The sequence below is a fragment of the Paucibacter sp. B51 genome, assembly GCF_027863535.1.
GTDB classification, from domain to species: domain Bacteria; phylum Pseudomonadota; class Gammaproteobacteria; order Burkholderiales; family Burkholderiaceae_C; genus Paucibacter_A; species Paucibacter_A aquatilis.
Genome location: NZ_JAPIVN010000002.1, coordinates 570,916 through 625,698, shown reverse-complemented (window position 1 = coordinate 625,698; position 54,783 = coordinate 570,916). Strand labels below are relative to the sequence as shown.

Genomic DNA, 54,783 nt, shown 5'->3' with positions numbered 1-54,783 from the left:
GCCGCAGTTCAGGCGCAGGCAGGCGGCAAACTCACCCTGCGCCGAAAACAGCGGCCCCGGCGCCAGGCTGAAGCCTTGTTCGCGCGCCCGCGGCAGCAAGGCCAGGCTGTCGCAGCCATCGGGCAGCTCCAGCCAGAGGAAGTAGCCGCCGGCCGGTTCGCTGACCCGGCTGCCGGCCGGCATGTGCTGGGCCAGGGCGGCGGCCATGCGGCGCATCTGGCGGGCCAAGGCCTCGCGCAGGCGGCGCAGATGGGCATCGAAGCTGCCGTCCTGCAGATACTCGGCCAGGGCGGCTTGCGCCGGCAGGGAGCTGCTCAGGCTGCTCATCTGCTTGCTGCGCTGCAGCTGCGGCGCCCAGCGCCCGCCCAGGGCCCAGCCGATGCGATAGCCCGGCGCCAGGCATTTGGAAAATGAGCCGCAGTGCATCACACCGCCGCGCTGCTCGAAGGCCTTGGCCGGCAGCACCGGCTCCGCGCCGTGGTGCAGCTCGGCGTAGACATCGTCCTCGATCAGGGCCACGTCTTCGGCTTCCAGCAAGGCCACCAGGGCGCGCTTCTTGTCGGGTGGCAGGGTGCAGCCCAGCGGGTTCTGGAAGCTGCTCATCAGCCAGCAGGCGCGCGGCCGGTGCTGCGCGATCAGGCGGGCCATGGCCTGCAGATCGGCACCCTCGGCGCGGTCGGTCGGTACTTCGATGGCGCGCAGGCCGAAGCGATCGAGGGCCTGCAGCGCGGCATAAAAACAGGGTGACTCCACCAGCACCGCATCACCCGGCCGGGTCACCGTCTGCAGGCAGAGTTGCAGGGCTTCGAGCGCGCCATTGGTGATGACGATGTCCTCCGGCGCCACGCGCAAGCCCAGGCGCAGATAGCGCAGGGCGATCTGGCGCCTCAGGGCTTCCAGGCCCAGGGGCAGCTCGGCGCTGATCTGCCAGGGTTCCAGCTTGCGCATGCCGGCGCCCAGCGCCAGGCGCAGGCGCTCCAGCGGGAACAGCTCGGTGGAGGGAAAGGCCGAGCCCAGGGGCAGCAGCCCGCGTTCGCGGCTGCTCTGCAGCAGTACGAAGACCTGCTCGCTGATGGTGTGAGGTGCGGCATCGCTTGCGGGCGACGGTCGCGTCGGACTTTGCGCTGAACCAGCATGGGCGCTGACGAAGTAACCCGAGCGGGCCGCGGCCTGGACCAGGCCGCGCGCCTCCAGCAGGTGGTAGGCCTGGAACACCGTGGCGGCGCTGAGGCCGCGGCTTTGGCAGGTCTGACGCACCGAGGGCAGGCGATCGCCGGCGCGCAGTGCGCCTTGCGCGATCATGCCGGCCAATTCATCGGCCAGCTGCTGGTAGCGCGGGATCACGCGGGGGCGCTGTGGTTGCTGCTGCTGGGGCTTTTGTCGGGATAGCTGCGCGCGCCGAAGATGGCCGAGCCGATGCGCACCATCGTGGCGCCTTCCAGCACGGCCGCCTCCAGATCGGCGCTCATGCCCATGGACAAGGTGTCCAAGCCGCCGAACAGGGGCGGGTCTTGCTGCTTCAAGTCGGCCAGCAGGCGGGCCAGGGCACGGTGCGGCTGGCGCTGTGCTTCAAAGTCTGCGGCCGCTTCCGGCACGGCCATCAGGCCGCGCAGGCGCAGGCGCGGCAAGGCGGCCACCGCACGGGCCAGCGTGGGCAGATCGGCCGGGGCGATGCCGCTCTTGCTGGCCTCGCCGCTGATATTGATTTGCAAGCAAATGTTCAGCGGCGGCAAGGTGTCCGGGCGTTGCTCCGAGAGGCGCTGCGCGGTCTTGAGCCGGTCCACGCTGTGCACCCAGTCAAAGGCCTCGGCCACCGGCCGGGTCTTGTTGCTCTGCAAGGGGCCGATCAGGTGCCAGGCCAGCTGCGATCGGAGGTCTGCGAGCTCGGCGATCTTGTCCAGGCCCTCTTGCACATAGTTCTCGCCGAAGGCGCGTTCGCCCGCGGCATGGGCCTCGCGCACCGCCGCCGCCGGGAAAGTCTTGCTGACGACCAGCAGGCTCACGCTATGCTGCGCGCGCCCTGCACGCTCGCAGGCGGCGGCGATGCGACGGTGCTGTTCTTGTATGTTGTTCGCTATCGTCGCCATAATGACCCAGGCTCTTTCTCTCAATCATGGACATCACCCAACTGCTCGCATTTTCGGTCAAGAACAAGGCCTCCGACTTGCACCTCTCGGCCGGCTTGCCACCGATGATTCGCGTGCATGGGGATGTGCGTCGCATCAATGTCGAAGCCCTGGAACACCGCCAGGTGCACGACATGGTCTACGACATCATGAACGACTCGCAGCGCAAGATCTACGAAGAGTCGCTGGAAGTGGACTTCTCGTTTGAGATCCAGGGCCTGGCGCGCTTCCGGGTCAATGCCTTCAACCAGAACCGCGGCGCCGGCGCCGTGTTTCGGACCATTCCGAGCAAGATCCTCTCGCTGGAACAGCTCAACGCCCCCAAGATCTTTGCCGAGCTGGCCCTGCGCCCGCGCGGCCTGGTGCTGGTGACCGGCCCCACGGGCTCGGGCAAGTCCACCACCTTGGCCGGCATGGTCAACCACCTCAACGAAAACGAGTACGGTCACATCCTGACCATCGAGGACCCGATCGAGTTCGTGCACGAGTCCAAGAAGAGCCTGATCAACCAGCGTGAGGTCGGCCCGCACACCATGAGCTTTGCCAACGCGCTGAAGTCGGCGCTGCGCGAAGACCCTGACGCCGTGCTGGTTGGTGAAATGCGTGACCTGGAAACCATCCGCCTGGCCCTGACCGCGGCGGAAACCGGCCACTTGGTCTTCGGCACCTTGCACACCTCGTCCGCCGCCAAGACCGTGGACCGTATCGTCGATGTGTTCCCCGCTGCTGAAAAAGAAATGGTGCGGGCCATGGTGTCCGAATCCCTGGTGGCCGTGATCTCGCAAAGCCTGTGCAAGCTGAAGGACGGCTCGGGCCGGGTGGCGGCGCACGAGATCATGCTGGGCACCTCGGCCATCCGCAATCTGATCCGCGAGAACAAAGTCGCGCAGATGTACTCGGCCATCCAGACCGGCAACAGCGTGGGCATGCAGACCCTGGATCAGAACCTCACCGACCTGGTGCGCCGCAACATCATCTCAGCCGCCGAAGCCCGCGCCAAAGCCAAATTTCCGGAAAACTTCCCAGGATGACATCCTGGGAAGTTTGACGTCACTCCTATGGCAAAGCCATGGGAGTGACGGCAGAACTTTCCGGGCAAATCAGCCCATCACCCGCTTGCGAGCCTGCTACATTGCCGCCGGTCAATTCAAGCAGACGGTTAGGACGACTCACTCATGGAACGCGATCAGGCCTCGAAATTCATCAACGATCTGCTGCGCCTGATGATCTCGCGCAAGGGCTCGGATCTGTTCCTCACGGCCGAGTTTCCGCCCGCCATCAAGGTCGACGGCAAGGTCACCAAGGTCTCGCCCCAGCCCCTGACCGGCCAGCACACGCTGCAGCTGGCGCGTTCCATCATGAACGACAAGCAGGCGGCCGAATTCGAGCGCAACAAGGAATGCAATTTCGCCATCTCGCCGCAAGGCATTGGCCGCTTCCGCGTCAATGCCTTTTTGCAGCAGGGCTCGGTGGGCCTGGTGCTGCGGACGATTCCGGCCGATCTGCCGACCATTGCCTCGCTGGACCTGCCACCGGTGCTGCGCGAGGTGGTGCAGTTCAAGCGCGGCCTGGTGATCGTGGTTGGCGCCACCGGCTCGGGCAAGAGCACCTCGCTGGCCGCCATGATCGATGAGCGCAACCAGACCACCTTCGGCCACATCATCACCATCGAAGACCCGATCGAGTTCGTGCATCCGCACAAGAACTGCATCGTCACCCAGCGCGAGGTTGGCATCGACACCGACAGCTGGGAGTCGGCCCTGAAGAACTCCCTGCGCCAGGCGCCCGATGTGATCCTGATGGGCGAGCTGCGCGACCGTGAGACCATGGAGCATGCCGTGGCCTTCGCCGAAACCGGCCACCTCTGCATGGCCACCCTGCACGCCAACAGCGCCAACCAGGCGCTGGACCGCATCATCAACTTCTTCCCCGAAGAGCGGCGCAGCCAGCTGCTGATGGACCTGTCTCTCAATCTGCGCGCCCTGGTTTCGCAGCGCCTGCTGCCGCGCCGCGAGGGCAAGGGCCGGGTGGCGGCGGTCGAGATCCTGCTCAACACGCCGCTGGTGTCGGACCTGATCTTCAAGGGCGAGGTCGGCGAGATCAAGGAAATCATGAAGCGCTCCCGCGAGCAAGGCATGCAGACCTTCGACCAGGCGCTCTTCGACCTCTACGAGAGCGGCAAGGTCACCTACGAAGACGCGCTGCGCAATGCCGATTCGGTCAACGACCTGCGTCTGCAGATCAAGCTCAACAGCGAGCGCGCGCGTTCCGGCGATCTGAGCACCGGCACCGAGCACTTCACCATTCTCTGAGCCAGCAGTTGCGGCCGCGGCAGCGGCCGAGCACGGCCCTGGTTTAGAGTCGGGGCATGAACGCTGCCACCCCCCTCCCCAATCTCCCCACCGGCGCCGCCGCGCGCGCTTACGACGCCCTTCCTTCTCAGCCTGTGGCCTTTCTGGGCCTGGGTGTGATGGGCTATCCCATGGCCGGCCATCTGGCTCGCGCCGGCCACCAGGTGACGGTTTACAACCGCACCGCCAGCAAGGCTGAGGCCTGGGTGGCTCAAGAGGGGCAAGAGCGCGGCCGCGCCGCCGCCACGCCGCGCGAAGCGGCCCAAGGTGCGCGCCTCGTGTTTGCCTGCGTGGGCAATGACGAGGATTTGCGCTCGGTGGTGCTGGGCGAGCAGGGCGCCTTCGCCGGCATGGCGCCGGGCGCGGTGTTTGTGGATCACACCACGGCCTCGGCCGAGGTCGCCCGTGAGCTGCATGCCGAGGCGCGGCGCCTGGGCCTGCACTTCGTCGACGCACCCGTCTCGGGCGGTCAGGCCGGTGCCGTCAATGGTGCGCTGACCGTGATGTGCGGTGGCGATGCCGAGCCCTTCCAGCAGATCCGCCCGGTGACCCTGGCCATGGCCAAGGCGGTGACACGGGTGGGCGAGTCGGGCGCGGGTCAGTTGGCCAAGATGGTCAACCAGATCTGCATTGCCGGCCTGGTTCAAGGCCTGGCCGAGGCCATCGCCTTTGGCGACAAGGCCGGCCTGGACATGAAGCAGGTGCTCGATGTCATCGGCAAGGGCGCGGCCCAGAGCTGGCAGATGGACAACCGCGGCAAGACCATGGTGGACGGCAAGTTTGACTTCGGCTTTGCCGTCGACTGGATGCGCAAGGACCTGGGTCTGGTGCTGGACGAGGCGCGTCGCAACGGTGCGCGCCTGCCGGTGACGGCCGTGGTCGACCAGTTCTATGCCGATGTGCAGGCTGCGGGCGGTGGCCGGCTGGACACGTCCAGCCTGATCCAGCGCCTGAAGTAGGCAAATCGCCGGCTTGTTGGCCGGCTCATTTGCTCGTTTACTTGCCGGTTTACTTACCGGCGCCCTCGACGCGCTTGGGTGTCAGCCGGGCCAGTTCTTCTTCGCTGATGATCTCGAAGGCGCGCACCACTTTTTGCACGCCGCTGACACCGCGGGCGATCTCGACCGCGCGGTTGGCCTCGCGCTCGGTGACGCGGCCCATGATGTAGACCGTGCCGCGCTCCACCACCACGTAGAAGGCATTGGAGATCAGGTCGCGGGCGTCGACCAGGCTGAGCTTGATCTTGCTGGCCAGGGTCACGTCGCTGGCGCGGCTGCTCAGCGAGCTGTTGCCGAGCACGGCGGTTTCGTTCAACACCTGGCGCACGTTCTCGACCTCGGCGGCAATCTTCTCGACCCGGGCGCGTTCGGCTTCGCTGGCCACTTCACCGGTCAGCAGCACCATGCGGTTGTAGGCGTTGACGTTGACATGGCCTTTGTCACCGACCTGCTCGCGGATGCGCGTGGAGGTCTTGAACTCGATGCCTTGGTCTTCGACCTGGGTGCCCGAGGTGCGGCGGTCGGTGGCGACCAGGGCGCCGCCCATCATGGCACCACCCAGCACCAGGGGGGCGCAGGCGGTGGACATGAAGGCTGCGCCCAGCGCGAGCAGCAGGACCGAGGTTCGGGCGTTGCGGTGTTGAAGCAGTTTCATGGGCAGGGCTTGGCTGTGAGTCGGTGAAGAAGGGGCGCGGCGGGGACGGGCGGCGGAGCGTGAAGGCTCTGCCGGCTCATTCATTCATTCACTCGCGCCCAGCAATTGCAGGTCGAGCGCGTCGCACAGACAGTGCGCCAGCAGACGCTGGGCCTCGGACACGCGTGCGGCGCGGTTGTGCGGCACACGGATCTGCACATCGGTGTCTTGCAGCAGGGCGCGCATTTCGTCAGTGGGGCTGCCGGTCAGTGCGATCACGCTCATCTCCTGAGCGTGAGCGGCCTCCAGCACCGGTGCCCAGCGGGCTTGCTGATCGGGCTGGGCTTCGAAGATCAGCAGCAGATCACCGGGGTGGCCGTGGGTCTGTACCTGGCGGGTCAGGGCGGTCTCGGCGCTGCAGCCGTGGGCCTGGCCGTCCAGGGCCCAGGCGGCGAGGCCGGGGCGGTCTTGTTCAAAGCGGCCCACCAGCAGGGCGGCCATATAGCTGGCATCCAGGGCCGACAGACCTTGGCCGCAGCAGAGCACGCGGCCACCGCTGGTGATGCCCTCGATCAGCATCTGCGCGGCGTCGGCCAGAGGGCGCGACAGGTTCTCGGCCACCTGGTACAGCAGGTCGGCGCTTTCGAAGAACTGGGTTTGGATTCTTTGCTCTAGCATGTGGCGGGATCATAAGCGAGTGCAGGCAAACCCTGGGTTCGCCGCCCAGGGCGCGCGATCCGGCACGCGGGGGCGCAGAGGCCGGGTCTTGAAGCAGGCCCCGAATTCCTCAAGCCGCATCGAAGGCCGCGACCAGCCACTCCACCTGATCGCCATCGATCGCCACCACATCGAAGCGGCAAGGCGGTGGGCTGGCATGCCGCAGCAGGTAATGCTGGGCCGCGTAAATCAGCCGGGCCTGCTTGCGGGCAGTGACGCTGGCCGCCGCGCCGCCGTGCGAGAGGCCGGCCCGGGCGCGCACCTCAACAAAGACCAGGGTGCCGTCGCGGGCACGCAGAATCAGATCCACCTCGCCCGCGCGGGCGCGCGGCCCGGCGGCGACCCGATAATTGCGCTCCAGCAATTGCAGGCCCTGGGCCTGCAGATGGTGCAGGGCCGCATCCTCGGCGGCCTGGCCTAGGCGCTGGCGCGCCGTCGGCGTGCCGCTGCTTGCTGTTGCGGCTGCCTTGCTGGCCGACGCGCCCGTCTTTTTCGGAGAAGCCCACTTGAACATCGATGCCTCCCTGCTCCTGCAGGCGGCTGCAGCCACCGCGGGTGGCCAGCAGTATCCTGCAGCCACGCTTTATGTGGTGGCCACGCCCATCGGCAATCTGGCGGACATCAGCCTGCGGGCCGTCCATGTGCTGAGCCTGGTCGATGCGGTGGCCTGCGAGGACACCCGGGTCAGCGCCGGCCTGTTGCGCCATCTGGGCCTGCACAAGCCTCTGGTCAAGCTGCATCAGCACAACGAGCATGAGGCCAGCGCCGACTTGCTGGCGCGGCTGAAGCAGGGCGAGCGCATCGCCTACATCAGCGATGCGGGCACGCCCGCCATCTCCGACCCTGGCGCGGTGCTGGTGGCGGCGGTGGCCGCGGCCGGGCTGCGCGTGCTGCCCTTGCCGGGTGCCAGCAGCACGGTCACGGCGCTCAGCGTGGCCGGCGACACGGCGGCCGAAGGTTTCGAGTTCGCGGGTTTCCTGCCCACCAAGAATGCCGAGCGCCGCAGCGCCTTGCAGGCTTTGACGGGCAGCCGGCGCAGCCAGGTGCTGTTCGAGGCGCCGCACCGCATCGAGGCCTTGCTGGCGCTGCTGGCCGAGCTCTGCCCGGAACAAAGGGTGACGGTCTGCCGCGAGCTGACCAAGCAGTTCGAGACCGTGCACACCGCGCCGGCCGCCAGCCTGCCGGCCTGGCTGGCCGCCGATGCACAGCGCGAACGTGGCGAGTTTGTGCTGGTGCTCCACGCCGTGCGCGCCAGCCAGACCGCAGCCGAGGACCTGCCGGCGGAGACCCTGCGCACGCTGGATCTCTTGCTGCGCGATCTGCCGCTCAAGCAAGCCGTCAGCCTGGCGGCCGAGTTGAGCGGCGCTTCGCGCAACCGCCTCTACGAGCTGGCCTTGGAACGAAAGAAGAACCCCGCTGAGGATTGATCCTGGCGGGGTGTGGGCTGGCGTCTGGCGCCAGCACGTCAGCGCTCAGGCCCTTATTGACCCGTCGCGGTCTTTTCGTTGTGCTTGGCGCGGTGGATGGCCGCGCTCTTGCGCTCCTGCATGCGGTGCAGATGGCGGCGCTCTTGCTGGGTGACGGTGCCATCGGCCTTGGCCTGGGCTTCGGCGTTCTGCACGGCGGCCTGGCCGCGCTCCAGGCGCTGGGTTTCCTGGGCGGTCAAGGCGCCCGAGGCGGCGCCCTGGGCGATGCGGGCCTGTTGGTGGGCCTGGCGCTGGTCCACGCGCGGGGTGGCGGGCGTCTGGGCCTGGGCGGTGCTGGCGATCAGGCCCAGCAGGGCCGTGCCGATCAGGGAGAGGCGGAGCTTGCGAGTCATCATCGTGGCGGCAGCGTTCATGGGGTGAAGACCTTGTGTCGATCCGGCCCGAGGGCAGGGGGTGGTGGGGTGGGATCAAGCTGCGGATGTGCGGGCTTGATGCTGTTCACAACGCCGCCTTCTCGCGCTGCGGTGACTGCTGGGCGGTAAAGATCCGTGAAGCTCTGTGTGCCACTGTGCCTGTCGGGTTCAGGGCTCAGGGTTCAGGCTTCAGTCATCAGGCCTCACGCCGCAAGCGCTGCGCGGCGCTGTCGCGATGCGGCTGCACCGGTTGCAGTGCACCTGCCCGAGCCAGGCCAAAGGCCGGCATGTTCAGGTAGATGCTCTCGTGCTCGCCGGCTCGCACCGAGTAGGTCTCGTGCCAGACGCCGACGGTGCCGTTGTTGCCGACGGCCTTGTTGAAGGCCGCCCAGGCCGGCAGGTGGGCCGATTGGCGGTCTTTCGCGTAGGCCAGCAACTGGTCCATCGAGCGCCAGTACTGCACGCCGATGACGGTGCGGCTGAACCACATCTCGGCGTGCAGCAGGCCGCGCTCGGGCTGGGCGCGCAGCTCGGCCAGCATGCGTGGCATGACGGCCGCCACTGGCCACCATTTGTGCAGCAACCAGGGTTTGTTGATGCGCATGCCAATCAGGAAGACGACAAAGTCGCCGTCGATCTGGGCCGTCATTCTTTGAGCGTGGATCATGAAGGAGGGAGTCAGGGAAACATCGACAGGGCTGCAGTGTCGGCGCCGGCTTCGTGTTTCGGAACTGGCTATATTGCGACCCAGATATTCATTTTTGAATTGGGGGCCGCATGGCACTGGATTGGTCGCATGTGCAGATTTTTCTCGCCCTGGCCGAAGCCGGCTCGCTCAATCGGGCTGCGCCGCAGCTGGGTCTGAGCCAGCCCACCCTGGGCCGGCAGCTGGTGGCGCTGGAAGAGTCGCTGGGCCAGGCCTTGTTCGAGCGCCACAGCCGGGGCTTGAGCCTGACCGAGGCCGGCCAGGCCTTGCTGCCGGCCGCACGGCGCATGCGCGAGGGCGCGCAGGAGCTGGCCCTGGCCTTGGCCGCGCGCGATCAATCGCTGGCCGGCACGGTGCGCCTGACCGCCAGCGATACGGTGAGCACCTATTTTCTGCCGCCGGTCTTGCATGCCCTGCGCCAGCGCTACCCCGAGGTGCAGATCGAGCTGGTGGTCAGCAACGAGCAGGAGGATTTGCAGCAGCGCAGCGCCGACATCGCCCTGCGCATGGTGCGGCCCGAGCAGGAGATGCTGGTGGCGCGCAAGCTCAGCGAATGGCCGGTTGGCGTGTTTGCCCACCGCGACTACATCGCCCGTCGCGGCCTGCCGCAGATGGCCAATGTCCTGGAGCACGACTGGCTGGGCTACGACCGCTCGGACCGCATGTTGCGCGGCTTTGCCGCGGCCGGCATGCCGGTGCCGGTGAGCTTCTTTGGCCTGCGCTGCGACAACCAGGTGGTGGTCTGGGAGGCCATGCGCGCCGGCATGGGCCTGGCCGTCAGCGCCGTCGCCCTGGGTGAACGCGACCCGGCGCTGCAGCAGGTGCTGCATGAGCTGCCGATCGAGCCGCTGCCTCTGTGGCTGACCGCCCACCGCGAGCTGCGCGATACGCCGCGCTTGCGGGTGATCTTCGACGCCCTGGCCCAGGCCTTCGCGCGGCCGTTCTGATTCAGCGGCAGGGCCAATCGGGCGCCGCCCCTGCGCGGCCGCGCCCGCTCCTACAATGGCTCGCATGATCTCGCGCGAACCCACTCTTGCCCGCCTGGTAGCAGCCCGCAGCCAATTGCTGGAGCCCTACGGCCTCAGTGAACATGTTCTGACCAAGGCCTTGCGCCTGATCACCGAACACCGGGTTGACGATGCCGACCTGTATTTCCAGACCACCCGTGCCGAGGGCTGGAGCCTGGAGGAGGGCATCGTCAAGAGCGGCTCCTTCAGCATCGACCAGGGCGTGGGTGTGCGCGCTGTGGCCGGCGAGAAGACCGCGTTTGCCTACTCCGACGATATTTCCGAAGCGGCCCTGATGGACGCCGCCCTGACCGTGCGCAGCATCGCCGCCGCCGGCCAGAGCCGCCGCGTCAAGGTGCCCAGCGTCGGCACGGTGGCGCCCAGCCGTGCGCTCTACGGCGCGGCCGACCCGATCGCCAGCCTGGACAGCACCGAGAAAGTCGCCCTGCTGGAGCGCGCCGAGCGCATGGCCCGGGCCAAGGATCCGCGTGTGGCCCAGGTCATGGCCGGCCTGGCCGCCGAACATGATGTGGTGCTGGTGGCGCGCGCCGACGGCACCCTGGCCGCCGATGTGCGGCCCCTGGTGCGTATGTCGGTGACCGTGATTGCTGAGAGCAACGGCCGCCGCGAGGTGGGCAGCGGCGGCGGCGGCGGCCGTTTCGGCCTGGCCTATTTCACCGACGAGATGATCGCCAGCTACGTCGATCAGGCGGTCAATGCGGCCCTGACCAACCTCGACTCGCGCCCGGCCCCGGCCGGTGAGATGACCGTGGTCTTGGGCCCTGGCTGGCCCGGCGTGCTGCTGCACGAGGCCATCGGTCACGGCCTGGAAGGCGACTTCAACCGCAAGGGCTCCAGCGCCTTCGCCGGCCGCATCGGCCAGCGTGTGGCCGCCAAGGGCGTGACGGTGCTGGACGACGGCACCATCCCCGACCGCCGCGGTTCGCTCAATGTCGACGACGAGGGCTGCGCCTCGCAGCGCAATGTGCTGATCGAGGACGGCATCCTCAAGGGCTACATCCAGGACGCGATGAACGCCCGCCTGATGAAGGTGGCTCCGACCGGCAATGGCCGTCGCGAGAGCTATGCCCACCTGCCCATGCCGCGCATGACCAACACCTATATGCTCGGTGGCGACAAGGACCCCAAGGAAATCATCGCCAGCATCAAGAAGGGCCTGTACGCCACCAACTTCGGCGGTGGTCAGGTGGATATCACATCGGGCAAGTTTGTCTTCTCGGCCAGCGAAGCCTTCTGGGTGGAAAACGGCCAGATCCAGTACCCGGTCAAGGGCGCGACCATCATTGGTAACGGCCCGGATGCACTGACCCGCGTCACCATGATCGGCAATGACATGCAGCTGGACACGGGCGTGGGCGTCTGCGGCAAGGAAGGCCAGAGCGTGCCCGTGGGTGTCGGTCAGCCGACCCTGCGCATCGATGGCCTGACCGTGGGCGGCACCGCCTGAGACCTGTTGTGCCAAGACCTCAGTGCCCCGTTCGGCGCTGAGCGTTTGTCAAAAACTGCGTGCTACATTCCAGCTCATGCACTCGCCGAAGACCTATTTCTTTAGCTTTTTTTGGTTCTCTGACCGCACCGGCGGCCGAGAGGTGAGCGCGTAAGCCAAGCAAGACAAGCAAGCACAGCGCACAAATCTCAAGAAACCGCCGGGTCCACCACCTGGCGGTTTTTTTTCGTCTCTTGAGCCGCGCTGCATCGAACACAGACCACGGAAAGTGAGAGTCACGCCCATGAATGCCAAGTCCGCCAAACCGGAGATTCAGGCTGAACGCTGGTACTCGCAAGAGGACAAGACCAGCGCGACCGATGACGAGCGCATCGTCGACATCACGCCGCTGCCGCCGCCGGAGCACTTGATCCGTTTCTTCCCGATCCGCGGCACGCCGATGGAGCAGCTGATCGCCGGCACGCGCCAGAGCATCCGCAAGATCATGCAGCGCAAGGATGACCGCCTGCTGGTCATCATTGGCCCCTGCTCCATCCACGACCCGGCTGCGGCGCTGGAGTACGCACGCCGCCTGCTGCTCGAGCGCGAGAAGTACGCAGACACGCTGGAGATCGTCATGCGCGTCTACTTCGAGAAGCCGCGCACCACGGTGGGCTGGAAGGGCTTGATCAACGACCCCTACCTCGACGAGAGCTACCGCATCGATGAAGGCCTGCGCATCGCCCGCCAGCTGCTGCTGGAGATCAACCGCCTGGGCGTGCCGGCTGGCTCGGAGTTCCTGGACGTGATCTCGCCTCAGTACATCGGCGACCTGATCTCCTGGGGCGCCATCGGCGCGCGCACGACCGAGAGCCAGGTGCACCGTGAGCTGGCCTCGGGCCTCTCGGCCCCGATCGGTTTCAAGAACGGCACCGACGGCAATATCAAGATCGCCACCGACGCCATCCAGGCAGCCGCCCGCGGCCATCATTTCCTCTCGGTGCACAAGAACGGCCAGGTCGCCATCGTCGAGACCAAGGGCAACAAGGACTGCCATGTGATCCTGCGTGGCGGCAAGGCGCCCAACTACGACGCCGAGAACGTGGCTGCTGCCTGCAAGGACCTGGCCGCCTCCAAGCTGGACACCACGCTGATGGTGGATTGCTCGCATGCCAACAGCTCCAAGCAGCACCTGCGTCAGCTCGAGGTGGCGCGCGATGTGGCGGCGCAGATTCGCGCTGGCAGCCAGAGCATCTTCGGCGTGATGGTCGAAAGCCATCTCCACGACGGCGCCCAGAAGTTTACGCCGGGCAAGGACGATGCCCGCAAGCTGGAGTACGGCAAGAGCATCACCGACGCCTGCCTGGGCTGGGACGATTCGCTCGAAGTGCTGGAGGTGCTCAGTGCCGCGGTGAAGGCGGCGCGCGCGTGATTTGAGTCCCTGCCCGGCGGCCCGGTTCTGAGCCAGAATCGGGCCGTTCCAGCCCCGAAAGGCCCGCGATGCGCAGTGAAGTGAAGGTCGTGTTCAGCCCACTCCAGCAGTTCGATCTGGTGGTGGATGCCGAGGAAGTCTTGAGCTTTGAGGCCGCCCGCAAGTGGCTGGACGAGCAGTACGTCAAGAACGAGTGCGAGCCCATGCGTGGCTCGGGCAAGGTCTTGCTGGCCGACAAGATTCTCGGCGTGGCCGCGGCCGTGGGCCCGGCGGCCTTCAGCGACCCGGCCTGGGCCATGGACTACGCCCGTGCCACCAGCGGCGCCTTGAGCAAGGCCTTGCTCAAGGTCGACGTGGCCAAGCGCACGCTGTCGTACTGAGCCTGTGGGCCCGATCAGGCCTGCAGCTGAGGCGCTGGCAGCTGCCAGCCCAGCTGCAGCGATGCCAGGCGCAGAGCCGCCACCACCAGCATGCCGCTGAAGAAGGCGATCTGGCGCGGCAGGCCCAGGGCCCGCAGCAGCAGATAGGCCGCAATGCCGCCGATGGCCGCGCTGGCGTAGATGTCCCGGCGCAGCAGCAGGGGCACCTGGCCGGTCAGCAGATCACGCAGCACACCGCCGCCGCTGGCGGTGATGGTGCCCAGCAGCACGACCACCAGGCGTGGCTTGCCGGCCTCTTCGGCGATCTCGGCGCCGCACAAGGCGAACAAGGCCAGGCCCAGGGTGTCGGCCAGCACCAGGGCGACATGGCCGCTGGCCAGGGCTTGGCTCCAGCGGCTGGCGGCCAGGGCGGTCAGCAGGGCGGTGAGGCCGATCACCTTGATGTAGCGCGTGTCCGTCATCCAGAAAATGGGGTGGCGGCCCAGCAGCAGGTCGCGCAGGGTGCCGCCGCCGATGGCGGTGATGGCGGCCAGCACCAGCACGCCGAACAGGTCCAGCCCGGCCTGCATGGCGGCCAGGGCGCCGCTGCTGGCGAACACGGCCACGCCGGCCAGATCCATCCAGTACAGGATGGCGCGGGCGCGCGGGGTCAGGGATTCTTTGTCGTCGGCAGCAGCGGGATACATGGGGCCGGATTTTCGCAGCCCCACCCGGTCGCCCGGCAAAACTTGCAGCCCGGGCTCTTGAAGCTCACGCGCGCGTCCCCACATCCCGCTCACCAGTGCGGGCGGCAGGCCGTTCCGCGCCCATCGTCTTATTGTTTGTCTTTTGTTTTTCAAAGATCCACGGGCACGCCATGACACAAAAACAAACCCATGCCTTCCAGGCCGAGGTCAAGCAGATCCTGCACCTCGTCACCCATTCGCTGTACTCCAACAAGGAAATCTTCCTGCGCGAGCTGGTCTCCAATGCCTCGGACGCCTGCGACAAGCTGCGCTTCGAAGCGCTGGACCATGCCGAGCTCTTCGAGGACACGCCGAACCTGGAGGTTCGGGTCTCGTTTGACGAGGCCGCCCGCACCGTCACCATCAGCGACAACGGCATCGGCATGAGCGCCGAGGAAGCCATTGCCCACCTGGGCACCATCGCCAAGAGCGGCACGCGCGAGTTCATGGCCAAGCTGGAGGGCGACCAGAAGAAGGATGCCAACCTGATCGGCCAGTTCGGCGTGGGCTTCTACTCGGGCTTCATCGTCGCCGACCGCATCACGGTCGAAACCCGTCGCGCCGGCCTGAAGGCCGAAGAGGGCGTGCGCTGGACGTCCGAGGGTACAGGCGACTACGAGGTGGAGACCATCACCAAGGCCGGCCGCGGCACCGATGTGATCCTGCATCTGCGCGAGGGCGAGGATGAGTTCCTCAAGACCTGGCGCCTGAAGTCGGTCATCAGCAAGTACTCCGACCACATCTCCCTGCCCATCCTGATGAAGAAGGAAGAGTGGGATGCCGAGGCCGCCAAACAGGTGGTCAAGGACGAATGGGAGTCGGTCAACAAGGCCTCGGCCCTGTGGTCGCGCTCCAAGAGCGAGATCACGCAAGAGCAGTACGACGAGTTCTACAAGCAGATCAGCTACGACACCGAGGCGCCGCTGGCCCACACCCACAACCGCGTGGAAGGCCGCAGCGAGTACACCCAGCTGCTCTACATCCCCAAGAAGGCGCCGTTTGACCTGTGGAACCGCGACAAGCGCGGTGGCGTCAAGCTCTACGTCAAGCGCGTCTTCATCATGGATGACGCCGAGGCGTTGATGCCGGTCTATCTGCGCTTCGTCAAGGGCGTGATCGACTCGGCCGACCTGCCGCTCAACGTCAGCCGTGAGCTGCTGCAGGAAAGCCGCGATGTGAAGGCCATCCGCGAGGGTTCGACCAAGCGTGTGCTGGGCATGCTGGAATCGCTGGCCGACAGCGAGGATGTAGCCGATCGCGCCAAGTACGCCGACTTCTGGAAGGACTTCGGCCAGGTGCTCAAGGAAGGCATCGGCGAAGACCACCAGAACCAGGAGCGCCTGGCCAAGCTGCTGCGCTTCGCCTCCACCCAGGCCGACGAAGGCGTGTCCCTGGCCGACTACCTGAAGCGCGCCAAGGAAGACCAGGAGGCGATTTACTACATCACCGCCGACAGCTTGAGCGCCGCCAAGAACAGCCCGCAGCTGGAGATCTTCCGCAAGAAGGGCATCGAGGTGCTGCTGCTGACCGACCGCGTGGACGAGTGGATGCTGTCCCACCTGTTCGAGTTCGAAGGCAAGCCGCTGCAATCGGTGGCCAAGGGCGCCATCGATCTGGGCAAGCTGCAGGACGAAGAGGAAAAGAAGAAGGCCGAGGAAGCGGCTGAAACCTTCAAGCCCTTGCTGGACCGCCTGAAGGAAGCGCTGAAGGCCCGCGCCAAGGACGTGCGCGTCTCCACCCGTCTGGTCGACTCGCCCGCTTGCATCGTGGTGGAAGAGGGCGATATGAGCGGCCATCTGGCCCGCCTGCTCAAGCAGGCCGGTCAAGCCGCGCCCACCTCGCTTCCGACCCTGGAGATCAATGCCGAGCACGCCCTGATCAAGAAGCTGGACGGCGCCGCCCAGTTCGACGATCTGGCCCAGGTGATCTTCGACCAGGCTGTCCTGGCCGAGGGCGGCCATCTGGAGGACCCGGCCGCCTACGTGCGCCGTGTCAACGCCATGCTCTTGGGCTGATGTTTCCTCAACGTCCTGCTCGATGAAAAAAGCCCGCCATCTGGCGTGCTTTTTCATGCGGAGCGCGCGCTCAGACTGAGCGGCGACGGCCGGCGCAAACGCCCAGCAAGGCCAGGGCCACCAGCGACAGCGTCGCGGGCTCTGGCACGTGGTTGGATGCGGGGGCAGCGCCAGTCAAGGAGATCGAATCGACCCCAAAGTCATTGCCGTAGCCCCAGTCGAGCCAGCCGCCGCCTTGGTAGTAGCCCGACAGTTGGTATTCGTTCTTCAGTGTGATTTGAGCTGTTGTGGCAGCGCCAGAATTCCAGCTCAAGCTGATCAGGTTCCAGCCGCCTGTGGCAGCCTTGACGATGCCACCGACATTGCTGCCGTTGATCTGCGCTTGGATGGGCACGTTGTAGGGTGCATAGCCGGCGTAGTCGTCCTGCACGTAGAACTGGAGCGTGTAATCGCTGTTGGCGGCAATGTCGAAGACGGAGCTGATGAAGAAGCGATGGTCGGGTTCCGGGCCTGTGCGGGTGCCCAGGTTGAAGTAGGCGCCACCCTGCCCGCCGGAGCCGACAACGCAATTGCCTTGGCCTTGGCAGTCCGACCAGTAGGCATCACCGCGAGTCCAGCCGTTGAAACCGTTGTCAAAGCCTTCGCTATAGACAACGCCGGCTTGTGCGCCACCGGTGAAGAGGCCACCAACGAAGGCCAGAGTCATGGCGCTGAAGAGTTTTTTGGATTGCATAAGTTGCTCATTCAAAGAGGTTTGAACCAGAACCCGACAGCTCAGCGCCACGTCCCGCGCAGCGCCTGAGCGCTGGCTTGACATGGCCTCCGTTCCATGGGGAGAAGGCAACATTCAGTTACAAGTTCCGTGCCAGCTTGATACAGCTCAATGAATCAAGGAGTTAGGGCCAGGAGCTTGTTGGGCTGCGGGATTCTGTAAAGCTGGCCGACAGATCCTGGATGCCAGGGGGGCTCGAAAGACCCGCGCCTTCCTAGCGGAAACCCTCGTCGAACTGAACCCCGCCTTCATCGAGGAAGTCATCCACGGGGTGCTCGTCCTTGGGCGTCATGGCCTCCAGCTGCTCGCCCAGTTTGGCGACCTGGTCATGCCAGTAGTTGGGCGTGCCGAACCAGGGGAAGGCGAGCGGAAACGCCGGGTCGTTCCAGCGTTTGGCCAGCCAGGCGCTGTGGTGAATCATGCGCAGGGTGCGCAGGGGTTCGATCAGGCGCAGCTCGCGGCGGTCGAATTCGGCCACGGTTTCATAACCGTCCAGCACCCAGGACAGCTGCTGGCGCGCCGCCACCTCGTCGCCTGAGAGCAGCATCCACAAGTCCTGCACCGCCGGGCCGGTGACGGCGTCGTCCAGGTCCACAAAATGCGGCCCATGGTCCGGCGTCCAGAGGATGTTGCCGGGGTGGCAGTCGCCGTGCAGGCGCAGCAGCTCCAGCTCCGGGATGCTGTCGAAGATGTGCTGGATGCGGCTCAGGCAGGCCTGAACCACCGCATCCCAGGCGGGGAAGACTTCGATGGGCACGCAGCCCAGGGCGACCAGCAGATCGCGGGCCATGCGGCCGGGCTCGGCGCCGGCCCAGCGCAGGCGGTGCTCGAAAGGGCGCTGCCGGCCGACCGTGTGCAGCCGGGCCAGCAGGCGGCCGATCCAGCGCAGCACCTCGGGGTCTTCCAGCTCGGGCGCCCGCCCACCTTGGCGCGGGGTGACGGCAAAGCGCTGGTCGCCGAAATGGGCCAGCGTCGCCGGCGTGCCGGCCAGGTGCAGCTGGCCCTTGATGTCCTGCAGCGCCCAGGGCGCGGCCACGGGCACCTCGGCCTCGGCCAGCTCGCGCGCGAACTGGTGCTCTTCGAGGATCTGCGCATCGCTCCAGCGCCCGGGCCGGTAGAACTTGGCCACCGCAATGCGCCCGTCTTCCAGGTGCAGCTGCAGCACCCGGTTCTCGTAGGAGTTCAGCTGCAGCATGCGGCCGTCGCCGTAGAGGCCGGCGGCGTCCAGCGCATCCAGCATGAATTCGGGGGTCAGGGAGCCGAAGCTGCGGTCCAGGTCTGGGTTCATGGGTGGGGAAAAGAAAAAGCGGCACCGGACCTCGTTCGGTCCGGCGCCGCAGTATCGCCTGGGCGCTATTGGGGCCGTGGGGGCTGAGGCTTTGGCCGAAGGGCCTGCGCCTTCAGCGGGGCAGCCGGCCGCCGTAGCGCGGCGAGTCGACCACCAGGCCGACGATGTCGTTGGGCGCCTCGTCCGGGTATTGCGCGTCGGCGTTCAGCGGCTCGCCGAAAGGCACCGAGTTCTGGAAGGCCGGGCCGCCACGGTGGCTGCTGTGTCCGCGGGGCGGGGCATCGACCATGCCGTTGTTGTCGAAGCGGCTGTCGGGTGCGAAGAAGGAGTCGTGGAACACGGCCGAGTCTTGCCACAAACCTTTGCGGCTGGCGCGGCGCGGGGTGCTGCCGTTGAGGCTGGGGCGCGAGGGCGACACCGTGCCAGGCATCGGCGCGGCCTGCGGGCCACGCGAGTTGCTGTTGCTGAAGGGCACCAAGAGTTGCAGCTCGGCCGCGCTGGGCAGGTTGTCGATGGCGCAGCGCAGGTAGCGCACGCGGCAGGCGCCCAGCACCGACTGCTTGATCTGCAGGCCGCGGCCCGAAATGCCGCGTTCGCTGTCCAGGTCGACGGCCGCCAGCACGCGGCCGTTGGGGCTGCAGATGGCGAAGGTGACGTTGATGGCGCCCAGCAGGTCGAACCAGTAGCGCACTTCCTGCGCCTCGGTCGGCTGGCAAAAGCGCACCAGGGGCAGCTTGGACAGGATCACATGGTGGGGCAGGGCTTCCTTGAGCAGGCGGTAGACGCGCCGCTCATCGCTGCTGAACACCGGCCGGGCCGTCAGCGACCATTCGGTCGGCAGCGGCTTGGTCGGCGGCGCCGAGCGCCGCAGCACCCACAGCAGGGCCAGCGCCAACAGGCCGAAGCCCGAGGCGAGCGCGATGATCCACGGAATGGTGCTTTGCATGCCCTCGACAGCCCCAATGGGTTTGAATTCTTTGCGCCTGTGATCAGGTGCTTATTCACCAAATGTAGCGCAGGAAGATGACATGTAACTGGGTGTATCCCCTGGTTCAGGGGCGCCAGTTCGCGGGGTCGGCGGGTGAAGCGAAAGGGTGTGCGAAGCGCGGCTTTCGCTGTTCCTCAGGCGGCGCCGTTCGGGCCGCTGGGCGGCCCCCGGCCATGCTCAGAGCTTGGCGCCCTTGCCGGCGTCGCCGATCTTGGCCTTGACCTCGGCCACGCCATCGAGGATGTCGCCAATCACCCGCACATGGCGCTTGAACTGGAAGTCCAGCTCGGCCAGGTGGCGCTCGATCGCTTCGTCCACATGCGAGGACACGGTGTCGGGCGGCAGGCGCAGCCAGGCTTCCGATTCCGAGCCATCACGCTCCACGGTCGCGCCGGCATTGCGGGCGATCTTGAGCATGGCGGCGTTCTCGCTCAGGGCGTGGATGAACAAGGTGTCGATACCGCGGTTGCGGGCATGCAGGGCCGCGCATTCAAACAGTCGCGCGCCAAAACCCCGGCCACGCACCTGGCCCAGCACCGAGACGCCGAATTCGGCCATGGCGGCCTTGCCCGGGCGCTGCGGCCGCGGCGCGTAGGCGAGGTGGGCCATGGCCACCAGCTCCAGCTTGCGGTTGAAGATGCCCAGCACCTCGTCGCGCTCGAAATCCAGCGACATGGCGTAGCGGCTGATCTGCTCGTCCGAAGCGGGGTAGCCGAAGCGCAGGTAGCGGTCGCGCTCGCTCAAGGTCAGCAGATGCTGGGCGATGCGGTGGCGGTGGCGGCGGGCCAGCGAGCGGATGGGCACCCAGCTGGACATGCGGCGCAAGGCGGCGACCGGATTCCAGGCGGATGATTCCTCGGCGGCGGCGGGCGCGGTCTTCAGATCCTTGTCGGTGCTGTCAACGTCGGGTTTCATGGCTGGACCCTGGGGGTCGTACGTAATAACCCGGATGGTAACCCGGGATCTGGCGGCCTGCCTCCCCTTGATCGGTGGATCAGCCTTTCCTTTTCGGGTCAGCTGCTGCTACAATCGCGGGCTTCCCCTGATTTGGCTGTGGGGAAGAAACCCATGCGCCTTGTGTGAGAGGTCGCGAGATGCGGTCGGGCTTGGAGGCAACTTCAGGTCGGCAGCATCCCGATAAGCGGCACCGAATGTAGCGCGTCTGGGTATGAATCAGCCATCCGACCGCCGGGCAGATGTTCTGCCGGGCATTCGAAAGAAACTCATGAAGACCTTCAGCGCCAAGCCGGCAGAAGTGACGCACGAGTGGTTTGTGATTGACGCCACCGACAAGGTGCTCGGACGTGTTGCCAGCGAAGTGGCACTCCGTTTGCGCGGCAAGCACAAGGCCATTTACACGCCTCACGTGGACACCGGCGATTTCATCGTCATCATCAACGCAGACAAGCTGCGCGTCACTGGCAACAAGGCCAATGACAAGGTGTACTACCGTCACTCGGGTTTCCCGGGCGGTATCTACGCCACCAAGTTCAAGGACATGCAAGCCAAGCACCCGGGCCGCGCCCTGGAAAAGGCTGTCAAGGGCATGCTGCCCAAGGGTCCTCTGGGCTACGCCATGGTGAAGAAGCTGAAGGTCTATGCCGGTGACACCCACCCGCACGCCGCTCAGCAGCCCAAGGCTCTCGAAATCTAAGGAGCGGTGATGATCGGAAACTGGAACTATGGTACCGGCCGCCGCAAGTCGTCGGTCGCACGTGTCTTCATCAAGAAGGGCACGGGCCAAATCGTCGTCAACGGCAAGCCTGTCGAGAACTACTTCGGCCGTCAAACCTCGATCATGATTGCCAAGCAGCCCCTGCTGCTGACCAACCATGGCGAAACCTTTGACATCAAGGTCAACGTTCACGGTGGTGGTGAGTCGGGTCAAGCCGGTGCTGTGCGCCACGGCATCACTCGCGCTCTGATCGACTACGACGCGACCCTGAAGCCCGAACTGAGCCGCGCCGGCTTCGTCACGCGTGATGCGCGTGAAGTCGAGCGTAAGAAGGTCGGTCTGCACGGCGCTCGTCGCCGGAAGCAGTTCAGCAAGCGCTGATCGACTTTCAGATGGGCTGGCTTTCGAGCTGGCTCATCACACAACAAGGCCGCTTTTCAGCGGCCTTGTTTGTTTCTGGAAGAGATAGAGAAGACCCCCCCTGTGTTGCGCCGTGGCGCGATTGCCAGCACCTGGCATGGGGTCTTGCTGCCGCGACCGCGGTCCCGCAGGCTTTTGCATGGACAATGCGGCGCATAACGCCAACATCAGGAATACACATGAGCGCAGTGCTTGAAAATCCCGCCACCGGTGCCGACGAGATGCCCGTGCCGCTGGTCTTCACCGACAGCGCGGCCGAAAAGGTGCGCGATCTGGTGGCCGAGGAAGGCAACCCCGATCTGAAGCTGCGCGTGTTCGTGCAAGGCGGTGGCTGCTCTGGCTTCCAGTACGGTTTCACCTTCGATGAAGCCGTCAACGAAGACGACACCCAGATGAACAAGAACGGCGTGACGCTCTTGATCGACGCCATGAGCCTGCAGTACTTGGTTGGTGCCGAGATCGACTACAAGGAAGACCTGCAAGGCGCGCAGTTCGTGATCAAGAACCCGAACGCGACCACCACCTGCGGCTGCGGTTCCAGCTTCTCGGTCTGATCGACGTACGCGCCCATGGCGCAAGACAAAAGCCGCCCTCGAGGCGGCTTTTTCATGGGCGCTTACCTGGGTTTGAGCCAGGATCAGGCCGGGCTCAGGCCGGATGCAGGGCGCCGAGAATCCGCGTCCCGGCCGCACCGGTGACGGCGGGCAGATTGCCGGGCAGGCCGCGCACAAAGCGCATGGCCAGCCAGGCAAAGGCGGCGGCCTCGACCTGCATCACCGGTAAGCCCGCGTCGTCGCTGCGCGCCACCTGGGTGCCGGGCAACAAGGCTTGCAAGCGCTGCATCAGCTGGCGGTTGAGTGCCCCGCCGCCGCAGACCAGCAAGCGGCTCAAGACCTGCTCCTCGCTCCGAAGACTGTCAGCGACGGCTCGTGCGCTCAGTTCCAGCAAGGTCGCTTGCACGTCCTCGGCTCGTGGCGTGGTGCTCAAGCGATCCAGGTGTTGCTGCAGCCAGGCGCGATGGAACAGATCGCGCCCGGTGCTGCGTGGTGGTGGCTTGGCGAAGAAGGGCTCGGCCAGCAGGGCGAGCAGGAGCTCGGGCACGACCTGACCCTGGGCGGCCCAGGCGCCATCGGCGTCGTAGTCCTGACCTTGGTGCTCGGCGATCCAGGCGTCCATCAAGCAGTTGCCGGGGCCGCAGTCAAAACCGAGGGTGCGGCCGTCCGCAGGCAAGAGGCTGATATTGCTGATGCCGCCGATATTGAGCACCGCAAGGTTTTCGTCGGCGCGCCCGAAAACCGCGCGGTGGAAGGCGGGCACCAGGGGCGCGCCCTGGCCGCCGGCGGCCACATCGCGGCTGCGCAGGTCGCAAACCACGGAGATGCCGCTTTGCTCGGCCAGCAGGGCGCCGTTGAGCAGCTGGCTGGTGTAGCCGATGCCGTCAAATTCTCCCGGGCGATGGCGCACGGTTTGGCCATGGGCGCCAAGTGCCCGGATGTCCTGAGGGCGCAGTGCGCATGTCTCCAGCAGCTGGGCCACCAGATCGGCATAGCTGCGCGCCAGCGCGTTGGCGGCCAGGGCGGCGCGGTGCAGCTCGTCAGGGCCGTCTTGGTTCAGGCTCAGCAGCTCCTCGCGCAAGGCTTTGGAAAAAGGCTGGTGGGCGTGGCCCAGGGTTTGCATGGCAGCACCGGCCTCGGGAAAGCGGGCCAACACCGCATCGACCCCGTCCAGCGAGGTGCCGGACATCAGGCCGATGAAGAGGTCGCTCATGGGGTGTGCGGCGTGGGATGCTCGCAGCGAGGATTGCAGGCGAGGTGCGCAGGCGAGCTGCGAGCTCAGTCGGCGCCGAGCACGCCTGATTCCATGCTCTGCGCGACGCTCAGCTGCGTTTTCACGCTGGCCACGGTTTGCTGGAACTGGTTGCGTGCGTAGTTGGGCAGGGTGACCGCTTCAGAGGCCCGGGCAATGATGCGCGGATCCTGGTGCGAGCCCTTGACGCGGAACTCGAAATGCAGATGCGGGCCAGTGGCCCAGCCGGTGGCGCCCACGGCGCCGACGCGCTGGCCTTGTTCGACGCGCTGACCCTTCTTGACGTCGATGCGGCTCAGGTGGGCATAGACCGTGGTGCGGTCGCCGCTGTGGCGGATGTGAACCACATTGCCAAAACCGTTCTGCCAGCCAGCAAACTCGACCTGACCATCGCCCACCGTGCGAACCGGCGTGCCAGTGGGCGCGCCGTAGTCCACGCCCAGATGACGGCGCCAGGTTTGATGGATTGGGTGGAAGCGCATCGCGAAACCCGAGGTCACGCGCGAGAACTCCATGGGGCTGGCCAGGAAGGCGCGGCGCTTGCTTTGGCCGTCAAAGGCGTAGAAATTGCCCTTGCCGGTGGCGCTGTCCTTGAACCACACGGCCGTGTGGCTGCGGCCGTTGTTGACGAACTCGCCGGCGATGACTCGGCCGGCCGCGCCGTTCCAGTTGATGGGCTCGCCGTCAGCGGTCAGGCTTTCGTAAACGATGGAGAAGCGGTCGCCCTTGCGCAGTTCGCGGTGGAAGTCGATCTCGCCCGAGAACATATCGGCCATCTGGGTGGCGATGGCGTCGGGGATGCGGGCTTCGTCGGTAGCGGCGAACAGCGAGCTCTGGATGGTGCCGCTGCCGAGGCGAATCTGCGCTTGCAGCGGGGCGGTCTCCAGCTTGGCGCTGAACTGGCCATCGGCGCCGCGGCTGATGCTCAGGCGGCTGAAATGGGTGCTTTGCTGATCGCTGGAGTCGGCTGGAAAGCGGGCCACCAGGGATTGGACCGTGCCCGAGGCATCGGCCGTCAGCTGCACCATCTTGCCGGCGCGGCCTTGCAGCAGGCGCTTGGCCAGGGGATCTTTGCGCAGGAACTGGGCAGCTTCAGGGTCGAAGGCGCCCAGGCGCTTGAACAGGCTTTCGACCGTGTCGCTGCTGCGGGTCAGCTCATTGCGGCTGAGCGCGATCGAGTGGCTGGCCAGGGCGCTCAGCTGCGCGTCCAGGTCGTCGATCTGGATTTGCTCGGTCAGCGTGCGCTGGGGCAGGTCGGCGGCATTGGGCGCCAGTGGTGCGATACCGAAGGCGGTGATGGCAAAGCCGCTCAGCAGGGTGACCACGCCCCCGGTCAGGGCGCGCGGGTGGCGCGCGGCAAAGGCTTCGGCTCGCGCCAGAGCCATCTTCACGTCGTTCAACCGGAATTTCACGCTGTCGCTTCCCAGGGTCTTCTTGTAGAGGTCACCGGGGCCGCTTGCACAAACGCTGCCGGTGCCGTTCGAGAAGGATCACAGTGCGCCCGCAGGCCTGTCCACTAGAATCCGCCGCTGTGCCGCCCCCTCCTCAAGGGTGAGCCGTCACAAAACCAGGCGCGAGTATAACGAGCCCATCCCCGCGTCAACGCCACGAAAACCCGATAAATCAGGGCTTTACCCAGGCCCCACTCGCTCCCATGTCCGATCCGCGAACAAACGCCACGCCTGCCGCAAAAACGCAGTTCCCCATCACCGATCGCGTGCGTGAGGCCTTGGCGATCTCCCAGCGTGGCTGCGATGAGCTGCTGCCCGAGTCCGACTGGGTGCAAAAACTGGCCCGCTCCGAGGCCACTGGCGTGCCCCTGCGCATCAAGCTGGGCCTGGATCCGACGGCGCCCGATATCCACATCGGCCACACCGTGGTGCTGAACAAGATGCGCCAGCTGCAGGACCTGGGCCACCAGGTGATCTTTCTGATCGGCGACTTCACCTCCATGATCGGCGACCCGTCCGGCCGCAACGCCACCCGCCCGCCGCTGACGGCCGAGCAGATCAAGGCCAATGCCGAGACCTACTACGCCCAGGCCAAGCTGGTGCTGGATGAGAGCAAGACCGAGATTCGCTACAACTCCGAGTGGAGCGACCCGCTGGGCGCGCGCGGCATGATCCAGTTGGCGGCCAAGTACACCGTGGCCCGCATGATGGAGCGCGACGATTTCACCAAGCGCTTCGCCGCGCAGACCCCGATCTCGGTGCACGAGTTCCTCTACCCGCTGATGCAGGGTTACGACTCGGTGGCGCTGAAGAGCGATCTGGAGCTGGGCGGCACCGATCAGAAGTTCAATTTGCTGATGGGCCGCCATTTGCAGCAAGAGTATGGCCAGGAGCCGCAGTGCATCCTGACCATGCCGCTGCTGGAAGGCCTGGACGGCGTCGAGAAGATGTCCAAGTCCAAGAACAACTATGTGGGCATCAGCGAGCCGGCCAACTCCATGTTCGCCAAGATACTGTCCATCAGCGATGAACAGATGTGGAAATGGTTCAAGCTCTTGAGCTTCAAGAGCCTGGCCGAGATCGCCGCCCTGCAGGGCGAGGTCAGCGCCGGCCGCAACCCCAAGGAAGCGAAAGTGCTGCTGGCCAAGGAGCTGACGGCGCGCTTCCACAGCGCCGCGGCGGCCGAAGCGGCCGAGGCCGATTTCAACAACCGCGCCAAGGGCGGCATCCCGGACGAGATCCCCGAAGTCAGCCTCAGCGGCGCGCCGCTGGGCCTGGCCCATGTGCTGAAGTCCGCCGGCCTGGTGGCTTCGAACAGCGAAGGCATGCGCATGATCGAGCAAGGCGGCGTGCGCATCGACGGCACGGTCGTCAGCGACAAGGGCTTGAAGCTGGAGGCCGGCACCGTGGTCGTGCAAGTGGGCAAACGCAAGTTCGCGCGCGTCAGTCTCGCCTGAGTTTTTAGACTCAGCCGCAGGCAACAAGGGGAGGCCCGGTGTATCACCGGACCTCCCCTTGGTCTTTCAGCGGCGCGGCAAGCCTGCCCGCTGCGTCAGCTCTTACTTCAGACTCACGGGCCGCGGATAGGCGCCGGGCTTGGGCTCGGCGCGCGGCTTCTCGGCCATGGCCTTGTTGAGCGTGGCAATCGCGGCATCGAGCTGGGCATCAGCACCCAGGAAGCTGGCGCGTGGCAGGTTGTCCACCTCCAGGTCTGGCTTGACGCCGATGCCTTCCACCAGGAAGCGGCCATCGGGCGCGATCTGGCCGGTTTCGGCCGCGCGCATGATGCCGTTGTCCATCAAGCGGTTCTGGTCCGACAGCCACACGCCGGCACCCGAGGTGGTGGTGCCAATCAGCGGGCCCAGGCCTAAGCGCTTGAAGCCCTCGGCAAAGGTTTCCCCGTCCGAGTAGGTGTGCTCGTTCTGCAGCACCACGACCTGGCCGCGGAAGGTCTGCTGCATGTTGGAGCGCACCGGCGCGCCGCCCGGCGAGCGCGGCTGCCAGTAGGCCCAGGCGCGGCGCAGCAGCTTCTCCAGGATCCAGCTGTCGATGCTGCCGCCACCGTTGAAGCGCACGTCGATGATCAGGCCTTCGCGGTCCACATGGGTGTAGAACTCGCGAGCGAAATCGGCGATGTCGGCCGGTCCCATGGCACGCAGATGCACATAGCCGATGCGGCCGTTGGAGGCCTTCTCCACCGCCTGCGCGCGGCCGAAGCGCCAGTCGGCATAACGCAGCTGTTGCTCGCGCTGGCGCGCCACCGGCGTGACGATGCGTTGCAGCTCGGGCCCGCCGCTGGCCGGCTTGATCTGCAGCAGCACCTGTTTGCCGGCCTGGCCGCGCAACAGCTCCACCTCATGCGCCACCTCGTTCGCCTTGCGGCCGTTGATGTGGGTGATCAGGTCGCCATCCTTCAGGCCCAGCTCGGCGCGGGCCAGAGGGCCCAGCTCGCTGGGCAGCTCGGGGTCAGCGCGGTAGATGCGCTCGATGCGCAGCCCGTCGGCCGTGCGGCTCAACTGCGCGCCCAGGCCGGCCAGGCCGGGCTCTTCCGGCGCCTGGCGCAGATCACCGGCATTGACCTGGCTGTGCAGGGCGCTCAGCTCGCCGATCATCTGCGCCATCAGCTCGGCCAGCTCGGCGCGGTCACTGACGCGCTCGACCAGGGGCTCGTACTTGGCGCGCATGGCGGGCCAGTCGACGCCGTGCATGGCCTTGTCGTAGAAGTAGTCGCGGTGCATGCGCCAGCCATCGGCGAACATCTGGCGCCATTCGGCGCGCGGGTCGGTGGCGATCTGCCAGTCGCTCCAGCGCACCTGGAACTTGCCCATTTCGGTCGGCAGCTTGGGGCCGGCGTCGGCGAGGATCAGCTCGGGCGCCGCGCCCGGCGCGCCATTGCGCACCACCAGCATCTTCTTGCCATCGGCGCTGAGCTCGATGCTGCGCACATCGCTGGCCACGGTTTCGATGTTGCCGCCCTGGTTGTCGATGGCCGCGGTCTTGAGCACCGATTTGCGCTCGCCGCCGTTGATCTCGGCGTCGAGGAACCACAGGCGCTTGCCGTCGGTCGTCAGGCCGCTGTAGTTGCCGGCGGGCAGAGGCAGCTCGAAGAGGCGCTCGCGCAGGCCGGCGAAGTGGATGGGCGGCTTGGGCTTGGCTTCAGGTTTCGCCTCGGGCTTGACTTCGGCCTTGGTGGGCTCGGCTTTGCCGTCGACCTTGGCGGCATCGGCACGCTGCTCGGGTTTCAACTCGGGCTTGAGTTCGGGCTTGGGCTCCGGCGGCTCCAACTCGTCCTTGGGTGCGAAGGGGAAGCGCAGGCCCGGCTGCAGGGCCAGGGCGAAGAGCTTGCTGCCGCGGTCGAAGTAAGGGCCCATATTGCGGTCGCCCCAGGGCGAGCCGCGGCCGGTGGCCGTGAACTGGCGGTTGGAGACGAAGTAGAGCCAGCGCCCGTCCGGCGAGAAGGCCGGCGAGTCGCTGTCATAACGCTCACTGCTTACGGTGTGGATCTTGTTGTCGGCCAGGTTGAACAGCTGCAGCTGATCGCGATTGCCATCGCTCAGGGCTTGCGTGAAGGCCAGGCTGCGGCTGTCCGGCGCCCAGCTCAGGTTGGCGATGCTGGCGTTGCGGCTGTCGCGCGTGATCAGGCGGCCGTTGTTGCCCTTGAGGTCACTCAGATACAGATGGCCTTCCTTGTCGGTGTGGGCCAGGTAGCGGCCATCGGGCGACAGGGCCATGTCCTTGCGCTGAGCGCGCGCGTCACGGGTGATCTGCTCGGGTTTGCCCAAGCCATTGGCTGCAAAGCGCCAGACCTCGCGCTCGCCGCTGAAATCGCACAGGGCCAGCACCTGCTTGCTGTCAGCACCGAACAGGCCTTTCAGGCAGCGGCCGTCGGGCGACTGCGGCAGCTCGGCGCGGCGCAGCTGGCCCAGGCCCTGGGTGGCCAGGCGGCCACGGCTGGCCAGCAACACGCGCTCGCCATTGGGTGCCAGGGCCACCGAGGTGAGAAAGTCCTGTGGCTTCTTGACCCAGCGCTGGCGCTGCTGTTCAAAGTCGCCGCTGAGCTGGATGGCGATCGGAGTGGGCGCCGCGCTGGTGGTGTTGGCGTTCAGGTCGACCCGGTAGAGATCGGCGCCGAGGGCATAGACGGCCACGCCGCCGTCCACCGAGGCGTGGCGGATGTCCCAGCCCTTGTGCGTGGTGTGCTGCCGCAGGTCCTGGCCCTGGGCATTGACCGACCAGAGGTTGACCGTGCCGTCGCGGTCCGAGAGGAAGGCGATGCGTTCGCCGGCTGCCGTGCGGTAGGGCATGGGCAGGCGATCGTTGGCGCCCTCCGTGACCAGGGGGCGGGCCTCGGCCGTGCCCGTCAGGTCCAGGGTCCAGAGCCGGGCCAGGGCGCCGCCGCGGTACTGGCGGGCGTTGTCGCCGCGCAGGCCGTTGCGGGTGAAGTAAAGCTGGCGGCCATCGCTGCTGATGGCGCCGTCACTGGCCTGGGCCACGGGCAAGGCGCGGCGCGTCTGCGTGACCGGGTCCACGGCATAGAGCTGGGTCACCGGCTGGCCGGTCTGCGAGGGGCCGGAGTAGATCACCTCGCCCAGGGCGCTGAAGCCCCAGACGCGCTGGCCGGCATTGCCCTCCCAGCTCAGGCGCTGCGGCAGGCCGCCCTGCACCGGCATCAGGTAGACATCGCCCGGGCCGTCGTACTGGGCGGTGTAGGCCAGCCAGCGGCCGTCTCGCGACAGCACCGGCGAGCCTTCCTGGCCGGCGTGGGTGGTGATCCGCTCGGCGCGGCCGCCCTGGGCGTTGATGCGCCAGAGGTCGCCTTCGGCGACGAAGACCAGGTTCTCACCCTGCAGCGTGGGCTGGCGGAAGAAACCGGGGTTGGGCGTGTTTCCGCCAGACGCGGCGGTGGTGGCGGCCAGGCTGCTCAGGGCGGCGCAGCTGATGGCGGCGGCCAGGGTCAGGCGGTGCAGCCGAAGCGGGGTGCGAGGGTTCATGCGCATGAGGCTCGGATCGCGAGCGCTGAAAGTGAGCGCCGATTATCTCGGCCGCCCGCGCGTCTTCAGACCCGTGTAAGCCCCGTGGCGGCCCAGGCGTGTGCGCAGAGCGCGTGCCCGGTTCGCGGGGCGCTCAGTGGTTGGTGATGCCGGCGCTGACATGGCCTGCCGGCACATGGGCGGCGGCACTGGCGATGTGGCCGGCCTGGTCGTCAAAGAAGAAGTCGGGCTCGAATTCGCGCAGGAATTCGCCCTTGGCCAGGCCGCCCAGGAACATGGCTTCGTCCACCTCAATGCGCCAGTCCATCAGGGTGCGAATGGCGCGCTCATGGGCCGGTGCGCTGCGTGCGGTGACCAGGGCGGTGCGCACCTTCATGCCGCCGCCGCCCTCCTGCTGCAGCCTGTGCAGGGCTTGCAGCACGGGCTTGAAGGGGCCTGCCGGCAGGGGCGTCTTGGCATGGGTGATCTCATGGCTCTGGAAGGCATCCAGGCCCTCGCGCTGGAACACCTGCTCGGCCTCATCGGAGAACAGCACGGCGTCGCCGTCGAAGGCGATGCGCAGCTCCTGCGGGTGGGCGCTGGAGGCATGGGCCGAGAGCGGCAGCACGCGCGCCGCGGCCACGCCGGCCTGCAGGGCGCTGCGCACGTCGGCCTCGTTGGCCGAGAGGAAGAGCTGGGCCTTGAGCGGGCGCAGATAGCGCCAGGGCGACTCGCCACGGGTGAACACGCCGCGCTGGATGTTGAGGCCGTAGTGCGTGGCCGAGCGGAACACCCGCATGCCCGAGATCGGATCGTTGCGCGAGAGCACCACCACCTCGACCTTGGGCGCGCCTTCGCTGTTGAAAGCCAGCAGCTTGCGCACCAGGGAGAAGGCCACGCCGGGCTTGGCCGGCTGGTCCAGGCGCGTTTGCTGCAGGGCCATGTAGTCGCGGTCGTTGCCGGCCTCGAAAAACTGGTTCTCTTCCTCGAAGTCGAACAGCGCCCGCGAGGAAATCGCCACCACCAGCTGTCCGTCGAGATTGGCCGGCATGTCTTCGCCTACGTCCTTGTTTACTTCACAAAGCTGTTCATCTGGATGATGGGCAGCAGCACCGCCATCACGATCAGCAGCACCACCGCGCCCATGCCGACGATCAGCAGGGGCTCCAGCAAGGTGGCGGCCGCCAGGGCACGGCGCTGCACCTCGACGCTGAGCTGCTTGGCCGCGCGCTCCAGCATCTGCGGCAGCTGACCCGTCTGCTCACCGAGGCGGGCGAACATGGCCAGGATGCCGGGGAAACGCTTCTTGCCGGCCAGGGCCGAGCCCACCGGCGCGCCCTCGCGCACCTGCACCAGGGCATCGAGCGCGTCGGCGCGCATGGCGTGGTTGGACAGGGTCTCGGCCGCCGCCTGCAAGGCCTTCAGGATGGGCACGCCCGAGCCGGCCAGCATGGCCAGGGTGCCGGCAAAACGGGCCGCGTTGTAGCCGCGGGCCAGGCGGCCCAGCAGCGGCACCTTGAGGAAGGCCGCGTCGAAGCGCAGGCGGAAGGCCGGGCGCTTGAGCGCCCAGGACAGGCCGCTGCCCCCGCCAACGGCCGCCAGCAGCATCAGCCAGCCCCATTCGCGCACGAAGTCGCTGGTGCCCAGCATGGCCACGGTCAGCCAGGGCAGGGCGCGCTTGGAACTGGTGAAGGTGGCGGCGATCTGCGGCACCACATAGGTCACCAGGAAGATGATGATCATGAAGGCGATCAGCGAGACGATGGTCGGGTAGGCCATGGCGCCGATCAGCTTGGACTTGAGGTCCTGGCGTTCTTCCAGATCGTCGGCCAGCTTTTCCAGCACCGGCCCGAGTGCGCCGCTCTGCTCACCGGCCGCGACCACACCGCGGTAGACCTCGTCGAACTCGCGCGGCGCCGTGCCCAGGGCGCGGGCAAAGCTGGCGCCGGCATTGACCTCGGCCTTGAGCTGGGACAGCAGCTCGCGCTGGCGCGGGTCTTCGCACTCATCGGCCAGGGCCGTCAGCGCCCGCTCCAGCGGCAGGCCCGAGCCGACCAGGCCGGCCAGCTGTCGCGTCCACACGGCCAGGGCCGTGGGGCTGAACACGCGGCGGGCAAAGCGGCTGCCGCCGTCCTGTCCCTGCTGTTGGACCGGTTCCAGGCTCAGCGGCACCAGGCTCTGGGCGCGCAGCTGGGCGCGCGCGGCGCGCGGGTTGTCGGCCTCGATCAGGCCGCTGCTGGAGCGGCCCGCCGGGTTCAGGGCTTCGAATTTATAGGCCGGCATGGCAGCGGGGCACTCAGGATTCGCGCGTCACGCGCAGCACTTCTTCGACCGAGGTGATGCCGGCGTCGATCAGGCGCTGGCCGTCCTCACGCATGGAGCGCAGGCCACCTTTTTGCGCCGCCGCCTGCAGCTCGCTCTCGGCCGCGCGCTGGTGCATGAGGTGGCGTACTTCTTCGTCGGCCACCATCAGCTCGTAGACGCCGGTGCGGCCCTTGTAGCCGGTGCGGCTGCAGGCTTCGCAACCGACCGGATGCCAGCGGCCTTCGCCGTCCTGGCGCTTGCACACCGGGCAGAGCTTGCGCACCAGGCGCTGGGCCAGCACGCCCAGCAGCGAGCTGCTGAGCAGGAAGGGCTCGACGCCCATATCCGTCAGTCGAGTGACGGCGCTAGGGGCGTCGTTGGTGTGCAAGGTGGCCAGCACCAGGTGACCGGTCAGCGAGGCCTGGATGGCAATCTGCGCGGTCTCGTAATCGCGGATTTCGCCGATCATGATCACATCTGGGTCCTGGCGCAGGATGGCGCGCAGGGCTTTCGCAAACGTCAGATCGATCTTGGCATTGACTTGCGTCTGGCCGACGCCGGCCAGCTCGTACTCGATCGGGTCTTCCACCGTCAGCACATTGGTGGTGCTGGTGTCCACGGTCTGCAGCGAGGCATACAGGCTGGTGGTCTTGCCCGAGCCGGTGGGCCCGGTGACCAGCACGATGCCGTGCGGCTGCTGCACCAGGCGCTTGAAGGCCTCCAGCACATCGCCGCTCATCCCTAAGCCTTCGAGCGTGAACTTCGATTCGGTCTTGTCCAGCAGGCGCAGCACGGCGCGCTCGCCGTGGGCGCTAGGCAGGGTGGAGACGCGCACATCGATGGCGCGGCCGCCGATGCGCAGGGAAATGCGGCCGTCCTGCGGCAGGCGCTTTTCGGCGATGTCCAGCTCGGCCATGATCTTCAGGCGCGAGATCAGGGCGGCGTGCAGGCCGCGATTGGGCTGCACCACCTCGCGCAGCGTGCCGTCGACGCGGAAACGCACTGAGCTGGCGCGCTCGTAGGGCTCGATGTGGATGTCGCTGGCCCCGTCCTTGGCCGCCTGCGTCAGCAAAGCATTGAGCATGCGGATGATGGGCGCGTCATTGGCCGCTTCCAGCAGGTCTTCCACGGCGGGAAGGTCCTGCATCATGCGGCTCAGGTCTACCGCGCTCTCGACCTCGCCGATCACCACGGCCGCGCTCGATTCGCTGCCGGCATAGGCGGCATTGATGCGCTCGGCCAGGCTGCTGGCGGCTTCCTGCTCGAAACGGTCGATCAGGTAGAGGCGCTGCACCTCGGACAAGGTGGCCAGGCTGATCTCGGCCGGGGCCCAGAGCACGAGGCTGGCGCCGTCGTCCTCCAGCAGCACCGAGTTGGCCTTGGCGTAGGCGTAGGGCAGCGGGTGGCGCATGACGCTCACTGGCCCACCTTGTCCGCCGCACCCGCGGGCGGCTTGGCCGCACCGATGGGTGAATCCTTGGCCGCACCGATGGGTGCGGTGGGATTGGCCGGCAGCAGCGGCGTGCCGGTGTCCGGCAGGGCGAATTTGGACTCCGGCTTGACCGATTCCTGCAGGGTGCGGAAGTGGTCGTAGCGGTCCATGGTGATGCGGTCAGCCGCTTCCTGGCTGCGCATGATGACCGGGCGCAGGAACACCATCAGATTGGTCTTGACGCGGCTGCGGCCGGTGTTCTTGAACAGATTGCCAATCAGGGGGATGCTGCCCAGGCCGGGCACGCGGCCCTCGCTGTCGGCGAACTCGTCCTTCAGCAGGCCACCCAGAACCAGGATCTGACCATCGTCCACCGAGACCGTGGTTTCAATCGAGCTCTTCTCGGTCGAGGGGCCGCTGGTGTCGGCCTTGGTGGTCGGGTCCACCGAGGAGTTTTCCTGGTAGACCGTCATGCGCACCGTGCCGCCCTCGCCAATCTGGCTGCGGATGCGCAAGGTGATGCCCACGTCCTTGCGGTCGTAGGTCTGGAAGGGGTTGACCGCACCAGTGCTGCTGCCGCTGCCGGTGTTGGTGTAGGAGCCGGTCACGAAGGGTACCGAGCGGCCGACCACGATCTTGGCTTCCTCGTTGTCCAGGGCCACCAGATTCGGCGTCGACAGCACATTGGCGCCGGCCTCGGCTTCCAGGAAGTTGGCGATGGCGCCCAGGGTGTAGCGTTCGCCGAACTTCTTCAGCACGCCGACATTGAGGCCGGTGGGCACATCCTTGACCACGCTGGCGATGGCGTTGGTGCCGCCGAAGAGGGCGGCCGTGCCCTGGATGATGTTGCCCGGGCCGCTGCCGAAATTGGTGCCGGCGCCGGTGATGTTGCTGTCGCCCTTGTTGCCGAACAGGTTCTGCCACTGCACGCCGAAGTTGCCGCTCTTGCTGGCGTCGACCTTGACGATCAGGGTCTCGACATAGACCTGCGCACGGCGGCCGTCGAGCTGGTCGATGACCTGGCGGATCTGGCGGTAGAGCGGATCGGGTGCGGTGATGATCAGCGCGTTGGTGGACGGGTCGGCCTGCACAAAACCGCCGGTCGAGGGGCCGGCCGAGGCGCTGACCGGCGTGGTGGCCGCAGCCGACGCGGTGTTGCCGCTGCTGTTGCCCATGCCAGCCTGCTGCGCACCGCTGAGGTTGCCAGCGCCCAGGCCACCGGCGCCGCCGAGGCCGCTCAAGCCACCGCTGGCGCCGCTGCTGCCGCCGGCATTGCCGCTCGCTCCGCCGCCATTGGCTGCAAAGGCGGCGCGCAGCACGGTGGCCAGCTTGGTGGCATCGGCATTCTTGAGATAAACAACGCGGATATTGCCGGCCGGATTGTTGTCCAGCGAGGGCTGGTCCAGCTTGGCGATGATGCCCTTGGTGTAGGCCAGGCGGGCCGGGTTGGCAGCGCGCACGATCAGGGCATTGCTGCGCGGGTCCACCACCACATTGACGTTGCCGCTGCCGCCCTGTCCCGGGGCGCCGGCGGCGGCGTTGCCGCCTTCGGTCAGGCGCAGCACCAGGGGCGCCAGATCGGCGGCCACGGCATGCTTGAGCGGCACCAGCTCGATGTCGGTGGCGCCGGCCGTGTCCATGGCCGCAATGATGCGGCCCAGGCGCTGCAGGTTGTCGGCGTAGTCGGTGATGACCAGGCTGTTGTTGCCCGGGTTGGCATTGATGGTGTTGTTGGGGCTGATCAGCGGGCGCAGCACCGCCACCAGGTTGTTGGCGTTCTCGAAGTTGAGGCGGTAGACCTGGGTCAGGATCTGGTCGCCGCGCTCCTTGCTGCTGTCCACGGCCACCGAGCCGGCTTGCAGCTTGGCATCGGCCTCGGGCACCACCTTCCACAGCCCTGCGCTTTCCACCACGGTGAAGCCCAGGCCGCGCAGTGCGGCCAGGTAGTTGAGATAGGCCTCGCGCGGCGTCACCGGCTGCTCGCTGTAGACCGTGATCTGGCCCTTGACGCGCGGATCGATGATGAACTGGCGGTTCATCATCACGCCCATGGCCCGGGTCACGGCCTCGATGTCGGCGTTGACGAAGTTCAGGGTCACCGGCGTCGGCGCCTTGACGGCCGGGCCGTTGCCGCGCGGCTTCTGGGTCGCGGCGGGGCTCAGGGCCGGCGTGCTCAGCAGAGCCAGGGTCAGAAGGGAGACGCCAGCTTGCCGTCCCCGGGACGCGATGCGCGCTCGCTTGTCGTCGTTCATGCTCATCCGATCGAAAAGACGGACCGTGCGCCTTGGCGCCGGCCGATGATGTTCAGGAGGTTGTTCAGTGCCGCTTCGCGGCCCGGGGCGGCGGTCGCCTCCAGGGTGAAGCGCGGCTTGCCGGCCGTCAGCGTGCCCTGGCCGTTCAGCATCAGCGCGCCTTCCAGCGTGCTCAAGCTCATCTGGCTGGTGCCGCCGCCGGTTTCACCGGGTGCCACCGGCTGGGCGCTGAGCGAAAAGCGGTAGCTGCCCAGCGGCGCCAGGGTCGAGACGCGGGAGGACAGGTTCAGCAGATCCAGGTCCAGCTGGCCGAACTGGCGCCAGCGCCCGCCCACCCATTCCAGGCGCAGATCGCGTGCGCTGAGGCGCAGCGAGCCGCCCAGCTGCAAGGTGTTCCAGGGCGTGCCCAGGCCCGAGAGCAGGCCGGCCGGCAGGCGCGCCAGCCAGTCGCCGCCGCTGGCCACGGCCAGCTCGAAGCGGCCCCAACCCGGGCGCAGCAGCAGCTGCAGCTCGCCGTTGAGGCAGCAGTCCTGGCGCGCGTTCAGGGCCAGGCCCAGGCCTTTGAGGCCCATGGTCCAGCGCAGGCGGCCGGGCAGGATGGCGGCGTCGCGGCTGCCTGCGCCACCGCTGAGCACCAGCACGCCGCTGCCGTTCCAGATGCTGCCGCGGCTGTCGGTGATCAGCACATGGTCGTTGCTCGCCGCGGCCAGGCCGCGCGCCAGCCAGCTGGCCGGCGCGAAGGCCACCAGGGCCAGGCTGGCGCCGAGCAGGGCGCCGGCCAGGCTCCAGCGCCGGGGCAGGCCTTGGCGGCTGCGCTTGTTCTGCAAGTCCTGGCTGGGGCTGTCCTGCCAGTGGCTCAGCGGGCCGCTGGCGGAAGCGGCCTCGCTGTTCGCAGCGCTGGCCTTGTTGCGGCCGAATTTCAGTGAGAGGCTCATGGCGCCGAGCCTCCTTGCAGGCTCAGCACGATGCTGCCGTTGAAGCCCTGCGGGCCGCGTTGCAGCTTGGCCTCCAGCGGCCGGGCGCGGGCGGCGCTGCGCGCCTCACCGAGCCAGGCTTGCAGGGCCTCGCTGCTGACGCCGTTGAGCATCAGCACGGCGCGGTCGCCGTTGATCTGCAGGCGGGCGGCCGGGCCCAGGTGCTCGCTGGCGGCTTGCAAGGCTTGTGTGGCCTGGGCGGCGGGCACGGCTGGGGCGGCGCGCAGCTCTTGCGCTTCTTGCGCCAGGGCTTGCATCTCCTGCAACTGGCGCTCCAGGCTCTCGGCCTGGGCCGGCGCCTGGCTGAGGGTGCGCCAGGCGGGCTGCACGGCCACAAACCAGAGCAGGGCCAGGCCCAGCAGCAGGGCGATCAGCTGCGCGGCATGGCGCTCGCGCTCGCCCATCTGCTGCCACTGCGCCTGGGCCTGGGCTTGCAGGCCGGCGAGGGCGGAGGGTTTCTTGTCGAAGCTCATGTCTTGGGTCCGGGCACGGCCTGGGTGGAGAGGGCGTTGCGAACCGCCGCCGGGTTGCTGGGTGCATCGGCAGGCAGGCGGCTCAGGGTCAGCTGGCCTTCACCGCTTTCCAGCTGCCAGCCTTCGCTGCGCAGCTGGCTGCGGAACTGCTGGATCTGGGCCTCGCTCCAGCCGGCGCTGGACAGCTGCAGGCGGCCGGCTTCAAAGCTCAGGCTGTCCAGCGGGCCGCGGTCTTGCGGCCAGGCGGTGGCGGCGGCGGCCAGCAGGGTTTCGAAATCCTTGTCGCCGCTGCGGCCGGCCAGGGCGCGCAGGCCGTCGATCTCCCGCTGCATCTGCGCCGGCGCGTCGAGTACCGCGCGCACATGCGGGAAGGTCTGGGTCAGGGTCTGGGTGATGGCGGCGCGCCGGGCCTTGAGCTGGGCGTTTTGCTGCCAGGCCACCAGGTTCAGGCCCAGCAACTGCACGGCCACCAGGCCGGCCAGACCGATGCGCACCGGCCGCCAGTTGCGCCGCATCAGGCCGCGCGAGAACTGGCGCAGGGCACGGATGCCGCGGGTGCGTGGCGCCAGCTCGAACTGACGCAGGTTCCAGGGGCAGTCGATCACGGCCAGGGCGCGTTGCGCCGGGCTCAGCGGGGTGACGGCCGTGCCCAGCCAATGCTCGGCGGCGGCGGCCACCTCGGGCGCGGCGCTCCACTGCGAGCTTTGCACCAGGGTGGCGGGGAAGAGCTGGCGCGACAGGCTGCCTTCCAGCGGCAGATTGGTCACGCCCTCGGGGTGGCTCCAGCGCAGGGCCACGGGGCTGAACTCCTGGCCGGTGCTGTAGAAATGGCCGCGCGGCGGGCTGTCGGGCCAGCTCAGCGGGCAGATGCGGTCGACCACGATCTGCGCCGCGTCCAGCACGGCCAGCTGTTGCTGCAGCCAGGCGCGCGAGCACACGGCCACCCAGGCGAGGTCACCGCCCTGGGCGTCGGCCTCGATGGCGAAATGCAGGCTCTCGGCCTCGTCCAGCAGGCTTTCTTCCAGCAGGCCGGCCAGGGCGCTGCGCATCTGCCGGCCGGCGCGCGGCAGGGTGACACGCTGCCAGGAGACATCCGATTCGGCCGGGATGGCGATCACGGTGTCGGCATGGGGCAGCTGTGCCGCCGCCAGGCTGCCTTGTTCGCTGAGATCGCGGCCATCGCTGCTGAGCACATAGTCGAAGTCGCGGCCGGCGGCGCTGGCGCCATGGCCGAGGGTGGCCGCGCGGCCCAAACCGTCCACGGTCGTGGCCGGGCGGCCTTGGGCATGCAAGCGGCTGCGCGGGGGCAGAAACAGGAGCAGGGTACTCATGGAGTCAGGGTGGCCTGGCGCATTCTAGGTGGCGTATTTTGCGGGATCATGTGGAATCAATCAGTTAGCGCTTATCTCTATAAAACCTGAGGTTCTGAGCCCTGCATCGCCTGGGCTCGGGAGCTGCGCCCTGGCGCTCGTTTTCAGGCGCCGCGCCCCTTGTTCGCCGTGGCCGAAGTGACTTGATTGACGCGCTGCCGCTCGACCACCAGCATGTCCAGATTGCGCCGCTGCACCAGGGCGCGTTCCTCCAGCACCCGCTCGTCGAGGCGCAGCCGGCCCTTGACCAGAAAGTAGGACGACTTCACATCGACCCGCTCCGAGCTCAGCGTGACGGTGCCGGGGAAGAAGCTGCTGGCGTCCTGCACCTTCTTCAGCGGCTGGTTCTGGCGGCTGCGCACCAGGCGCTCGGCCGAGGCCAGGTCCATGCCGTCGAACAGGGCGGCGATCACCTCGCGCGGCGCGGTGTTCAGATTGACCGGGGTGTTTTGGGGCAGCAGGGTCAGCACCGGGCGCAGGCGCTCGATGGTTTCCGGCGTCAGGCCGAACCAGGCCAGCTGCTCGAGGTTGCGCGGTGGCAGCGGCGGGTTCTTGCTGTCGGCGCTGGCGGTCTTGCTGGCATCCTTGTTGCTGGCATCGGCCGCCAGTCGCAGTTTGCGAATCAGGGTCTGCGCGGTGCCGGGCGGGGCGCCGACGTTGTCACACAAGCGTTCCAGCACGCGTTGCTCCTGCGCCGGCACCTCCGTGCCACCGAGCAGGTGGCGCAGGTTGTACTGGGCCTGGGCATCGTGCAGGCTGCCGGACAGAAAGGCCTCGGGGCCGCTGTCTTCTGCATTGTGGGCATCGGCCGCGAGGAAGGTGGACAGGCGGGCTTCGGCCAGGGGCACGGCCCAGACCTCGCCCAGGTGGTCAACCGGCTCGTTGAGGTTGGCGCGTGCATCCTCGCGCAGGATCAGGCGGGCCCAGTCGAGTACGCCTTGCAGAATCCAGGCCGATTGCGCGCGTGCGCGCTCGGCCGCCTCGATCTGCACCGCGCGGTACTGGCGCCAGACCATGGCCGAGGCCAGGCTGGCCACCAGGGTCACGATCAACATGGCGGTCAGCAAGGCGGCACCGCCTTGCCGTGTCGTGCGGGGGCGACTCATGACTGCGGCCCCAGGATGATTTGCCGGGTCAGCTTGCCGTTGAAGCCGCTGTCGGGCGCGAAGTCCAGCACCATGCGCACGCCGCTGGGCAGAATCTGTCGTTTGGGGCCGCTGTCGTCCTTGTTGGCCCCGTCACCCTTGCCGTCAGCTTTGCCCTCGCCCTTGCCATTGCCGTTCCCCGATGCCGGCGGGGCGATGGGGGGCGCAGCTTCGCTGCTGAAGTCATCGCTGGACTGGGCATTGCTCCAGCCATTGCCGCGGTAGAAATACAGCCGCCAGCCGCCGACGCCCTCCAGCGCGCGCAGCTGGCCGCGGTCTTGCGGCTGCAGGCGTGCGCTGCGCTCGAAGCTGTCGCTCAGCTCGGTGCTGCTCTGCACCACCGGGCCTTCCCAGCGCAGCAGGCGGCCCTCGCGCAAGCTCCACACCACCACCTGCATGCCCAGGGGCTGCTGGCGGGTCATGCGCAGGGCGGCGCCGTCGAAGGTCAGGGCCGGGGCAGCGCCGCTGTCCTGTACGGCGCGCAGATCGGCCTCCCACTGTGCCATCACGGTTTGCAGGCGGGCGCTGTGGTCGAGATGGGCTTGGGCGATCTCGCGGCTTTTGAGCAGGCCGTTGATGCCGCTCCAGGCCATCACCGACATCAGGCTCATGATCAAGAGGGCGACCATGACCTCGATGAGGGTGAAGCCGCGTCCGCTCAGGCTTGGCGTCAGGCGCGGCATCAGAAGCGCCCCATGATGGTAGAAATGGTCAGCAGGTTGTGCTCGCCATCGGCGCTGACCAGGGCATCGACGCGCCGGAAGTTGGGGTTGGGCGTAGGCCGCACGACCAGGCGGCCGCGGTAGCTCTGGCCGAACTGTTCGCAAGCAAACTCGCTGTCGCCGATGCCGGGGAATTGCTTGCCCAGGCGCAGCTCGGTCAGCTGGTTCTCGGCACACCACTGGGCCGCGCTCATCTCGCGCAGTCGGCTGGCGTTGTCGGTCAGTGCGCCGGCAGCTTTGACCCCGGCTGCCAGGGTGATGGCGACGATGACCAGGGCCACCATCACCTCGATCAGGGTGAATCCGGCGTTGCGGCCGAATTGGCTACGCTGGAGGCGCTGCTTCATGGCGCTGGCGCTGGGCTGACGGTGAAGGGCGCCAGGCCGTCGGTGCTCAGCAGCAGACGTTTGGCGCCCAGGGTCAGCAGCAACTGCTGAGGCCCGATCATGGGCTCAGGGCCCAGGCGCACGCTGCGGGCATTGGCGATCTGCACCGCCACGCCTTCCCCCAGCCAGCGGCGCGGCAGCTGGATGGTGGGGGGCAGGCCGGCGAAGCGGAAATGGTCGCGGGCGTCCTGCTGCAAGGGCGCCCATTGCACGTCGATGCCGGCAGTGCGGCTTTCGGCTCGCGCGGTTTCAAACAGGGCGACCAGGCGCTCGGCTTCGCGCTCGAGCTGGGCCTCGGCCGGGTCGCGCACGGCCATGCTGACGGCGGCCGAGGCGATGGCCACCATGGCCACCACCACCAGCAACTCGATCAGCGTGAAGCCGTGCTGCAGCCGGGTGCGCAACGAGGGCTGCTTATTGCCAGGAGCCGATGTCGGCGTCATTGCCTTCGCCACCCGGGCGGCCGTCGGCGCCGAAGCTGTAGATGTCGATCTCGTTCTTCACGCCGGGGTTGGCGTACTGGTAGGGGTTCTTCCAGGGATCGAGCGGCAGCTTGTCGATGTAGGGCTTCCAGTTGGCCGGCGGCGTGCCGGTGGTGGGCTTGCGCACCAGGGATTCCAGGCCTTGCTCGCCGCTGGGGTAGCGACCGTTGTCGATCTTGTAGAGCTTGAGCTGCTGCATCAGATCGTTGATGGTGGCGCGGGCGGCCGTGACCTTGGCTTCATGCAGGCGGTCCATCACATTGGGCACGATCAGGGCACCCATCAGCCCGATGATGAGGAACACGACCATGATCTCGATCAGGGTGAAGCCCCGGGCGAGGCGGCGAGAGTTCGTTGTATTCATGTGTGAACGTGACGGGCTGCGTGGTGAAGAGAAGGGTTAGCACCGGGGCGCGGGGCCTCGGCTCGTCAAAGCGCTTGAATCATAATCGCCTCATGCTTGCACGAATGATGGCTTTTCTGGTCTGGGGTTTGCTGGCTTGCGCCGCGGTCTATTGGCTGATCCAGCTGATGGCAAAACCCTTGTCGGCGCCGGCGCACGCTCTGGCGGTGGTCGAGCAGCGCAGCGCTGGTGCGGACCTGACCCGTTTGCTCGGCGCTGCCCCGGCGGCGGCGGCCGAAGCGCCGCCGGTGGCCGAGAGCCGCTTCAGCCTGCTCGGCGTGGTGGCACCGAAGAGCCTGCAAGCCAGCCAGGCCGGCGAGGGCGTGGCCCTGATCGCCGTGGACGGTGTGCCGCGCACGGTGCGCATCGGTGCGGTGCTGGAGGGTGAATTGCGCTTGCTCGCCGTCGACGCGCGCTCGGCCCAGCTGGGGCAGGGCGGGGCGGTCACCTTGACCTTGAATCTCGCCCCGCCTCTGCCGGCTGCCACCGGCAGCCTGCCAACCGCCCAGGTGTCGCCCACCGTCATCGGGGGGCAGCCACATGTCCTGGGCGAGAACAGCCAGCCCGGTCAGCCGCCTTACCGACCGACACCGCCTCCGCCGGGCTCTCCGCAGCCATTGCAGCAGCACAATGGCGTGGACGCGAACGGTCTGCCGACGCGCTGAGCGCCGACCACGGGCCGTTTCACATCATGCGCTGAGGCGCGGATCGCCGCCGCTGTCGCGGTAGACACCGCCGCTCAAGGAATCGACGCCGCTGCCGGTGTTTGGCGGGCGCGCTTCGGCCAGGTCATGCAGATCGGTCAGCAAGGCCGCCGCGGCGCGGATCATGGGCCAGGCCAGGGTGGCCCCGGTGCCATCGGCGCTGTCCATGCCCAGCTCGAGCAGGGCCGAGGCATGGAAGGTGGCCAAGGCTTCGTCCAGGCCGCGGTGCACATGGCTGCGGCAGAACACGGCGTAATCGGTCACCGGTGCGGCGATGCGCGCGGCCAGTTTTAGCGCGGCGCAGGCGGTGATGCCGTCGACGATGATCAGGTGGCGCTTGGACGCGGCCACCAGCATGGCGCCCATCATCACCGCCAGCTCGAAGCCGCCGAAGGCCGCCAGCACCTCCATCGGATCGCTGACCTCGCGGTGCCGCGCCTGCGCGGCATGCAGCACGCCGAGGATGTGGTTGAGCTCGTCCTGGCGCATGTCGGGGCCGGAGACCACGAACTCGCGCACGGGCAGGTCCATCAGCCGCGACAGCACCAGGGCGGCGCTTTCCGCCGAGCCCTGGCCCATGCTGGCGCAGGCCAGCACATTGCCGGGCAGGTTGTCCGAGATTTCCATGCCCACGCGCACGCCGGCATGGGCTTGCTCCAGCGTCATGGCCGGGCCGGTGCGGGTGTTGCGGGTGCCGTGGGCGATCTTGCGTGCCATCAGCCGGGCGTGCGGCGGCAGCGATTCGGCAATGCCGCAGTCGACCACGGCCAGTTGCAGGCCCTGCAGGCGGGCGAACACCGAAACCGGCAGGCGGTTCTGCAGGGCCAGCTGTGCTTGCTCCCGGGTGCTGCGGCCCCATTGCTGGCCGATGCGGTCCACCACCAGGCCATGGTCGGCGGCGAACAAGGCCAGCACCGGGTCACGGAAACGCGGGGTCAGGGAGTTCTGCACTAGGCCCAGGCGCACCGCCAAAGGTTCCAGCTCGCCCAGGCCGCCGGCAATGGCGGCATGCCGGTCGACGCGGTCGCGCAAGGCCTTTTCCAGCTCGGGATTGGCGGTGGGCGAGATCAGGGACTGGTTCAGGGACATGGGCAGTGTTCAGCTCACCCGGGGCGGGTGCGGGCGCTGGATTGTCGGGCCTGCGGGCCGGCCGGGGCATCCGCACTTGCCCTGCGCCTTTTTGGGGCGCCAGGGCCGGGGTGGGGCGGCCCCGCGTCAACGCAGGAAGAGCTGATAGACCGGGTTGTTGCTCTCGTCTTCGAAAGGGTAGTTCAGCGACGCCAGGAAGTCGCGCAGCGCCGCATTGTCGCCGCGCGGCACCTGGATGCCGACCAGGATGCGGCCGTAGTCGGCGCCCTGGTTGCGGTAGTGGAAGAGGCTGATGTTCCAGTCCGGGTGCATGGTGGACAGAAAGCGCATCAGGGCGCCCGGTCGCTCGGGGAAGATGAAGCGGTAGAGCCGCTCGTTGCGGGCCAGCTCGGAGCGGCCGCCGACCATATGGCGCACATGCTGCTTGGCCAGCTCGTTGTCGGTCAGGTCCAGGGCGTCGAAGCCTCCCTTGGCGAAGGCGCGTGCCAGCTTGGCCGCTTCCTCGCGCTTTTGCGTGGCCACGCCGACCAGGATGTGAGCCTGGGCCGAATCCGAGATGCGGTAATTGAACTCGGTCACGCTGCGCGGCCCCAGCAGCTCGCAAAAGCGCTTGAAGCTGCCGCGTTCCTCAGGGATGGTGACGGCAAACAGGGCCTCGCGGTGCTCGCCCACCTCGGCCCGCTCGGCGACAAAGCGCAGGCGGTCGAAGTTCATATTGGCGCCGCAGGTGATGGCGATGAAGGTCTGGCCCTTGCAGCCGTGGCTGGCCGTGTACTGTTTGACGGCGGCCACACCCAGGGCGCCGGCAGGTTCCAGAATGCTGCGGGTGTCTTCGAACACGTCCTTGATGGCGGCGCAGACCGCATCGGTGTCCACCAGCACGAAGTCGTCAACCAGGGCGCGGGTGATGCGAAAGGTTTCTTCTCCGACCAGCTTCACGGCCGTGCCATCCGAGAACAGGCCGACATCGCTGAGCTGCACCCGCTTGCCGGCGCGCACCGAGCGCACCATGGCGTCGGAATCCTTGGTTTGCACGCCGATGACCTTGATCTCCGGGCGCACCGCCTTGATGTAGGCCGCCACGCCGGAGATCAGGCCTCCGCCGCCGATGGCGACAAAGATGGCGTCGATCGGGCCGGGGTGCTGGCGCAGCAACTCCATGGCGATGGTGCCCTGGCCGGCGATCACGTCGGGGTCGTCGAAGGGGTGAACAAAGGTCAGGCCCTGGGCCTGCTCCAGCTCCAGGGCGTGGCCGTAGGCGTCGCTGAAGCTGTCGCCGAACAGCACCACCTCGCCGCCATGGCCTTGCACCGCGTCGATCTTGACCTTGGGCGTGGTGACCGGCATCACGATCACGGCGCGGCAGCCCAGCTTCTTGGCAGACAGCGCCACGCCCTGGGCATGGTTGCCGGCCGAGGCGCAGATCACGCCTTGCGCCAGTTGCTCGGCGCTCAGGTGCGCCATCTTGTTGTAGGCGCCGCGCAGCTTGAAGCTGAACACCGGCTGCTCGTCCTCGCGCTTGAGGTAGACCTTGTTGCCCAGGCGCTTGCTCAGGTTCTTGGCCGGGGTGAGCGAGGTTTCCTTGGCAATCTCGTAGACCCGCGCATTGAGAATGCGCTGCAAATAGCTGTTGTCGGAGGGAATCAGGTCGGGCATGCCGGCCGCGGCCATGGTCTTGGCGGCGGGTTTGCGGGCGTGGCGGGTGCCACTTTTGAGCGTGCGGGCGGGGCCGGCCATGAGGTCTCCGATACAAATCTGTTGCGGCGCAACATGATAAGCGAGGGTCAGCCCCAGCCCGGTTCAGGCGGGTTTCAGCATCATTTCGGCGCTGTTTGGCTCGCAAGAGGCCAAAAAAAACCCGAGCTTTTGCAAGCTCGGGTTGAATCCACCATGGAGGCGGTGGAGGAGACAAACGGTGCGAGAGCCCGAGGCTTGAATCTGCAGCAGGCCAGGGTTTTGACGCCGGGCGGCTGCGCGCAAGGGGATCGCGTGGCTAGAATTTTAGCTGCAGCAATTGCTGCGGTGCAATATTTCTGGCGCCTTTAATTAGTCCAAGAGCTCTAGTGCAAAGTCGGCTGGGCTCGCCACTTTCGTTTGGAGCACACACAAGATGGAATGCACGATCAACTGGATGGGCGCCGATGGCATGGCCTTTGTGGCACAGACCGGCAGCGGTCACATGCTGACCATGGACGGCGCGCCGCAAGGCGGTGGTCACAACCTGGCGCCGCGCCCGATGGAAACCGTGCTGGCCGGCACCGGCGGTTGCACGGCCTACGATGTGGTGCTGATCCTCAAGCGCGGCCGCCACGATGTGCGGGGCTGCCAGGTGCAGCTCAAGGCCGAGCGGGCTGAAGAGGACCCCAAGGTCTTCACCGCCATCCACATGCACTTCGTGGTCAGCGGCCGGGGTTTGAAGCAGGAGGCCGTGGAGCGGGCTGTCGCCCTGTCGCACGAAAAATACTGCTCGGCCAGCATCATGCTGGGCAAGACGGCGGCCATGACCACCTCGGTGGAGCTCGTCGAGGTCTGAGCCGGCACGGGAGCTCTGGAACGACATCCTGGCGTCGCCTTGGCTCCCGAACCTGGGCGGGGCCGATTTCAGAGCCTCACGGATCCGAATGGATCAGATGTGGTGGGCCGTGCGGGTCATGACGCGCGCGGCCAGGCGCATCAGCTGCTGAACCGGCGCCGGCAAGGGCAGCGCGCCTGCGGCCTGGGCTTCATCGGCATGGCGGGCCTCTTCCAGCTTCATTTGCGCGACGATGGCGCGAGAAGCGTGATCCGCCTCCGGCAGATCTTCCAGATGTGAGGCCAGGTGCTGCTCGACCTGGCGTTCGGTCTCGACCACGAATCCCAGGCTGACGCGATCGCCGATCAGGCCGGCAAGACTGCCGATGGCAAAGGCGCCGCCGTACCAGAGCGGGTTGAGGTGGCTGCGGCGGCTGCCCAACTCGTCCAGGCGCTGCTGGGTCCAGGCCAGGTGATCGACTTCCTCCTGAGCGGCGGCCTTGAAGTGCTCGCGCAGCGCCGGGTCGCGGCTGAACAGGGCTTGAGATTGGTACAGCGCCTGGGCGCAGACCTCACCGACATGGTTGACCCGCATCAGGGCGCCCGCGAGCCGGGTCTCTTCGGGGCTCAGTGCCCTTGGTTCGCAGTCACGGGCGGGCGATGGGCGACCGGCGCGCGCCTGGGCAAACACTGTGCGCATGCCATGGTCGACGCTGACCAGCAAGCGGTCCAGCGGCGAGAGGCGGTCGGCGGCGGATGAAGAGCGTGACGAAGCGGACATGGAACCTCTGGGGAGCGGACCCGCAGTTTAATGAGGAGTGGCGCAGACTGATCCTTCGGGGCTTGTCAGAAAGCATTTATGAATAGTTTGTGAACAGCCTTTCTCGTTGTGTGTCAACAACGCAAACCCTGAATATGACAGTCCGAGGTGTTCCGGGGATCTCAAGGTCTTGTGTAATACGGCAACTTCCGCTGCAGGGGGTTGGCGCAGCGGGCTTTTTCGGAGCGCACGACTTGAATATGGAGTCGGGAGCTCCAGATCCCACGCGAGGAGGTTGGCACGTCCAACCTGGAGGCGTCTTTTTAGCGAGGCCGAGCTCTCAAGCAAGGCCTGACTTATTTTTTGTGGAGTATCGAATGAAGAAATCAATCGTTGCACTGGCAGTCCTGGGTTCGTTCGCGAGCGTGGCATCGGCCCAATCGTCGGTGACCCTGTTCGGCGTGATCGACGTGGCCGCTCGCTACACCAAGGCCAACGGCCAAACCCTGAAGAGCCTGGCGACCGATGGCAACACCAGCAGCCGCCTGGGCGTGCGCGGTGAAGAAGCCCTGGGTGGCGGCCTGAAGGCTGGTTTCTGGCTGGAAGGCGCCGTGAACGCTGACGCTGGCACCGCTGACAAGGATCGCTTCTGGGGCCGCCGTGCCACCGTGAGCCTGGCTGGCGAGTTCGGTGAAGTGCGTCTGGGTCGCAACAAGTCGGTCGCTCAACTGCACATCGAAGCCTTCGACCCGACCTCGACCACCGGCCTGGGCAAGGCCAACCAGCTGTACAGCACCCTGGGCAGCGGCGTGAGCGTGGCTCGTTTCGACAATATGGTGTCGTACTCGCTGCCTGGCAATCTGGGTGGCTTCTACGGCGCTGCTGATGTGGCTGCTGGTGAAGGCAACAACGCTGGTAAGGCATTCAGCGGCCGTGCTGGTTATGCCGCTGGCCCTCTGCATGTCAGCGCTGCATTCTTGCAAGCTGGCGTGGGCACCAAGTACAAGCTGAGCTCGTTTGGTGGTTCGTACGACCTGGGCGTCGCCAAGCCTTCGCTGACCTTCTCGACCAACAAGTTCGGCGCCGCCAAGCAGACCATCATCACTGCTGCTGTGACCGCTCCTCTGGGTGCCGGCAATGTCTGGGCTTCGTGGACCAAGGCTGATGCCAACGGCGCTGCTGAAACACTGAAGGCTGCATACGATGCAACCCATCTGTCGGCGGGCTACATCCACAACCTGTCCAAGCGCACCGCGCTGTACACCACGGTGTCCAAGATTGAGAACAAGGGTAAGGGTACTGTTGGCGTGTTGAACACCCCCAAGGTTGCCGCCGGCGGTGGCTCGGGTGGCTTCGACGTCGGCGTGCGTCACAGCTTCTGATCCCGGCCTGCGAAAGCACGCTTGGTTTGAAAGCCGCCTCCGGGCGGCTTTTTTGTTTTCGGACGCTGCAAGCTTGCGCATGCCTGACGCAGGATGGGAGGGTTTGCGCTTGTAGGAGGGTCGCAACAGCAGGCTCGCTTGGTGGGTGTCATTCGCACAGAATGGTTTTGTCGTCACATGACGTTCACTACAAGGAGACAACGATGATGAAGAAGAAGACTGCGGTGGTCCTGGGCCTGCTGGCCGCTTTCTCGTCCTCTGGCTGGGCTCAATCCAGCGTGAGCCTGTATGGCATCCTCGATGTGGGTGTTCGCTACACGACCAACTCAGGGACCACGGCTGCCAGCAAGGGGGATTCCTTGTCGCAAGTGATTCCCGGCGGTATGTCCAACAGCCGACTTGGCATCAACGTCACCGAAGACATGGGTGGCGGCCTGAAGGCCATCGCCAATTTGGAGCATCGTCTCAATTCCGACACCGGCACGCAGACGGCTGCTGAATTCTGGCGTCAGTCCTGGGTGGGCTTGGAGTCCAAGGACTATGGTCGCTTGACCGTGGGGCGTCAGTACAACGTGCTGTTCGATGTCTACACCAGCACGTATTCCTCATTCAAGTACTCGCCCTATATTGAAATCTTCCGCCCTGAGACCGTGATGGCCATGGCTGGACGCCAGAGCAATATGGTCAAGTACCTGGCGGAGGCGGGCCCGTTCCGAGGCGAACTTCAGATCGGCGCCGGGGAAGGTGCCTCGCCGGACAAGACCCTGGGCGGCATGTTGCGCTATGCCAAGGATGAGTTGGCCTTGGGCGCCGGTGTGCTGGAGGTCAAGGACACGGCTGGGCGCAAGGTGCGTGGCTTGACGGTGGGCGGCGCCTACACCGCCGGGCCCTTGTACTTCAATCTGTCCTTCGGACAGAACAAGTTCGACTTCGGGACCGACGCCTTGCAGGCGGCCTACACCGCCAACTACACCGTCAGCCCGAGCAGCCGCCTGAATGCGGCAGGCCTGGATGTGAAGAAGCGCGACATGATGGCCGCCGGCTTCACCTACCAGATGAGCAAGGAGCTGAATCTGGGCTTGCAAGCCTGGTACGCCAAGCAAAGCCACCATCGCCGAAGTGGCGAGAGCAAGGCTGGCTTTGTGGCAGCCGTGGCGGATTACGCCTTCTCCAAGCGTACCGATGTGTACTTCGAGGCGGATTACTCAAAGCTGGGCGGCGCTGTGGCCTTTGACAACACGGCCAAGACACGTGTGGGCCTCAGCAGTGGCATCCGTCACCGTTTCTGAGTCCGATCTGTGTTTGAATCCAGGCCGCCTCGTGCGGCCTTTTTTCTTTTTCAGCGGCCGTGGGTGGCAGGATCGTTGAGAAAAAGGTGCGGTGATGGCGACGGAAATCATGGGTGAGCGATCGACCTGGCAGTTGCGGGCATGCAGTGCTGCTTTGGCTGTGGTGATGGCTGGCTGTGCTCACAGCCCGTCGATGGAGTCGGAGCGGTCAGAAGCGGTGGAGGCCGCAGCCCCCGCCATGCCCGAGCTGCTTGCCGACTGGTCGCCGCGCCCCCTGCCGGGCAAGCGGTCCACGGCCTACTCCTTTGTTCAACGTGATGGTCGTGATTGCGTGCTGGCCCAGGCTCGCCAGTCGGTCAGCCTCTGGCGTCGAAGTCTCGACCTGGCGCCAGAACATGTGGAGCAGTTGAAGTTCGATGTCTGGATTGGTGAACATTCGCCCAAGGCCACGGTCCAGGCTCCCGAAACCGATGACGCACCGGCGCGCCTCTTGCTCGGGTTTTCGGGGGACGAGTCTCGGCTCTCGCTGGCGAACCGCATGCAATTCGAGTTGGTTCGCACCCTGACCGGCGAGGCTCCGCCCTACGCCACCTTGATGTATGTCTGGGATGCCAGCGCCGCACCGGAGACCGTGGTTGTCAGTGCGCGCAGCGACCGCATTCGCAAGATCGTGGTGGGCTCGGGTGGCTTCAAGCGCGCGCCCGCCTGGCAACACTTGCGCCGTGATCTGCGCGCCGATTTTCAGCGCGCCTTTGGCGAGGCCCCCGGCCGTTTGGTGTCCATGGCCATGATGACCGACGCCGACAACACGCGCAGCCGTTCCGAGGCCTGCTACGGCGATATCTTGCTTCTGGGGGCTGAGCAACAGCCATTGGCGGGCAGCTTGCAGTTCTGAGCGCCTCTACAAAGCGCAATGCGGCGGGACGCCGCATGCACGGCGCATCGGGACTTTCCCCTTTGTGGTCTGATGCGCTCTTCGCCATGATGGCGCGACCTTGAGGCCGCAACTGCCCCGGTGGCGGGTGGTGGCTTCATCGGTATTCATTCCAATCACAGACCGAACCGGGGCAGGGTGTGCCCGGAAGAGGCCGATTCATGCATGGGGGAGCGCCAAGCGCTTGACAGACCGTGTCGGGGTCCGCCTTTGCCAAGGCCGCCAACCGAACCTACCGACATGCTAGTTTTCATCCTCCGCCGCCTGGTCCAGTCTCTCATCGTGATGCTCACGGTGGCCTGCGTGTCCTTCATGCTGTTCCAGTATGTGGGCGATCCCGTCACCAACCTGCTGGGCCAGGATGCCACGCAAGAGCAACGCGAGGCCTTGCGCCGCGACCTGGGCCTGGATGCGCCGTTTCCCGTGCAGTTCGCCCGCTTTGTGGGCAATGCGGTGCAGGGCGAGTTTGGCTTGAGCCTGCGCCAGGGCCGCAAGGTGTCGGACCTGATCGCCGAGCGCCTGCCGGCCACGCTGGAGCTGGCCCTGGTGGCCGGCTTGATTGCGCTGTCGGTGGGCATCCCGCTCGGGGTCTATGCCGCTTTGCGGCGCGGCAAGGCCAGCTCTCAGCTGCTGATGATGCTGTCCTTGCTGGGGGTGTCCCTGCCGACTTTTCTCATCGGCATCCTGCTGATCCTGGTGTTCGCGGTCTGGCTCAAATGGCTGCCCAGCTTTGGGCGCGGCGATGTGATTGCGATCGGCAGCTGGACCACGGGCTTGCTGACGGCCGACGGCCTGCGACATGTGCTGCTGCCAGCCATCACCTTGTCGGTGTTCCAGCTGACCCTGATCATGCGCCTGGTGCGGGCCGAGATGCTCGAGGTGCTGCGCACCGACTACATCAAGTTCGCCCGCGCCCGCGGCCTGAGCAACCAGGCTGTGTACTTCGGCCACGCGCTCAAGAACACCTTGGTGCCGGTGATCACCATCACTGGCCTGCAGCTGGGCCAGCTGATTGCCTTCGCCATCATCACCGAGACGGTGTTTCAGTGGCCGGGCATGGGCCTGCTCTTCATCCAGGCCGTGCAGTTCGCCGACATCCCGGTCATGGCCGCCTACCTGTGCCTGATCTCCTTCATTTTCGTCAGCATCAATCTGCTGGTGGATCTGCTGTACTTCGCCGTCGATCCGCGCCTGCGCACCCAGGGCAAAGCCCATTGAACCGGCCCCGCCGCCCTGCCTGACCTTTGATTTCAGAGAAGACTCGACCCGATGAGCCAAGCTTCCATCCCGCCCGTGCCTGCCGCGCCGAATGCGCTGCAGCGCTTTTTTGATGGCGATGTCTGGTACTCCTTCCGCAGTTCGCCGGTGGCGATGGCTGCGGCCGTGATCGCCTTGATCTGCGTGTTCTGCGCCGTCTTTGCCGAGTTCGTCGCGCCGCACAACCCCTTCGATCTGGCCACGCTGGAGCTGATGGATTCACGCCTGCCGCCGGCGTGGATGGAGGGCGGCAGCCGCAAGTACCTGCTCGGTACCGACGACCAGGGCCGCGACATCCTCTCCGCCCTGATGTATGGCGCCCGCATCTCGCTCTTCGTCGGCCTGGCCTCGGTGCTGCTGAGCATGGTGATGGGCGTGGGCCTGGGCCTGCTGGCCGGCTTTGTCGGCGGCAAGGTCGATGCGCTGATCATGCGCGTGTGCGATGTCATGCTGTCCTTCCCCTCCATCCTGATCGCGCTGCTGATTGACGGAGTCGGCCGGGCCATGTTCCCGAATGCCCACGACACCCTGGCCTTTTTGGTGCTGATCCTGGCGATCTCGCTGACCGGCTGGGTGCAGTACGCCCGCACGGTGCGCGGCACCACCATGGTCGAGCGCAACAAGGAGTATGTGCAGGCGGCCCGCGTCATCGGCGTCACGCCGCTGCGCATCATGCGCCGCCATGTGCTGCCCAATGTGCTGGGCCCGGTGCTGGTGCTGGCCACCATCCAGGTGGCCTCGGCCATCATCACCGAAGCGACCCTGTCCTTCCTGGGCGTCGGCGTGCCGCCGACCAGCCCCTCGCTGGGCACCTTGATCCGCGTGGGCAACGACTTTTTGTTCTCCGGCGAATGGTGGATCACCATCTGGCCCGGCGCCATGCTGGTGCTGATCGCCCTGTCGGTGAACCTGCTGGGGGACTGGTTGCGCGATGCGCTCAATCCCCGCCTGCGTTGAATTGCAAACCTTTCCTGCCCATGAGCACACCCTTGCTTGAGGTCCGCCATCTGCGGGTCGAATTCCCCACCCGGCGCGGCACCTTGCTGGCGCTGGACGACATCAATTTCGACATCGCGCCGGGAGAGATCCTGGGCGTGGTGGGCGAGTCCGGTGCCGGCAAATCCCTGACCGGCGCGGCCATCATCGGCCTGCTGGACCCACCGGGGCGCATTGCCTCGGGCGAGATCCTGCTCGAAGGCCAGCGCATCGACAACCTGCCCTACGAGCAGATGCGCAAGATCCGCGGCCGCCAGATCGGTGCGATCTTTCAGGACCCGCTGACCTCGCTGAACCCGCTCTACACCGTGGGCCAGCAGCTGATCGAAACCATCACCACCCATCTGGATCTGAGCCAGGCGCAGGCGCGCGCGCGGGCCATCGATCTGCTCGAACAGACCGGCATCCCCGCGGCGGCCGAGCGCATCGATCAGTACCCGCACCAGTTCTCGGGCGGCATGCGCCAGCGTGTGGTGATCGCCCTGGCCCTGGCGGCCAGCCCGAAGCTGATCGTGGCGGATGAGCCGACCACAGCGCTCGATGTCTCCATCCAGGCGCAGATCATTTCCCTGCTCAAGCGCATCTGCAAGGAGCAGGGCGCAGCGGTGATGTTGGTCACCCACGACATGGGTGTGATCGCCGAAACCTGCGACCGCGTGGCCGTGTTGTATGCCGGCCGCGTGGCCGAGATCGGGCCGGTGCACGATGTGATTCACAAGCCCGCCCATCCCTATACCGCGGGGCTGATGGGCTCCATCCCGGCCATGGACGAAGACCGTGAGCGCCTGCTGCAGATCGACGGCGCCATGCCGCGCCTGAACGCCATTCCCAAGGGCTGCGCCTTCAACCCGCGCTGCACGCAGGTATTTGACCGCTGCCGCAGCGAGCGACCGGAGCTGGTGCCGGTAGGCGCCGGTCGCGCCGCTTGCTGGCTGCATGCCGCAACTCAAGCGGAGGTCACACGATGAGCCGCCCCTTGGTGGAGGTGAAAGACCTCGCAAAAATCTTCGACGTGTCCCCGCCCTGGCTGAACCGGGTGGTGGAGCGCAAGCCGCGCCAGTTCGTCCATGCGGTGGACGGCGTCAGCTTCTCGATCGAGCGCGGCAAGACCCTGGCTCTGGTGGGCGAGTCGGGCTGCGGAAAAAGCACGGTGGCACGCCTGCTGGTGGGCTTGTACGAGCCCACCCGCGGCAGCGTGGAATTCGACGGTGCCGACACGGCCAAGACCCTGGCGTCCAGCGGCGCCCTGGCGCTGCGCCGGCGCATGCAGATGATTTTCCAGGACCCGTATGCCTCGCTGAACCCGCGCTGGAAGGTGCAGGACATCATTGCTGAGCCGCTGCGCGAGCACGGGTTGATTGATGGCGTCGATGCCCAGCGCGCGCGCGTGGCCGAGTTGCTGCAATCGGTGGGCCTGACGGCGGCGGACCGCGAAAAGTTCCCGCACCAGTTCTCGGGCGGCCAGCGGCAGCGCATCTCGATCGCGCGCGCCTTGGCCACGCAGCCGGAGTTTCTGGTCTGCGACGAGCCGACCTCGGCCCTGGACGTCTCGGTCCAGGCCCAGGTGCTCAACATCATGAAGGAGCTGCAGCGCGAGCGCGGCCTGACCTACCTTTTCATCTCCCACAACCTGGCGGTGGTACGCCATGTCTCGGACCAGGTGGGGGTGATGTATCTGGGCCGCCTGGTCGAGCTGGCCGACAAGGCCGAGCTCTTCGCCCGGCCGCGCCATCCCTACACGCGCATGTTGCTGGATGCGATTCCCGACATCCACATGACGGGCCGTTCACGCACCCCGGTGCAGGGCGAGGTACCGAATCCGCTCAACCCGCCCAGCGGCTGCAGCTTCCACCCGCGCTGCCCACATGCCAGTGCCCGCTGCAAGAGCGAGCGCCCGGCCATGCTGGAGTTCAAGGGCGTTCGCGTGGCCTGCCACGCGGTGGAGGAAGGCCGGATCTGAGGCCTCGGCTGGCGAGGCTCGGCAGGGCTCGCGGGGTTCGGCTTCAGGGCCGGGCGGCGCTGGCAGTCGGGCTGGGCGCCTTGGCCGCTTGGCCTTGGGTGGAAGGAGCGGGCGCCTGGGACTGAGCTTGGGCTTGTGGCTGGGGCAGATAGAGTGGCCCCTTCTGGCCGCAGGCGCCGAGCAAACTCAGGCTCAGGCAGAGCGTGAGGC

53 protein-coding genes (2 of these 53 cut by a window edge) are annotated in these 54,783 nt (G+C 66.8%); 22 read left to right on the top strand and 31 right to left on the bottom strand.

The features are described from left to right. Both OOB33_RS23625 and OOB33_RS23620 read right to left on the bottom strand, forming a co-directional pair. On the bottom strand, positions 1-1,344 hold the 5' portion of the coding sequence (locus OOB33_RS23625; RefSeq protein WP_333780351.1) for an aminotransferase-like domain-containing protein. 78 nt of this gene lie to the left of the window's left edge; only the first 1,344 of its 1,422 coding nucleotides appear in the window; its start codon is at positions 1,342-1,344; its stop codon lies beyond the left edge, outside the window. After that, on the bottom strand, positions 1,341-2,087 hold the full coding sequence (locus OOB33_RS23620; RefSeq protein WP_271010424.1) for a YggS family pyridoxal phosphate-dependent enzyme: 747 nt from the start codon (positions 2,085-2,087) through the stop codon (positions 1,341-1,343). Before OOB33_RS23620 ends, OOB33_RS23625 begins: the two co-directional genes overlap by 4 nt. A gap of 26 nt (positions 2,088-2,113) precedes the next feature. On the opposite strand from OOB33_RS23620, the gene OOB33_RS23615 reads away from it, so the two are divergent. The 3 genes from OOB33_RS23615 (at position 2,114) to OOB33_RS23605 (ending at position 5,436) form a co-directional block, all read left to right on the top strand. After that, complete coding sequence (locus OOB33_RS23615; protein WP_102766115.1) at positions 2,114-3,157, top strand: type IV pilus twitching motility protein PilT; 1,044 nt, start codon at positions 2,114-2,116, stop codon at positions 3,155-3,157. A gap of 144 nt (positions 3,158-3,301) precedes the next feature. Next, positions 3,302-4,438 (top strand): PilT/PilU family type 4a pilus ATPase, encoded by a 1,137-nt coding sequence (locus OOB33_RS23610; protein ID WP_102766116.1) that lies wholly within the window; start codon positions 3,302-3,304, stop codon positions 4,436-4,438. Between the two features lie 56 nt (positions 4,439-4,494). After that, positions 4,495-5,436, top strand: a complete 942-nt coding sequence (locus OOB33_RS23605; protein WP_271010423.1) for an NAD(P)-dependent oxidoreductase — start codon at positions 4,495-4,497, stop codon at positions 5,434-5,436. A 49-nt stretch (positions 5,437-5,485) separates the two neighbouring features. On the opposite strand, the gene OOB33_RS23600 is transcribed toward OOB33_RS23605, so the two are convergent. The 3 genes from OOB33_RS23600 to OOB33_RS23590 form a co-directional block, all read right to left on the bottom strand. Continuing rightward, positions 5,486-6,130, bottom strand: coding sequence for a BON domain-containing protein (locus OOB33_RS23600; RefSeq protein ID WP_223696757.1), 645 nt, complete (start codon positions 6,128-6,130; stop codon positions 5,486-5,488). 84 nt (positions 6,131-6,214) lie between these two features. Further along, the gene (locus OOB33_RS23595; RefSeq protein WP_271010422.1) at positions 6,215-6,787 is read right to left on the bottom strand and encodes an SIS domain-containing protein; all 573 of its coding nucleotides are present in this window, start codon (positions 6,785-6,787) and stop codon (positions 6,215-6,217) included. Positions 6,788-6,896: 109 nt separating this feature from the next. After that, the gene (locus OOB33_RS23590; RefSeq protein ID WP_271010421.1) at positions 6,897-7,340 is read right to left on the bottom strand and encodes a YraN family protein; all 444 of its coding nucleotides are present in this window, start codon (positions 7,338-7,340) and stop codon (positions 6,897-6,899) included. Here OOB33_RS23590 and rsmI point away from each other — a divergent pair. Next, positions 7,333-8,253 carry a 16S rRNA (cytidine(1402)-2'-O)-methyltransferase gene (gene rsmI, locus OOB33_RS23585; protein ID WP_271010420.1) on the top strand — a complete coding sequence of 307 codons (921 nt, stop codon included), beginning with the start codon at positions 7,333-7,335 and terminating at the stop codon, positions 8,251-8,253. The genes OOB33_RS23590 and rsmI overlap by 8 nt on opposite strands. Before the next feature lie 53 nt (positions 8,254-8,306). Here the strand turns inward: rsmI and OOB33_RS23580 are convergent, their stop codons facing one another. Both OOB33_RS23580 and OOB33_RS23575 read right to left on the bottom strand, forming a co-directional pair. Then, positions 8,307-8,666: a hypothetical protein gene (locus OOB33_RS23580; protein WP_102766120.1), complete on the bottom strand. Its 360-nt coding sequence runs from the start codon at positions 8,664-8,666 to the stop codon at positions 8,307-8,309. 196 nt (positions 8,667-8,862) lie between these two features. After that, the gene (locus tag OOB33_RS23575) at positions 8,863-9,333 is read right to left on the bottom strand and encodes a DUF4188 domain-containing protein (RefSeq protein WP_102766121.1); all 471 of its coding nucleotides are present in this window, start codon (positions 9,331-9,333) and stop codon (positions 8,863-8,865) included. 110 nt (positions 9,334-9,443) lie between these two features. Here OOB33_RS23575 and OOB33_RS23570 point away from each other — a divergent pair, with 110 nt between their 5' ends. The 4 genes from OOB33_RS23570 to OOB33_RS23555 all read left to right on the top strand — a co-directional run bounded on the left by OOB33_RS23570 (position 9,444) and on the right by OOB33_RS23555 (position 13,638). Beyond that, positions 9,444-10,319 carry a LysR family transcriptional regulator gene (locus tag OOB33_RS23570; RefSeq protein WP_171827708.1) on the top strand — a complete coding sequence of 292 codons (876 nt, stop codon included), beginning with the start codon at positions 9,444-9,446 and terminating at the stop codon, positions 10,317-10,319. A gap of 64 nt (positions 10,320-10,383) precedes the next feature. Continuing rightward, a complete protein-coding gene (tldD, locus tag OOB33_RS23565; RefSeq protein WP_102766123.1) occupies positions 10,384-11,847 on the top strand; it encodes a metalloprotease TldD in 1,464 nt (487 codons plus the stop codon). A 283-nt stretch (positions 11,848-12,130) separates the two neighbouring features. After that, positions 12,131-13,258: a 3-deoxy-7-phosphoheptulonate synthase gene (locus OOB33_RS23560; RefSeq protein WP_171827707.1), complete on the top strand. Its 1,128-nt coding sequence runs from the start codon at positions 12,131-12,133 to the stop codon at positions 13,256-13,258. Between the two features lie 68 nt (positions 13,259-13,326). Beyond that, positions 13,327-13,638, top strand: a complete 312-nt coding sequence (locus tag OOB33_RS23555) for a hypothetical protein (RefSeq protein WP_102766125.1) — start codon at positions 13,327-13,329, stop codon at positions 13,636-13,638. 14 nt (positions 13,639-13,652) lie between these two features. Here OOB33_RS23555 and OOB33_RS23550 read toward each other — a convergent pair whose 3' ends face one another. Then, complete coding sequence (locus tag OOB33_RS23550; RefSeq protein ID WP_271010419.1) at positions 13,653-14,324, bottom strand: trimeric intracellular cation channel family protein; 672 nt, start codon at positions 14,322-14,324, stop codon at positions 13,653-13,655. 170 nt (positions 14,325-14,494) lie between these two features. Between OOB33_RS23550 and htpG the strand changes: the two genes are divergently transcribed. Continuing rightward, on the top strand, positions 14,495-16,378 hold the full coding sequence (htpG, locus tag OOB33_RS23545) for a molecular chaperone HtpG (RefSeq protein WP_271010418.1): 1,884 nt from the start codon (positions 14,495-14,497) through the stop codon (positions 16,376-16,378). Positions 16,379-16,448: 70 nt separating this feature from the next. Here htpG and OOB33_RS23540 read toward each other — a convergent pair whose 3' ends face one another. The 4 genes from OOB33_RS23540 to OOB33_RS23525 form a co-directional block, all read right to left on the bottom strand. Then, on the bottom strand, positions 16,449-17,111 hold the full coding sequence (locus OOB33_RS23540; protein ID WP_271010417.1) for a PEP-CTERM sorting domain-containing protein: 663 nt from the start codon (positions 17,109-17,111) through the stop codon (positions 16,449-16,451). Between the two features lie 253 nt (positions 17,112-17,364). Next, on the bottom strand, positions 17,365-18,438 hold the full coding sequence (locus OOB33_RS23535) for a serine/threonine protein kinase (protein WP_271010416.1): 1,074 nt from the start codon (positions 18,436-18,438) through the stop codon (positions 17,365-17,367). A 112-nt stretch (positions 18,439-18,550) separates the two neighbouring features. Next, positions 18,551-19,384: a DUF2726 domain-containing protein gene (locus OOB33_RS23530; protein ID WP_271010415.1), complete on the bottom strand. Its 834-nt coding sequence runs from the start codon at positions 19,382-19,384 to the stop codon at positions 18,551-18,553. Positions 19,385-19,603: 219 nt separating this feature from the next. Continuing rightward, the gene (locus OOB33_RS23525) at positions 19,604-20,341 is read right to left on the bottom strand and encodes a GNAT family N-acetyltransferase (protein WP_171827702.1); all 738 of its coding nucleotides are present in this window, start codon (positions 20,339-20,341) and stop codon (positions 19,604-19,606) included. A gap of 310 nt (positions 20,342-20,651) precedes the next feature. Between OOB33_RS23525 and rplM the strand changes: the two genes are divergently transcribed. The 3 genes from rplM to erpA all read left to right on the top strand — a co-directional run bounded on the left by rplM (position 20,652) and on the right by erpA (position 22,075). Beyond that, a complete protein-coding gene (gene rplM / locus OOB33_RS23520) occupies positions 20,652-21,080 on the top strand; it encodes a 50S ribosomal protein L13 (RefSeq protein WP_102766131.1) in 429 nt (142 codons plus the stop codon). Between the two features lie 9 nt (positions 21,081-21,089). Then, positions 21,090-21,482: a 30S ribosomal protein S9 gene (gene rpsI / locus OOB33_RS23515; protein WP_102766132.1), complete on the top strand. Its 393-nt coding sequence runs from the start codon at positions 21,090-21,092 to the stop codon at positions 21,480-21,482. A 218-nt stretch (positions 21,483-21,700) separates the two neighbouring features. Continuing rightward, positions 21,701-22,075 (top strand): iron-sulfur cluster insertion protein ErpA, encoded by a 375-nt coding sequence (erpA, locus tag OOB33_RS23510; protein WP_102766133.1) that lies wholly within the window; start codon positions 21,701-21,703, stop codon positions 22,073-22,075. 94 nt (positions 22,076-22,169) lie between these two features. Here the strand turns inward: erpA and OOB33_RS23505 are convergent, their stop codons facing one another. Both OOB33_RS23505 and OOB33_RS23500 read right to left on the bottom strand, forming a co-directional pair. Continuing rightward, positions 22,170-23,288 (bottom strand): anhydro-N-acetylmuramic acid kinase, encoded by a 1,119-nt coding sequence (locus tag OOB33_RS23505; RefSeq protein ID WP_271010414.1) that lies wholly within the window; start codon positions 23,286-23,288, stop codon positions 22,170-22,172. A 65-nt stretch (positions 23,289-23,353) separates the two neighbouring features. Next, the gene (locus OOB33_RS23500) at positions 23,354-24,712 is read right to left on the bottom strand and encodes a M23 family metallopeptidase (protein ID WP_271010413.1); all 1,359 of its coding nucleotides are present in this window, start codon (positions 24,710-24,712) and stop codon (positions 23,354-23,356) included. Between the two features lie 269 nt (positions 24,713-24,981). Here OOB33_RS23500 and tyrS point away from each other — a divergent pair, with 269 nt between their 5' ends. Then, positions 24,982-26,235, top strand: a complete 1,254-nt coding sequence (gene tyrS / locus OOB33_RS23495; protein ID WP_102766135.1) for a tyrosine--tRNA ligase — start codon at positions 24,982-24,984, stop codon at positions 26,233-26,235. A gap of 102 nt (positions 26,236-26,337) precedes the next feature. Here tyrS and OOB33_RS23490 read toward each other — a convergent pair whose 3' ends face one another. From OOB33_RS23490 to gspG, 13 genes are all read right to left on the bottom strand, one after another. Continuing rightward, positions 26,338-29,769 (bottom strand): S41 family peptidase, encoded by a 3,432-nt coding sequence (locus OOB33_RS23490; protein ID WP_271010412.1) that lies wholly within the window; start codon positions 29,767-29,769, stop codon positions 26,338-26,340. Between the two features lie 133 nt (positions 29,770-29,902). Then, the gene (locus OOB33_RS23485; RefSeq protein ID WP_102766136.1) at positions 29,903-30,799 is read right to left on the bottom strand and encodes a 5'-nucleotidase; all 897 of its coding nucleotides are present in this window, start codon (positions 30,797-30,799) and stop codon (positions 29,903-29,905) included. Positions 30,800-30,819: 20 nt separating this feature from the next. Further along, a complete protein-coding gene (gene gspF, locus OOB33_RS23480; protein WP_102766137.1) occupies positions 30,820-32,031 on the bottom strand; it encodes a type II secretion system inner membrane protein GspF in 1,212 nt (403 codons plus the stop codon). A 13-nt stretch (positions 32,032-32,044) separates the two neighbouring features. Next, positions 32,045-33,463, bottom strand: coding sequence for a type II secretion system ATPase GspE (gene gspE, locus OOB33_RS23475; protein ID WP_271010411.1), 1,419 nt, complete (start codon positions 33,461-33,463; stop codon positions 32,045-32,047). A gap of 5 nt (positions 33,464-33,468) precedes the next feature. Next, positions 33,469-35,736, bottom strand: a complete 2,268-nt coding sequence (gspD, locus tag OOB33_RS23470) for a type II secretion system secretin GspD (protein WP_271010410.1) — start codon at positions 35,734-35,736, stop codon at positions 33,469-33,471. A 2-nt stretch (positions 35,737-35,738) separates the two neighbouring features. After that, positions 35,739-36,671 (bottom strand): type II secretion system protein N, encoded by a 933-nt coding sequence (locus OOB33_RS23465; RefSeq protein ID WP_271010409.1) that lies wholly within the window; start codon positions 36,669-36,671, stop codon positions 35,739-35,741. Continuing rightward, entirely contained in the window at positions 36,668-37,183 is a 516-nt protein-coding gene (gspM, locus tag OOB33_RS23460; RefSeq protein ID WP_102766139.1) for a type II secretion system protein GspM, read from the bottom strand. Before gspM ends, OOB33_RS23465 begins: the two co-directional genes overlap by 4 nt. Beyond that, positions 37,180-38,514 carry a type II secretion system protein GspL gene (gene gspL, locus OOB33_RS23455; RefSeq protein WP_271010408.1) on the bottom strand — a complete coding sequence of 445 codons (1,335 nt, stop codon included), beginning with the start codon at positions 38,512-38,514 and terminating at the stop codon, positions 37,180-37,182. The genes gspM and gspL overlap by 4 nt, the downstream gene beginning before the upstream one ends. A gap of 143 nt (positions 38,515-38,657) precedes the next feature. Then, on the bottom strand, positions 38,658-39,659 hold the full coding sequence (gspK, locus tag OOB33_RS23450; protein WP_271010407.1) for a type II secretion system minor pseudopilin GspK: 1,002 nt from the start codon (positions 39,657-39,659) through the stop codon (positions 38,658-38,660). Beyond that, on the bottom strand, positions 39,656-40,381 hold the full coding sequence (locus tag OOB33_RS23445) for a prepilin-type N-terminal cleavage/methylation domain-containing protein (protein ID WP_271010406.1): 726 nt from the start codon (positions 40,379-40,381) through the stop codon (positions 39,656-39,658). The genes gspK and OOB33_RS23445 overlap by 4 nt, the downstream gene beginning before the upstream one ends. Then, entirely contained in the window at positions 40,381-40,767 is a 387-nt protein-coding gene (gene gspI, locus OOB33_RS23440) for a type II secretion system minor pseudopilin GspI (protein ID WP_171827692.1), read from the bottom strand. Before gspI ends, OOB33_RS23445 begins: the two co-directional genes overlap by 1 nt. Then, positions 40,764-41,210 carry a pilus assembly FimT family protein gene (locus OOB33_RS23435; protein ID WP_271010405.1) on the bottom strand — a complete coding sequence of 149 codons (447 nt, stop codon included), beginning with the start codon at positions 41,208-41,210 and terminating at the stop codon, positions 40,764-40,766. The genes gspI and OOB33_RS23435 overlap by 4 nt, the downstream gene beginning before the upstream one ends. A gap of 10 nt (positions 41,211-41,220) precedes the next feature. After that, positions 41,221-41,652, bottom strand: a complete 432-nt coding sequence (gspG, locus tag OOB33_RS23430) for a type II secretion system major pseudopilin GspG (protein ID WP_102766145.1) — start codon at positions 41,650-41,652, stop codon at positions 41,221-41,223. Between the two features lie 92 nt (positions 41,653-41,744). Here gspG and OOB33_RS23425 point away from each other — a divergent pair, with 92 nt between their 5' ends. After that, positions 41,745-42,356 carry a hypothetical protein gene (locus OOB33_RS23425; protein WP_133155054.1) on the top strand — a complete coding sequence of 204 codons (612 nt, stop codon included), beginning with the start codon at positions 41,745-41,747 and terminating at the stop codon, positions 42,354-42,356. Positions 42,357-42,380: 24 nt separating this feature from the next. On the opposite strand, the gene OOB33_RS23420 is transcribed toward OOB33_RS23425, so the two are convergent. Continuing rightward, positions 42,381-43,484: a nicotinate-nucleotide--dimethylbenzimidazole phosphoribosyltransferase gene (locus OOB33_RS23420; protein ID WP_102766147.1), complete on the bottom strand. Its 1,104-nt coding sequence runs from the start codon at positions 43,482-43,484 to the stop codon at positions 42,381-42,383. Between the two features lie 126 nt (positions 43,485-43,610). Beyond that, positions 43,611-45,140 (bottom strand): threonine ammonia-lyase, biosynthetic, encoded by a 1,530-nt coding sequence (gene ilvA, locus OOB33_RS23415; protein ID WP_394341017.1) that lies wholly within the window; start codon positions 45,138-45,140, stop codon positions 43,611-43,613. A gap of 454 nt (positions 45,141-45,594) precedes the next feature. On the opposite strand from ilvA, the gene OOB33_RS23410 reads away from it, so the two are divergent. Further along, positions 45,595-46,017 carry an OsmC family protein gene (locus tag OOB33_RS23410; protein WP_102766149.1) on the top strand — a complete coding sequence of 141 codons (423 nt, stop codon included), beginning with the start codon at positions 45,595-45,597 and terminating at the stop codon, positions 46,015-46,017. 93 nt (positions 46,018-46,110) lie between these two features. On the opposite strand, the gene coq7 is transcribed toward OOB33_RS23410, so the two are convergent. Next, positions 46,111-46,728 carry a 2-polyprenyl-3-methyl-6-methoxy-1,4-benzoquinone monooxygenase gene (gene coq7 / locus OOB33_RS23405; protein ID WP_102766584.1) on the bottom strand — a complete coding sequence of 206 codons (618 nt, stop codon included), beginning with the start codon at positions 46,726-46,728 and terminating at the stop codon, positions 46,111-46,113. Between the two features lie 404 nt (positions 46,729-47,132). Here coq7 and OOB33_RS23400 point away from each other — a divergent pair, with 404 nt between their 5' ends. From OOB33_RS23400 to OOB33_RS23370, 7 genes are all read left to right on the top strand, one after another. Further along, positions 47,133-48,137, top strand: a complete 1,005-nt coding sequence (locus OOB33_RS23400; protein ID WP_271010404.1) for a porin — start codon at positions 47,133-47,135, stop codon at positions 48,135-48,137. Between the two features lie 203 nt (positions 48,138-48,340). After that, positions 48,341-49,426, top strand: a complete 1,086-nt coding sequence (locus tag OOB33_RS23395) for a porin (protein WP_271010403.1) — start codon at positions 48,341-48,343, stop codon at positions 49,424-49,426. A 238-nt stretch (positions 49,427-49,664) separates the two neighbouring features. Then, positions 49,665-50,321 (top strand): DUF3047 domain-containing protein, encoded by a 657-nt coding sequence (locus tag OOB33_RS23390; RefSeq protein WP_171827686.1) that lies wholly within the window; start codon positions 49,665-49,667, stop codon positions 50,319-50,321. Between the two features lie 279 nt (positions 50,322-50,600). Continuing rightward, positions 50,601-51,578, top strand: a complete 978-nt coding sequence (locus OOB33_RS23385) for an ABC transporter permease (RefSeq protein WP_271010402.1) — start codon at positions 50,601-50,603, stop codon at positions 51,576-51,578. 51 nt (positions 51,579-51,629) lie between these two features. Beyond that, complete coding sequence (locus OOB33_RS23380) at positions 51,630-52,574, top strand: ABC transporter permease (protein WP_271010401.1); 945 nt, start codon at positions 51,630-51,632, stop codon at positions 52,572-52,574. A gap of 20 nt (positions 52,575-52,594) precedes the next feature. Then, a complete protein-coding gene (locus OOB33_RS23375; protein WP_271010400.1) occupies positions 52,595-53,581 on the top strand; it encodes an ABC transporter ATP-binding protein in 987 nt (328 codons plus the stop codon). Next, the gene (locus OOB33_RS23370) at positions 53,578-54,573 is read left to right on the top strand and encodes an ABC transporter ATP-binding protein (protein WP_102766156.1); all 996 of its coding nucleotides are present in this window, start codon (positions 53,578-53,580) and stop codon (positions 54,571-54,573) included. The genes OOB33_RS23375 and OOB33_RS23370 overlap by 4 nt, the downstream gene beginning before the upstream one ends. 43 nt (positions 54,574-54,616) lie before the next feature. Here the strand turns inward: OOB33_RS23370 and lptM are convergent, their stop codons facing one another. Then, positions 54,617-54,783, bottom strand: partial view of an LPS translocon maturation chaperone LptM gene (lptM, locus tag OOB33_RS23365; RefSeq protein WP_102766157.1) — the 3' portion only. The gene runs 31 nt beyond the window's last position; the window shows 167 of its 198 coding nt (coding positions 32-198); the start codon falls outside the window, past its right edge; its stop codon occupies positions 54,617-54,619.

What these genes read in the sequence shown, in the direction of transcription:
- OOB33_RS23560 (WP_171827707.1), top strand. Translation starts at nt 12,131, where the DNA reads ATGAATGCCAAGTCCGCCAAACCGGAGATTCAGGCTGAACGCTGGTAC.
- tldD (WP_102766123.1), top strand. Translation starts at nt 10,384, where the DNA reads ATGATCTCGCGCGAACCCACTCTTGCCCGCCTGGTAGCAGCCCGCAGC.
- OOB33_RS23590 (WP_271010421.1), bottom strand. Translation starts at nt 7,340, where the DNA reads ATGTTCAAGTGGGCTTCTCCGAAAAAGACGGGCGCGTCGGCCAGCAAG.
- OOB33_RS23600 (WP_223696757.1), bottom strand. Translation starts at nt 6,130, where the DNA reads ATGAAACTGCTTCAACACCGCAACGCCCGAACCTCGGTCCTGCTGCTC.
- gspL (WP_271010408.1), bottom strand. Translation starts at nt 38,514, where the DNA reads ATGAGTACCCTGCTCCTGTTTCTGCCCCCGCGCAGCCGCTTGCATGCC.
- gspK (WP_271010407.1), bottom strand. Translation starts at nt 39,659, where the DNA reads ATGAGTCGCCCCCGCACGACACGGCAAGGCGGTGCCGCCTTGCTGACC.
- ilvA (WP_394341017.1), bottom strand. Translation starts at nt 45,140, where the DNA reads ATGCCCGACCTGATTCCCTCCGACAACAGCTATTTGCAGCGCATTCTC.
- OOB33_RS23420 (WP_102766147.1), bottom strand. Translation starts at nt 43,484, where the DNA reads ATGTCCCTGAACCAGTCCCTGATCTCGCCCACCGCCAATCCCGAGCTG.
- OOB33_RS23375 (WP_271010400.1), top strand. Translation starts at nt 52,595, where the DNA reads ATGAGCACACCCTTGCTTGAGGTCCGCCATCTGCGGGTCGAATTCCCC.
- OOB33_RS23400 (WP_271010404.1), top strand. Translation starts at nt 47,133, where the DNA reads ATGAAGAAATCAATCGTTGCACTGGCAGTCCTGGGTTCGTTCGCGAGC.
- OOB33_RS23525 (WP_171827702.1), bottom strand. Translation starts at nt 20,341, where the DNA reads ATGAAACCCGACGTTGACAGCACCGACAAGGATCTGAAGACCGCGCCC.
- OOB33_RS23555 (WP_102766125.1), top strand. Translation starts at nt 13,327, where the DNA reads ATGCGCAGTGAAGTGAAGGTCGTGTTCAGCCCACTCCAGCAGTTCGAT.
- htpG (WP_271010418.1), top strand. Translation starts at nt 14,495, where the DNA reads ATGACACAAAAACAAACCCATGCCTTCCAGGCCGAGGTCAAGCAGATC.
- OOB33_RS23610 (WP_102766116.1), top strand. Translation starts at nt 3,302, where the DNA reads ATGGAACGCGATCAGGCCTCGAAATTCATCAACGATCTGCTGCGCCTG.
- rplM (WP_102766131.1), top strand. Translation starts at nt 20,652, where the DNA reads ATGAAGACCTTCAGCGCCAAGCCGGCAGAAGTGACGCACGAGTGGTTT.
- OOB33_RS23425 (WP_133155054.1), top strand. Translation starts at nt 41,745, where the DNA reads ATGCTTGCACGAATGATGGCTTTTCTGGTCTGGGGTTTGCTGGCTTGC.
- tyrS (WP_102766135.1), top strand. Translation starts at nt 24,982, where the DNA reads ATGTCCGATCCGCGAACAAACGCCACGCCTGCCGCAAAAACGCAGTTC.
- OOB33_RS23580 (WP_102766120.1), bottom strand. Translation starts at nt 8,666, where the DNA reads ATGAACGCTGCCGCCACGATGATGACTCGCAAGCTCCGCCTCTCCCTG.
- OOB33_RS23535 (WP_271010416.1), bottom strand. Translation starts at nt 18,438, where the DNA reads ATGAACCCAGACCTGGACCGCAGCTTCGGCTCCCTGACCCCCGAATTC.
- OOB33_RS23540 (WP_271010417.1), bottom strand. Translation starts at nt 17,111, where the DNA reads ATGCAATCCAAAAAACTCTTCAGCGCCATGACTCTGGCCTTCGTTGGT.
- OOB33_RS23615 (WP_102766115.1), top strand. Translation starts at nt 2,114, where the DNA reads ATGGACATCACCCAACTGCTCGCATTTTCGGTCAAGAACAAGGCCTCC.
- OOB33_RS23410 (WP_102766149.1), top strand. Translation starts at nt 45,595, where the DNA reads ATGGAATGCACGATCAACTGGATGGGCGCCGATGGCATGGCCTTTGTG.
- OOB33_RS23385 (WP_271010402.1), top strand. Translation starts at nt 50,601, where the DNA reads ATGCTAGTTTTCATCCTCCGCCGCCTGGTCCAGTCTCTCATCGTGATG.
- OOB33_RS23485 (WP_102766136.1), bottom strand. Translation starts at nt 30,799, where the DNA reads ATGCCGGCCAATCTCGACGGACAGCTGGTGGTGGCGATTTCCTCGCGG.
- OOB33_RS23465 (WP_271010409.1), bottom strand. Translation starts at nt 36,671, where the DNA reads ATGAGCCTCTCACTGAAATTCGGCCGCAACAAGGCCAGCGCTGCGAAC.
- OOB33_RS23595 (WP_271010422.1), bottom strand. Translation starts at nt 6,787, where the DNA reads ATGCTAGAGCAAAGAATCCAAACCCAGTTCTTCGAAAGCGCCGACCTG.
- OOB33_RS23445 (WP_271010406.1), bottom strand. Translation starts at nt 40,381, where the DNA reads ATGCCGCGCCTGACGCCAAGCCTGAGCGGACGCGGCTTCACCCTCATC.
- gspI (WP_171827692.1), bottom strand. Translation starts at nt 40,767, where the DNA reads ATGAAGCAGCGCCTCCAGCGTAGCCAATTCGGCCGCAACGCCGGATTC.
- OOB33_RS23550 (WP_271010419.1), bottom strand. Translation starts at nt 14,324, where the DNA reads ATGTATCCCGCTGCTGCCGACGACAAAGAATCCCTGACCCCGCGCGCC.
- OOB33_RS23570 (WP_171827708.1), top strand. Translation starts at nt 9,444, where the DNA reads ATGGCACTGGATTGGTCGCATGTGCAGATTTTTCTCGCCCTGGCCGAA.
- OOB33_RS23390 (WP_171827686.1), top strand. Translation starts at nt 49,665, where the DNA reads ATGCCCGAGCTGCTTGCCGACTGGTCGCCGCGCCCCCTGCCGGGCAAG.
- gspF (WP_102766137.1), bottom strand. Translation starts at nt 32,031, where the DNA reads ATGCCGGCCTATAAATTCGAAGCCCTGAACCCGGCGGGCCGCTCCAGC.
- OOB33_RS23530 (WP_271010415.1), bottom strand. Translation starts at nt 19,384, where the DNA reads ATGCAAAGCACCATTCCGTGGATCATCGCGCTCGCCTCGGGCTTCGGC.
- gspE (WP_271010411.1), bottom strand. Translation starts at nt 33,463, where the DNA reads ATGCGCCACCCGCTGCCCTACGCCTACGCCAAGGCCAACTCGGTGCTG.
- OOB33_RS23395 (WP_271010403.1), top strand. Translation starts at nt 48,341, where the DNA reads ATGATGAAGAAGAAGACTGCGGTGGTCCTGGGCCTGCTGGCCGCTTTC.
- OOB33_RS23500 (WP_271010413.1), bottom strand. Translation starts at nt 24,712, where the DNA reads ATGGCTCTGGCGCGAGCCGAAGCCTTTGCCGCGCGCCACCCGCGCGCC.
- OOB33_RS23490 (WP_271010412.1), bottom strand. Translation starts at nt 29,769, where the DNA reads ATGAACCCTCGCACCCCGCTTCGGCTGCACCGCCTGACCCTGGCCGCC.
- OOB33_RS23505 (WP_271010414.1), bottom strand. Translation starts at nt 23,288, where the DNA reads ATGAGCGACCTCTTCATCGGCCTGATGTCCGGCACCTCGCTGGACGGG.
- OOB33_RS23380 (WP_271010401.1), top strand. Translation starts at nt 51,630, where the DNA reads ATGAGCCAAGCTTCCATCCCGCCCGTGCCTGCCGCGCCGAATGCGCTG.
- OOB33_RS23575 (WP_102766121.1), bottom strand. Translation starts at nt 9,333, where the DNA reads ATGATCCACGCTCAAAGAATGACGGCCCAGATCGACGGCGACTTTGTC.
- OOB33_RS23605 (WP_271010423.1), top strand. Translation starts at nt 4,495, where the DNA reads ATGAACGCTGCCACCCCCCTCCCCAATCTCCCCACCGGCGCCGCCGCG.
- gspM (WP_102766139.1), bottom strand. Translation starts at nt 37,183, where the DNA reads ATGAGCTTCGACAAGAAACCCTCCGCCCTCGCCGGCCTGCAAGCCCAG.
- OOB33_RS23620 (WP_271010424.1), bottom strand. Translation starts at nt 2,087, where the DNA reads ATGGCGACGATAGCGAACAACATACAAGAACAGCACCGTCGCATCGCC.
- gspD (WP_271010410.1), bottom strand. Translation starts at nt 35,736, where the DNA reads ATGAACGACGACAAGCGAGCGCGCATCGCGTCCCGGGGACGGCAAGCT.
- erpA (WP_102766133.1), top strand. Translation starts at nt 21,701, where the DNA reads ATGAGCGCAGTGCTTGAAAATCCCGCCACCGGTGCCGACGAGATGCCC.
- OOB33_RS23370 (WP_102766156.1), top strand. Translation starts at nt 53,578, where the DNA reads ATGAGCCGCCCCTTGGTGGAGGTGAAAGACCTCGCAAAAATCTTCGAC.
- rpsI (WP_102766132.1), top strand. Translation starts at nt 21,090, where the DNA reads ATGATCGGAAACTGGAACTATGGTACCGGCCGCCGCAAGTCGTCGGTC.
- gspG (WP_102766145.1), bottom strand. Translation starts at nt 41,652, where the DNA reads ATGAATACAACGAACTCTCGCCGCCTCGCCCGGGGCTTCACCCTGATC.